Source organism: Micromonospora sp. WMMD980 (assembly GCF_029626035.1).
Taxonomy (GTDB): domain Bacteria; phylum Actinomycetota; class Actinomycetes; order Mycobacteriales; family Micromonosporaceae; genus Micromonospora.
Map to the genome: position 1 here is coordinate 6,266,781 of NZ_JARUBE010000003.1, position 56,296 is coordinate 6,323,076.

The window sequence follows — 56,296 nt, forward strand, 5'->3', positions numbered from 1 at the left end:
GCCGGGTGGCGGGCCGTCGTGGTCGCGCTGTCAGTCGTCGGTGCTCTGCTGCCCGGCGCTGTCCTCGGTGGGAGCGCCGGAGGGCTGACCGGCCGTGCCGCCGGATGCCCGGCGATCCAGCACGCCCCGGTTCAGGTGCAGCTCGACCAGGTCGTACATTATCTCGCGGGCGCGTGCGTCGTCGGTCGGGATCCGCTCCCCGTCGGCGCGGGTGACCAGGCAGAAGGCGAGGTAGTGGCCGCGTACCTGCCAACCGACCCGGGCGGCGGCCTTCTCCACCACCTCGGTGCCGTCGCCCGCGGCCAGGCCCCGGAACCGCCCCTGCCGGTCGTCCAGCAGCGGTCGGATCCGGTCGCGTACCCGTTGGGCGCTGGCCAGGTCGGTGAGGTTGAACAGGCCGGCGGTGAGCAGGTGGTCGCCGTCGGGGGAGCGGAGCGTGCCCCGGACGACCTGGTTGCACCCGAGCCGGACCAGCAGGTCGGCGATCTCGCCGGTGGCCGCGACCGCGCAGTTCGCGCTCGTCTGGGTCTTGAGCACCCGGTAGGCGGGCTTGCCGTCGGTGACCACCAGCTGTTTGCCGGGGAAGAGTTCCTTGACGGTGAGGGACGTCTGGTCGGTGTCCCGGGAGTCCAGGTCGGACCGGCCCGGCGCGTCCGTCTCCGCCGTCGTGGGCTGCGCGGTGGGCTGGCTCGCCGGGGGCGTGACGGCCCGCTCGTCGAGCAGCGCCGCGACGGCCAGGCCGGTGAGGGAGAGCAGGAGCAGTACGGCCGCGCCGCCGATCAGCGTCTGCCAGACCCGGCCGCCACGACGGTCGGCGCGCCGGGTGCGGGGCAGCTCGGACACGTCGGTGGCGCGGAACGTCGGGCTGGCCGGGATCGGCACGGTCTGTCGCGTCGTCGCGGCGGGTACCGGTTGCGGCGTGGGCGGCAGCGGCTGCGGTACGGGGGAGGGCTCGCCGGGCGGCGGCGCGGGTCGGCCCGGCGTCGGCGCGGGGGCGGGCGGCGCGGGGGCGGGCGCCCGGACGTCGTCGAGGGCCGGGCGGGTGGCCCGGGCCGGCGGCAGCGACGGCGTGGGGAAGCGGGAGGGCGACGGACCCGCCGGAGGCGGCGTGGCGGCCGCTGACCCGGGCTCCGGGTACTCCAGGAAGGCGTCCTCATCGGACTCGTACCGGTACACCATGTGGGATAGAGTAAGACCGATTGTCCCTTTCAGGGGTAATATCGGGAAATTCCGGCGGAGTGGCGTCCTGCGCTGCCCGCCCTACCGTCGCCCGGGCCCCCATCCGGCGGTGCGAGAATGCCGGCGTGACCGGCGACCACTACTTCACCGCTGAACCCTCGACCCCGGCGCGTCCGCGCGAGGTCGAGTTCTCCGTCGCCGGGCGCGACTACACGCTCAGCTCGGCCGGCGGGGTGTTCTCCGCCGACCGGCTCGACCCCGGCACCGCCGTGCTGCTGCGCAAGGCCGACCTGCCGGACGCCGATGTCGCCGGCCCACTCCTCGACCTCGGCTGCGGGTTCGGCCCGATCACCTGCGTCCTCGCCACCGTCGCGCCGGCCGCCACCGTCTGGGCGGTCGACGTCAACGAACGGGCCCGCGCCCTCACCACCGGCAACGCGGCCCGGATCGGCGCCGCCGACCGGGTCCGCGCCGTCGCGCCCGACGACCTGCCGGCGGACGTGACGTTCGCCCAGATCTGGTCGAACCCGCCGATCCACATCGGCAAGGCCGAGCTGCACGACCTGCTGCGGCGCTGGCTGCCCCGGCTCACCCCAAACGGCGTGGCCTGGCTCGTCGTCGCGCGCCACCTCGGCGGTGACTCGCTGCACCGCTGGCTCGTCGAGCAGGGCTGGCAGGTCGAGCGGCACGCCAGCCAGAAGGGCTACCGGGTGCTCCGGGTCACCCGGTAATCGGGTGTCGCCCGCACCGCCGACTCGGGCAGGATGCCGGCGTGGGATACGTGGACGTGGCAGGGCTCGGGCACATCCTCCCGGACGGGCGGGAGCTGTTCGGCGAGGTGTCGTTCCGGGTCGGTGAGGGCGCCAAGGTCGCGCTCGTCGGCCCCAACGGCGCCGGCAAGACGACAGTGCTCCGGATGGTCGCCGGCGACCTGCCGGTGCGTGCCGGCGCGATCGCCCGAGCCGGCGGCCTGGGCGTGATGCGGCAGTTCATCGGCATGATCGGCGACGAGTCGACGCTCGCCGACCTGGCCCTGTCGCTCGCCCCGCCGGCGCTGCGCGACGCCGGGCGGCGGCTCGTCGAGACCGAGGCGGCCATGCGGACGGCCGAGGTCCGCGGCAAGTTCAGCTCCGCCGCCGGCAAGGCCCAGCTCGCGTACGCCGACGCGCTGGCCGCCTGGGGCGAGTGCGGCGGGTACGACGCCGAGGTGCTCTTCGACACCGTCACCACCATCGTGCTGGACCTGCCGTGGGACGCCGCCCGGGAGCGGCCGGTGCGCACCCTCTCCGGCGGCCAGCAGAAGCGCTTCGCGTTGGAACTGCTGCTGCGCGGCCCGGACGAGGTGCTGCTGCTCGACGAGCCGGACAACTTCCTCGACGTGCCCGGCAAACGCTGGCTGGAGGCGCGGCTGCGCGAGTCCGGCAAGTCGGTGCTCTATGTCTCGCACGACCGGGAGCTGCTGGCGCAGACCGCCGACCGGGTGGTGGCCGTGGAGGGCGGCAGCGCATGGGTGCACCCGGGCGGCTTCGCGAGCTGGCACGAGGCTCGGGTGGCCCGGCACGCCCGCCTCGACGAGCTGCGCCGGCGCTGGGACGAGGAGCACCAGAAGCTGCGCGAGCTGATGCTGATGTACAAGCAGAAGGCCGCGTACAACGACGGGCTGGCCTCCCGCTACCAGGCGGCGCAGACCCGGCTGCGCAAGTTCGAGGAGGCCGGGCCGCCGCCCGTACCCCCGAAGGACCAGGACATCCGGATGCGCCTGACCGGCGGGCGGACCGGCAAGCGCGCGGTGATCGCCGAGCAGCTCGAGCTGGACGGCCTGACCTACCCCTTCGACCTGGAGATCTGGTACGGCGACCGGGTCGCGGTGCTCGGCGCGAACGGCACCGGCAAGTCGCACTTCCTGCGCCTGCTGGCCCGCGGCGGCACCGACCCCGAGCCGGGCAACACCCCGGTCGACGGCGCCGCCGCGCTGACAGCGGTCGCACACGACGGCCTGGTCCGGCTCGGCGCCCGGGTCCGGCCCGGTCACTTCTCGCAGACCCACGACCGGCCGGAGTTGATGGAGAAGACACTCGTCGAGATCCTCTGGCGGGGCGACGAGCACCGGGCCGGCATGGACCGGCACGCGGCCATGGGGGTGCTGTCCCGCTACGAGCTGGCCGGCCAGGGCGACCAGCGGTTCGGCACGCTCTCCGGCGGCCAGCAGGCCCGCTTCCTGGTGCTGCTGCTGGAGCTGTCCGGGGCCACGCTGCTGCTGCTCGACGAACCGACCGACAACCTCGACCTGGCCTCCGCCGAGGCGCTGGAGGCGGGGTTGGGCGCGTTCGACGGCACGGTGATCGCGGTCACCCATGACCGCTGGTTCACCCGCACCTTCGACCGGTTCGTACTGTTCCGCGGCGACGGCGAGGTGGTGGAGACGCCGGAACCGGTCTGGGACGTGGCGTGATCGACGAGGGGTTGACCGGCCGGCTCTGCGCGGTCGACGGCGTGGTCGCGGTGGCGCTCGGCGGCAGCCGGGCCCGCGGCGAGCACCGGGCCGACTCCGACTGGGACCTCGGCCTCTACTACCGGGGTACGCCGGACCCGGCCGGCCTGCGCGCGGTCGCCGCCTCGGTCGCCGACGGCCCGGTGGAGTTCACCGCACCCGGCGGCTGGGGCCCCTGGGTCGACGGCGGCGGCTGGCTGCGTGTCGACGGGGTGGCGGTGGACTGGATCTACCGGGACCTGGACCGGGTGCACGGGGTCTGGGCGGACTGCCGAGCCGGCCGCTACACGGTGGCCGCGCAGGCCGGGCACCCGCTCGGGTTCTACTCGCACGCGTACGCCGGGGAGGTGGCGCTCGGCCGCATCCTCGCCGATCCGACGGGCGAGCTGACCGCGTTGCGCGCCGAGACCGTCGACTACCCGCCCGCGCTGGGCGCCGCGCTGGTGGCCGGCGGCTGGGAGACCGGCCTGCTGCTCGACGCCGCGGGCAAGGGCGCGTCCGGCGGCGACGCCGGTTACGTCGCCGGCTGCCTGTTCCGGGTGGTCGGGGTGCTGGCGCAGGCGCTGCACGGCCGGGCCGGGCGGTGGCTGGTCAACGAGAAGGGCATGCTCGCTTCCGCCGGCCGGCTGCCCGGCGCGCCGCCGGACTTCACCGACCGGGCGCAGGCGCTGCTCGGCGCGGTGGGGCGTACCCCGGCGGAGCTGTCGGCGACGGTGGCCGACGCCCGCGCGCTCGCCGTCGACGTGCTCGGCTGAGGAGCCGCCCGCGCTCGACGGGCATAGGGTGGATCTCGTGAGTGAGATGACCTATCGCCGGCTGGGCGACTCCGGGCTCGTGGTGTCCGTGGTCGGCATCGGCTGCAACAACTTCGGCCGCAAGCTCGACCTCGACGGCACCCGGGCGGTGGTGGACGCCGCGCTCGACGTCGGGATCAACTTCTTCGACACCGCCGACATCTACGGCGAACCCCAGGGCGGCTCCGAGGAACTGCTCGGCCAGGCGCTCAAGGGCCGCCGGGACGACGTCGTGGTCGCCACGAAGTTCGGCATGGACATGCACGGGGCGAACGGGCCGGACCACGGCGCGCGGGGCGCCCGCCGCTACATCGCCCGCGCGGTCGAGGCGTCGCTGCGCCGGCTCGGCACCGACCACATCGACCTCTACCAGATGCACGAGCCCGACCCGGGCACGCCGATCGACGAGACGCTCGCCGCGCTGGACGACCTGGTGACCGCCGGCAAGGTGCACTACCTCGGCAACTCCAACTTCGCCGGTTGGCAGATCGCCGACGCCGACTGGACCGCGTCGTCGCAGGGCCGCACCCGGTTCGTCTCCGCGCAGAACCACTACTCGCTGCTGGAGCGGGGCGTGGAGGACGAGGTGATCCCCGCCTGCGAGCGGTTCGGCCTCGGCATGCTGCCGTTCTTCCCGCTCGCCAACGGACTGCTCACCGGCAAGTACAAGCGCGGTCAGCAGCCCCCGGAGGGCAGCCGGCTCGCCGGCGGCGGCCGGTACGCCGAGCGGCTGGCCGCGGCGCGCTGGGACACCATCGAGGCGATCGAGACGTACGCGGCCGAGCGCGGGGTGAGCCTGCTCCAGGTGGCCATCGGTGGACTGGCCGCCCGACCCGCGGTGACCTCGGTGATCGCCGGCGCCACCACGCCCGAGCAGGTGCGCGCCAACGCCGAGGCGGGCACCTGGCAGCCCACCGACGACGACCAGGACGCCCTGGACGCCCTCCTCTGACGCCCCGCCCCGCCCCGCCGCGCCGCGCTGCGCCGCGCAACTCGGTGAGTGGAACGGCATGGACGTCTCCGGGCAGGTTTGACGTCCACGACGCTCCACTCGTGGGCGTAGCTCTCCGGGGCGGATCCTGGCCATGCCACGAGACAACTCGGTATTGAGCGCGGCATGTGTGATGTGCCTCGGCGTGCTCGGACCCAGCACCGTCACAACCTGCGCGACGCGGCTCCCTGCCTCGGGCGGCCCCAGGTCAGCGGGACCGGATGGTGCGGCGTTCCGCGAGGGCTTGGCGGACCAGGGCGACCGTGGCCTCGGGGCGGCGCAGCACGTCGTCGGCGGTGAAGCGGAGCACGATCCAGCCGGCGGCACGGAGCGCGTTCAGGCGAGCCACGTCCCGCCGGAACTGAGCGCGTTCCCGATGGTGGTCGCCGTCGTACTCGACCGCGATGCGCAGCGCCGGCCAGGCCAGGTCGACCCGGGCCACGAAACGCCCACCGTGGCGCACCTCGTGCTGCGCGACGAGCGCGCCGAGGCCGGCGTCGAGGAGGAGCAGCCGCAGGCGGGTCTCCATCGGGGACTCGCTCAGCGGCTCGGCCAGCGTCAACACCTCGCGCAGCAGTGACGAGCCCGGCCAGCCCGGGCGTGCCGCGGCGTAGTCACGGAGGGCGGGCAGCTTCATCACCCGGCGACGCAGCAGCGCGTTCACGGCGACCAGCGCCTCCACGCGAGGACCCTGCCGGCCGAGGTCGAATGCGGTGCGCAGCGTGGTGGTGACCGGTAGCCCGGCGAACCGGGTGTGATCCTCATCGGGCAACGGTGACCGCACGATCGACAGCCGGGGATGTGGGCGCAGCCGGGCGGTCGTCGGCAGGAGCACGGTCACCGGATGGTTCCGGGTGATCAGGTCGACACCGAACAGCCAGGCGGCGCTTCGGCCGGCCACGACCGCGCCTGCCGGCAGCCGCAACGCGACCGCCTCGCACCACATCCGGTGGTCGTCGGCGCGGTGGGCATCCCGGTGCACGTACACGTCCGGCAGCAGGCGCACCCACGTCGGGCCGCGCAGCATCCGCCGCGTGATGCGTCCCTCGGCAACCGCCCGGCTGGCTCGGAACGGCCACGCGGACAGGTCGCGCGGAACGCGGGCTCGGGTCGACATCCGGGCAGTGTGTCCTGGCCCGACTGACACCCGCTGGCCTGACTCGTCACGTGGTGTGGTCCTGGGAAAAACGTCACCCGGTCTTCCGTCCGGCCGGGGACCGTCGTACGGTAGGCCGCAAGTGACCCACGGGAGCCCGGTGCGGACCGGGCTGAGAGGGGGGCTGACAGCCCCCGACCGTCGAACCTGATCCGGATAATGCCGGCGCAGGGAGGAGCGTTGCCGTGCCGTCCCTGGGACGACTGCATCTCATCACCGACACCCGGCCGGGGCGGGATCCGCTCGGCGTGCTGGGTGCCGCCCTGCCGGTGGCGGGCGCCGAACTCGTCGTGCAGGTGCGGGTGGCGGACGACGCCACCGACCGGGAGGCGTACGAGCTGGCCCGGCGGGTGGTCGAGGCGTGCCGGCCGTACGGGGCGCGGTGCCTCGTCAACGACCGGCTGCACGTGGCGCTCGCGGTGGGCGCGGCGGGTGGCCACGTCGGGGCCGACGACCTGCCGGTGGCCGCCGCCCGGCACGTGCTCGGCGTCGACGCGGTGTTGGGCGCGACCGCCCGGGAGCCGGACACGGCCCGGGCCGCGGTGGCCGCCGGGGCCAGCTACCTGGGCGTGGGCCCGTGCCACGCCACCACGACGAAGCCGGGCCTGCCCGCGCCGATCGGCCCGGACGGGGTACGCGCCGTCGCGGCGGCGGTGACCGTGCCGGTGATCGCCATCGGCGGCGTGACCGCCGCGTCGGTGCCGGCGTTGCGGGCGGCCGGGGCGTACGGGGTGGCAGTGGTCGGCGCGCTCAGCTCGGCGGCCGACCCCGCGCAGGCCACCGCCGAGCTGCTCGGGGCGCTGACGTGTTAAGCGGGGCCCCCTCCTCTACCGAAAGCGTTAACCGGGGGCCCCTCCTTACCGAGGTGGGGGTGGTGGGGGCGGGGCCGGTGGGGTTGGCGATCGCGTGGCGGTGCGCGCAGCGCGGGCTGCGGGTGGTGGTCCACGACGACCGCCCTGGTTCGGGCGCGTCGCGCGTCGCCGCCGGCATGCTCGCCCCGGTCGCCGAGGCGTACTTCGGGGAGCGCGAGCTGACCGCGCTGCTCGTCGAGTCGGCGGCCCGCTGGCCCGGCTTCGCCGCCGAACTCGTCGCGGCGAGCGGCGTCGACCTGGGCCACCGCACCGAGGGCACGCTCGTGGTCGGGCTCACCGCCGACGACCTGGCCGAGGCGGGGCGGCTGTGGGCGTACCAGCAGGGGTTGGGGTTGCCGATCACGCCGCTGCGCCCGTCGGCGCTGCGCGACCGCGAGCCGGCGCTCGCCACCCGGGTGCGCGGCGGCGCGGTCGCGCCCGGCGACCACCAGGTCGACCCGCGCCGGCTGGTCGCCGCGCTGCGCGTCGCGGCCGAGCGGGCCGGTGTGGTGTTCCGGCCGGCACGGGTCGGCGCGCTGTCCGAGGTGGACGCCCGGGTCACCGTGGTCGCGGCCGGCTGCGGCGCGGCTGCGCTGACCGGGCTGCCGGTGCGGCCGGTGAAGGGGCAGGTGCTCCGGCTCCGCGCGCCCGGTGGCGGCCCGCCGGGCTTCCGGCACGTGATCCGGGGGTACGCCGACGGCGAGCCGGTCTACCTGGTGCCCCGGGACAGCGGCGAGGTGGTGGTCGGCGCGACCGTCGAGGAACGGGTGGACACCGAGGTCACCGCCGGCGGCGTGCTGCGGCTGCTGCGCGCCGCCGTCGAGCTGGTCCCGGAGCTGACCGAGTACGAGCTGGTGGAGGCGGTCGCCGGGCTGCGCCCGGGGACCCCCGACAACGCGCCGGTGATCGGGGCGCTGCCCGGCCGGCCCGGCGTGCTCGCCGCCACCGGGCACCACCGGCACGGCATCGTGCTCACCCCGGTCACCGCCGACCTGGTCACCGAGCTGATCGTCACCGGCGAGCCGGATCCGGCGCTCGCCCCCTTCACCCCGGAGCGGTTCGCGAAGGAGCGCCTGTGGAACTGATCGTCAACGGCACGGGACGGACCTTGCCCGACGGCGTCACGGTGGCCGAGGTGGTCCGCGCGGTCACCGGGCAGCAGCGTGGCCTGGCGGTCGCGGTCAACGGCGAGGTGGTGCCGCGCGGCGGCTGGTCGGCGAGCGTGTTGCGCGACGGCGACCGGGTCGAGGTGCTCAGCGCCGCGCAGGGCGGGTGAGCGGGATGTCCCTGGAGATCGGCGGAGTCGGGTTCGGTTCCCGGCTGGTCCTGGGCACCGGTGGCGCGGCAAACCTGCACGTGCTGGAGGCGGCGATCCGCGCCTCCGGCACCGAGCTGGTGACGCTCGCGCTGCGCCGGGTGGACACCACACCGGGCGGTACGGGCGGGCTGCTCGACCTGCTGGAGCACTGCGGGGTGCGGCTGCTGCCGAACACCGCGGGCTGCCGGACCGCGGTGGAGGCGGTGAAGACGGCGCACCTGGCCCGGGAGGCGTTCGACACCGACTGGGTGAAGCTGGAGGTGATCGGCGACGATCGCACGCTGCTGCCCGACGGGGTGGAGCTGCTCCGCGCCGCCGAGGACCTGGTGGCCGACGGGTTCACCGTGCTGCCGTACACCTCGGACGATCCGGTGCTCGCGCGCCGGCTGGCCGACGTGGGGTGCGCGGCGGTGATGCCGGCCGGTTCGCCGATCGGGTCCGGCCTGGGCATCGGCAACCCGCACCACATCCGGCTGGTCCGGCAGGCGGTGGACGTGCCGGTGATCCTGGACGCGGGCGTCGGCACCGCCTCCGACGCCGCGCTCGCCATGGAGCTGGGCTGCGACGCGGTGCTGCTGGCCAGCGCCGTCACCCGGGCCGCCGACCCGGTGGCGATGGCCACCGCGATGCGGCACGCGGTCGAGGCCGGCCACCTGGCGTACGGCGCGGGTCGCATCCCCCGCCGCGACCACGCGCTGCCGTCCACTCCCGACGACGGTCGACCGGACCTGTGACCGTCCCCGCCGCCACCGGCCCCGGCGAGCGCTCGCCGACATCCGGCGGTCCTGGTACCCGCCCGAGCGGGTTGGTGCTGCTGACGGATCGGCGGGTGGCTCGGCGAGCGCTGGTGACGGTCGTCGCGGCGGCGGTGGCCGGGGGAGTGCGGTGGGTGGTGCTGCGGGAGAAGGACCTGCCCCGCCCCGAACGCCTCGCCCTCGCCGTCGCGCTGCGCGCGGTGCTCGCCGACGTCGACGGCGCGCTGATCGTGGCCGGGCCCGACCCGCTCGACGGGGACGCCGTGCACCTGCCCGCCGCCGGCCCGTACCCGCCGCCGCGCCTCGGGCTGGTCGGCCGCTCCTGCCACGACGTCGCCGAACTGGCCCGACTCACCACCGAGGACTACGCCACCCTCTCACCGGTCCACCTCACCCGCACCAAACCCGGCCACGGCCCGCCGCTGGGCCCGGACGGGTTGCGCGAGCTGATCGCGGTCAGCCCGGTCCCGGTGCTCGCCCTCGGCGGCATCGAGACCCCGGCCCAGGTCACGGCGTGCGTCCGTGCCGGCGCGACAGGCGTCGCCGTCCTCGGCGCGCTCATGCGGGCCGAGAACCCGACCGACACCGCCACCACGCTTGGCAGAGCCTCTCAGGAGGCGTCCATCGCATCTGAAGAGGGAAGACAGTGACGCCGACGACCATCCTCACCATCGCCGGCTCCGACTCCGGCGGCGGTGCCGGCATCCAGGCCGACCTCAAGACGTTCGCGGCGCTCGGGGCGTACGGGACCAGCGTGCTCACGGCCGTCACCGCGCAGAACACCAGGGGCGTGGACGCGGTCCTGCCGTTGCCGCCGCAGACCGTGCGCGACCAGCTCGACAGCGTGCTCGGCGACTTCACCGTCCGGGCGGTGAAGACCGGGATGCTCGGCACCCCGGCGGTCGCCGACGCGGTGGCCGAGGTGGCCCGGGCCGGCCGGCTGCCGCACCTGGTCGTCGACCCGGTGCTGGTCGCCACCAGCGGGCACCGGCTCGGCGTGGTGGAGGCGGTCGAACGGCTGCTCCCGTACGCCGAGGTGACGACGCCGAACCGCGCGGAGGCGGCGGCCCTCACCGGAGGCCCGGTGGGCACGGTCGAGGAGATGGTCGCGGCGGCCGAGGCGCTGGCCGCGCGGGGACCGGCGTTCGTGGTGGTCACCGGTGGCGACGTGGACGCGGCGGGCGAGTCGGTGGACGTGCTCGCCGGCGGCGGGACGACCCGGCTGCTGCGCGCGCCCCGGGTGGGCACCCGGCACAACCACGGCACCGGCTGCTCGTTCGCGGCGGCCGTCGCGGTCCGGCTGGCCGCCGGCGACTCGGCGCCGGTCGCGGTGGCCGCCGCCAAGGAGTACGTGACCCGCGCGCTGACCGGCGCGCGGAGCTGGGCGTTGGGCGCGGGGCACGGCCCGCTGGACCACTTCGGCTGGTCCGCTTGAGCGACAGGGAGGCTGTCATGCAGGCACGGCGCAAGGTGTACGTGGAGGGGACCCGGCCGGACGTCCGGGTGCCGTTCGCCGAGGTGACGCTGGCCGGGGACAACCCCCCGGTGCGGCTCTACGACACCTCCGGCCCCGGCTCCGACCCGGAGGTGGGGCTGCCCGCGCTGCGCGGGCCGTGGATCGCCGAGCGGGGCGACGTCGCGCCGGTCCGGGGCGCCGGCACGCCGCTGGCGGGGACCCGTCCCACCCAGCTCGCCTACGCGCGGGCCGGGACCGTCACCCCGGAGATGGAGTTCGTGGCGATCCGGGAGGGGGTGGCGCCGGAGTTCGTCCGGGACGAGATCGCCGCCGGCCGGGCGGTGCTGCCGCTCAACGTCAACCACCCGGAGTGCGAACCGGCGATCATCGGTAGGGCGTTCCTGGTCAAGGTCAACGCCAACATCGGCACCTCGGCGGTGACGTCGTCGGTGGCCGACGAGGTGGAGAAGTTGACCTGGGCCACCCGGTGGGGCGCGGACACCGTGATGGACCTGTCCACCGGGAAGCGGATCCACGAGACCCGCGAGGCGATCGTGCGCAACGCGCCGGTGCCGATCGGGACCGTGCCGATCTACCAGGCCCTGGAGAAGGTCGGTGGCGACCCGGTGAAGTTGAGCTGGGAGGTGTTCCGCGAGACGGTGATCGAGCAGGCCGAGCAGGGCGTCGACTACATGACGGTGCATGCCGGAGTGCTGCTGCCGTACGTGCCGCTGGCGGTGGACCGGGTGACCGGGATCGTCTCCCGGGGCGGTTCGATCATGGCGGCCTGGTGCCTGGCGCACCACGAGGAGAACTTCCTCTACACGCACTTCGCCGAGTTGTGCGAGATCCTCGCCCGCTACGACGTGACGTTCTCGCTCGGTGACGGGCTGCGCCCCGGGTCGATCGCGGACGCCAACGACGAGGCCCAGTTCGCCGAGTTGCGGACGTTGGGCGAGCTGACCACGGTGGCCTGGGAGCACGACGTCCAGGTGATGATCGAGGGACCGGGGCACGTGCCGTTGCACAAGATCAAGGAGAACGTGGACCTCCAGCAGGAGTGGTGTCACGAGGCGCCGTTCTACACGCTCGGCCCGCTGACCACCGACATCGCGCCCGCGTACGACCACATCACCTCCGCGATCGGGGCCGCGATGATCGGCATGTTCGGCACCGCGATGCTCTGCTACGTCACGCCGAAGGAGCACCTCGGGCTGCCGGACCGGGACGACGTGAAGGCGGGCGTGATCGCCTACAAGATCGCCGCGCACGCGGCCGACCTGGCCAAGGGACACCCCGGCGCGCAGGCCTGGGACGACGCGCTGTCGAAGGCCCGGTTCGAGTTCCGCTGGGAGGATCAGTTCAACCTGGCGTTGGATCCGGAGACGGCGCGGGCGTACCACGACGCGACGCTGCCGGCCGAGCCGGCGAAGACGGCGCACTTCTGCTCGATGTGCGGGCCGAAGTTCTGCTCCATGAAGATCACCCAGGAGTTGAAGGACTACGCGGCGCGGGGCATGCGCGGCAAGTCCGAGGAGTTCGTCGCCGCCGGTTCCCGGGTCTACCTGCCGCTGGCCTGAACCGTTCGGGGGCCGGGCCGTCGACGCGTCCGGCCCCCGCCACGTCAGTCGCGGTGGTGCCGGCCGGTCCGCAGGGAACGGGCGTCGTCGGCGTTGTCGTCCGACGCGAGACCGGCGACCCAGTCGACGTACTCGTCGTCTCCGCTGGTGGTCGGCTCGGCCGCCTCGTCGGCCTGGTCCGGCTCACCCTTGCCCCGGTTGCGCCGGAACAGCCCGCGCCGGGACTTCGACTTCCCGCCGGTGGCCTCGGCGTCGTCCGCCCCGGCGTGCCGGCCCCGGGCGTCGTCGGCGCCGGTGGCCGTGGTGCCGGCCTGGGCCGGCACGGTCGCGCCCGGGTCCGCCCCGGTGGCCCGGGCTTCCCCAACCGCCGGCCGACCGGCCGGGCGGGCGTTCGTGGCCAGCGCGTCCCACCCGGTGCTCCGGCCCGGCTCGGGCAGGCCCTGGTGCCGGGGACGGGGTGTCGACTCGGCGCGGGTGGTGGTGTCGTCGCGGTCCCGACCGGCGGCCGGGGTGCCGGACCCGACGGTGTCGAGCGGCCGGGCCGACGGGCCCGCCGCCGGGGTGATCGGCCAGGCCGGCCGGACGTCGCCCGGCCGCTCGGTCACGTCCTCGAAGATGGGGAACCGGGGTCGGGGCGACGTGGCGGGCCGGTCGGTCGGCTCCGGGTCGAAGAAGAAGCTCCGCCGACCACCTGCCCGGGGCCCGGCCGCCTCGTCGGCGCCACCGGTCACCGGGGCGGACGTGTCGGTAGCGGCCGGCGACGCGGGATCCGGCGTCGGCCCGTGGGTCACCGGGACGGAGGGGGCGGCCGCGCCGTTCGGCGTCGGGTCGGCCTCGGTGGGGATCGGAGCGGCGTCGCCGCGGGGCGCGGGCGTCGGGCCGGCGTCGGTCCGGGTGGCGCGCGGCGCGCGGGTGCGCCGGGGCCGGACGGTCCGGCTCGTTCCGGCCGGGTCGGCGGTCGCGGCATCCGCCGTCGCGGTGCCGGGAACGGAGGCGTCGCCCGCACCCTCGTCCCCGGGTGCCCGACCGGCGACGGCCGAGTCGCCCGCCTGGGAAAGACGGCCGGTGGCGGAGGTCGTCGTGCCCCGCCGCCTGGTGCCGCCGCCTCCGGCGGGCACCGGGGCGGCGCCGTCGCTCGACGCCGGTCCCGCCGTGGCCGGCGCCGTGGCGTCGTCGGCCGGCCCCGGTCCGACCGCCGGGGTGGCACCGTCGGCGGGCGTCCGGTCGTCGGCGGGGGTCGTGGCGCGGGCGGCGGTACGGCTCCGCCGCGTCCGGGGGGCCGGAGCCTCCGGCGAGGTCGCGGCGGTGAGCGAGGCGTCGGCCGGCCCGCTGTCGGTCGCCGGCCCTTCCGCCGCCCGGGTCTCGGGCCGTCCGGAGACGCCACCCGCCGACGCGGAGGTGTCGCCGGTCGGTGGTCGGGCGATGTCGCTCGCCGGCGCGGCGCCGGCCGGCGCGGACGCGGAGGCGGCGACCCCCGGCTCGGGCGTGTCGGAGGCGGCCGTGTCCGCGCCGGCGGTCGGCTGCGGCTCGGGGCGGCCGGCGGCGAGGACGTCGATGGCCGAGGTGCGGCGGCCCGGCGGCAGCAGGCCGGGCATCGGCGAGCCGTGGACCGGGGCCTCGCTGTCACGTGTCCCGGCCGGGCGCGCGGGCGAGCCGGGCGCCGCCGGAGCGACGTGCCGGGCGGCGGACGGCGCGGTGGCCGCCCCGCCGGTCTCCGGCCAGTCCCAGTGCGCGGGGGCCGGGCCGCCGGCCGGGGTCGGTGCCGTCGTCGCCGGTGCGGTCGCGCCGGACGACAGTGCCCCGTCGACCGGCAGTGCCCCGTCGACCGGCAGTGCCCCGTCGACCGGCAGTGCCCCGTCGACCGGCAGTGCCGCGTCGACCGGCAGCGGCGCGAGGATGTCGGTGGGGTCGACCGCGTCGGTGTCGGCCACCGGCCGGGGAAGCACGGTGGTGGCGGTCGAGCCGAGCGCACCGGCGACGATCGCGATCAACGCGCCGTAGTAGGGCGCCACCTGGTAGCGGTCGGCCGCCGTGCCCGGGCCCGCCGTCAGGTAGGCGAAGGCCACCAGCACCGGCCCGGCCGCCCCGGCCGCCCCGCCGACGAGCGGCGGGTGCCCGGCCCGACGGGCCAGCACGCCGAGCGCCCCGCCCGCGAGCAGCGCCAGCGTGGGGAGCAGCAGCATGGCCAGGCGTTGCGCCGTAGCGGTGTCGAGCCAGGACGGCTCGAGGACGCCGAGCCGCACGGTGGCCAGCGGCCGGTTGGAGACGACCGCGGGCGCCACGGAGAGCAGGGCGAGCAGCCAGACGATCCCGGCGGTGCACGCGACAGCCCAGCCGAACGGTGGCTTGAGCAGCACGGCGATCGCCGCGCCGGCGCCCACCACCGCGCCGAGGACGGCGCAGATGCCCGCCGCCCACACCGGGTCGACGGAGCCGCCCAGCTCGGCGGCGCGGGCCGGTTGCATGCAGAGCGGGGCGACCACTATCGCGCCCAGCGCGCTGACGCCGGCGATGGAGAGCAGTTCGGCGGTGCCGCCGGGACGCTCGTCGCGGCGCGCGAGGCGCTCGGTGAGGACGGCCCCGGCGACGGCGGCGACCGCGGCGAACCAGGCGACCCAGACGAGTTGGGCGGGCCACCTGTTGACCGAGCCGTCGACGAACGCGCCGTCGAGGCGGACGACTCCGAAGCCGTACGCGATGCCGAGCTGGCCGGCACCGGCCAGCACACTCACCCCGAGCGCCGTGAGCAGCAGCCTGCCCCACGTCCGAAAGGCCATGTCGGGCACGTTACGGCCCGGTGGGGTGCTGCGCCACCTTGCCACCGCGCGGCGCGGCGATCCGCGCCGGCGTGGCTACTTCAGCTCGACCAGACGGGCGAGGTAGGTGGTGTCGCCGACGTTCGTGAGCATGTGCACCGCACCCGGATCGCGGTAGACCACCCCGCCGGTGGGCTCGTCGGCGTCGATCGTGGTGCCGTCGACGGTCTGCACCACGTTCTTCGCGCCCTCGATCGCCACGACCAGGTAGGGGTGGTCGTGCCGGTGCAGCGGCTGCCGCTCGCCCGGCTCCAGCCGGATGTGCCAGACGCGGACCCGGTCGTTCTCGTAGACGATCTCCTGGCCCACCGGGCCGAGTTCGAGGTCGGTGGAGAGGTCGCTCATCGCGCTCCGTCCAGTTGGGGGAGCACCTCGGAGGCGATGAGCTCCACGTGGTCGAGGTCGTCGAAGTCGATCAGTCGCAGGTGCACCCGGGTGGTCCCGATCGCGGCGAAGTCGCCGAGCCGGTCGACGAGCTGGGCCGGGGAGCCGACCACCGGGTCCTCCGGCGGGAGCGCGCTGGTGACGTGCAGCGGCGCGGCCCGCCGCCGGGCCTCGGCGTCGGTGCGCCCGATCGCCACCACGATCCCGGCGGAGAGGGTCAGCGGCGCCCGCCCGGACGCGTCCCGCCCGGTGCGGTAGCACGCCTCGCGGACCCGCTCGTACGCGGCGGCCGTCTCGGCGACGTTCTTGAACGGCATGTTGAACTCGTCGGCGTACCGGGCGGCCAGTTCGGGCGTGCGCTTGGGGCCCTTGCCGCCGACGATCACCGGCGGGCCGGGCTGCTGCACCGGCTTGGGCAGTGCGGGCGCGTCGACCAGCCGGTAGTGCTCGCCGCGGTAGCTGTAGGTCTCACCGTCCGGCGTGCGCCACAGCCCGGTGACGATCTCCAGTTGCTCGGCCAACCGGTCGAACCGCTCGCTGACCGGCGGGAACGGGATGCCGTACGCGGTGTGTTCGCGCTCGAACCAGCCGGCGCCGATACCCAGCTCCACCCGGCCGCCGCTCATCCGGTCGACCTGGGCGACCATGACGGCCAGCGGCCCGGGCATCCGGAAGGTGGCGGAGGTGACCAGCGTGCCGAGCCGGATCCGGGACGTCTCCCGGGCCAGCGCGGCGAGCGTCAGCCAGGCGTCGGTGGGCCCGGGCAGCGCCGGCTCGTCCCCCATCGACCGGTAGTGGTCGGCGCGGAAGAAGCCCTCGAAGCCGCTCTCCTCGACCAGCCGGGCGAACCGGAGTTGATCCTCGTAGTCCGCGCCGCGGTGGGGTTCGGTGAAGACCGAGACCCGCATGCTCACCGTCCTCCCGCCGCGGGTACGCCCGGGGCGTCCCGCTCCATCAGCAGTTCGTGCAGCTCGGCGCTGATCCGGGCGACGTCGGCCAGGTGCGCGTGCCGGCCCAGGGTGCGGGGCCGGGGGACGGCCACCTCGACCACCTGACGGATCCGGCCGGGGCGTGGGCTGAGCACGACGACCCGGTCGGCCAGCAGCACCGCCTCGTCGATCGAGTGGGTGACGAAGACGATGGTCGCCTTCGTGTCCATGTGCACCCGCTGCAGCTCGCCGGAGAGTTCCTCCCGGGTGAGCGCGTCGAGCGCGGAGAACGGCTCGTCCATCAGCATCACCCGGGGCGAGCCGATCAGTGAGCGGCACAGCGAGACGCGCTGCTGCATGCCGCCGGACAGCTCGTGCGGGAGGCGCTTCTCGAACCCGCCCAGCCCGGCCATCTCCAGCAGCTCGCGGGCGCGGTCGCGGTGCCTCGCCCGGCGCCAGCCGAAGATCTCCACCGGGAGCAGGACGTTGTCGAGCACCGAGCGCCAGGGCAGCAGCGCCGGGCGCTGGAACAGCATGGCGACGTCCTGACGGGGCTTCGTGATCGGCGTGCCGGCGACGGTGATCTCGCCGGCGGTGACCGGCAGCAGGCCGGCGATCATGCGGAGCAGTGTGGACTTGCCGCAGCCGGATCGGCCGAGGACGGCGACGAACTCACCCTCGGCGACGTCGAGGTCGATGCCGCGCAGCGCCTCCACCCGCCCCGAGCGGCCGTCGAAGGTGCGGGACACCCCGGACAGTCGGATCATCTCCCGCCGGCTCCCTTCCCACATCGTCGCGAACGCGAGCCGGGCTAGCGTAACGGGCCGGTGCTTATAGCACCGTCCGGGGTGGACGTCAGTCCGCTTTCCGTCACCCCACTTCGTTTCCTTTCCGCAACCCGGACGGTTGCGGCGCGTCATCAGCCTTCTCGTAGTCTGTTGCGCGCGAAGAGTCCCCTCGCGACGGTCCAGTCGGCCGACCCTCCTGCCGACCCCGTCGGACCCACGACCCGACCGGCGAAGATTTCCTGGTCGGAAAGGACATGGTGCACTGATGAGAAGGTTGACCCGCACGGTCGCCGCCGCGGCGCTGGCGACCGCCCTCGCCCTCGTGGGCGGCTGCAGCAGCGACTCGGACAAGTCCGAGGGCAGCAGCGGCGGCAGCGGAGCGGCGCTGGAGAAGGTGACCTACCTCACCTCGTTCGGCAACTTCGGCCGTGACTCCTACGCCTGGGTGGCGAAGGACAAGGGCTTCTTCAAGGAGGCCGGCTTCGACGTCGACATCAAGCCCGGCCAGGGCACCGGCTCCGTGATCCAGACCGTCACCGGCGGTCAGGCCGACTTCGGCCCGATCGACCTGACCGGTGGCATCCTGCAGCTCGGCAACGGCCAGGCCAAGGACTTCGTCGCGGTGGCCGCCATCCAGCAGCGCACCATGGCCGCCATCGTCACGGTCGAGGGCAAGAACATCGCCACCCCGAAGGACCTCGAGGGCAAGAAGCTCGCCGACACCCCGACCTCCGTCGTGCGCAACCTCTTCCCCACGTACGCCCGGCTGGCCGGCATCGACGGCAGCAAGGTGACCTGGGTCAACGGTGAGGCCCAGGGCCTGATCGGCATGCTCGGCTCGGGTGCGGTGGACGGCATCGGCCAGTTCGTGGTCGGTCAACCCACCGTCGAGGTGGTGACCAAGAAGAAGCCGGTCGTGCTGCCCTACAGCAACGTCATGCAGGACCTCTACGGCAACGCGCTGATCACCTCCAGCAAGATCGCCAAGGAGAAGCCGGAGATGGTGAAGAAGTTCACCGCCGCGCTGCTCAAGGGCCTGGAGTACTCGCTGGAGCATCCGGACGAGGCCGGCGAGATCCTGAAGAAGAACGTGCCGGCCGCGAACCCCGCCGCGTCCGCCGCCGAGCTCCAGCTGATGGCCGCGTACGTGCGGTCGAGCAACTCCGGCACCGCCATCGGCACGCTGGACAGCGGCCGGGTCGCCAAGAGCATCGCGCTGCTGCAGGGCGCGGGTGCGCTCAAGCAGAACCTGACCCCCGACCAGATCATCGACTTCGACCTGGCGCCGAAGGCCTGACCGGTCGGCTCGGGCCACGGGGGTGCGACCCGCCGGACATCCGGTGGGTCGCACCCCTTCGTGTGCCGGTCGTCGCGACCGGCCGGAGAAGGAGGACACGTTGACGCAGTTGACCGAGGCGCGGCCCGGAGCGCCGGAGGAGCCGACGGCGCCGGCCCGGCGCGTCCGGGTCGTACGCCCGGCCGCGGTCGGGTTGCCGGTGCTCGGCCTGGTCATCGCGGTGGCCGCCTGGTGGCTGGTCACATCGGGGCTGCACCTGGTGCACCCGGTCGCGTTGCCGCCGCCGCAGGCGGTGGCCCGCTCGCTCGCGGGCACCACCGACGTGCTGCTGCCCGCGCTGGGGATCACCACCTGGATGACGCTTGCCGGCTTCCTGCTCTCGTCGGTCGTCGGCGTGCTGATCGGGGTGGCGCTGGCCGCCTCCGGTCGGGTGGAGCGCATGTTCGCGCCGCTGCTGGTCGCGGTGAACGCGGTTCCGAAGATCGCCTTCGGCCCGCTGCTCGTGGTGGCCGTGGGCTTCGGCCAGAAGCCCATCCTGACGATGGTGTTCCTGCTCTGCTTCTTCCCGATCGTGCTCTCCACCGCCACCGGCCTGACCACCACCCCGGCCGACCTGGCGGAGCTGGGCCGGTCGCTCAACGCCTCCTGGTGGCAGTCGTTCCGCAAGGTACGCCTGCCGGCCGCGCTGCCGCAGATCTTCGTCGGCCTGAAGGTGGCCATGCCGCTGGCCGCGATCGGTGCGGTGATCGGCGAGTTCTACTCGGACCGGCCCGGTCTGGGCTACCAGATCCTGCAGTACAACGGCGTCGGCGACACGGCCACCGCCTGGGCGGCCATCCTGCTGGTGGCGCTGATGAGCATCGTGCTCTACGCGGCCCTGAGCGCGATCGAGCGGTTCGCCCTCCCGTGGGTCCGAGCCACCACCTCCGCCCGCTGACCCGGCCCCGAGAACCCGTCCCCGACCGAGGCAGGCCAACCCGCCCCGACGACCGTGAACCCAGGTCGACCGAGGCAGCTCGACCCACCCCGCCGACCGAGAACAACAGGTCGACCGGGTCGCAACCAAGATCAAACCAGTGACGGCCGGACGGCGGCCGACCACGACGGTGTGGGCCCCGGCGCAACCGGCGGAGGGATCAAGCCTGAGCGCCCGGAGCCGGTTGTGCCGGGGCCCACACCCCCACGGTGACTACCCGGCGAGACGCCAACGACCGCCCCGCGCGACAAGCGTCGTCAGAGCCTGCGGCATCAACCCCGAGTGGTTGTCCGGCGTCATCCGGATCGGCCCGGAGAGGCCGTCGAGCTGCGACGTCTCCAGAACCTCACGCAGCGCGTCCCGGTCGACCTCGCCCGGCTCACCGCCGGCGCGCTGTTCGGCGTCGGTGATGAGTTGGACGGCGTCCGCCGCGAACGAGGAGAAGCCGTTGTAGCCGCCCCACCGGGCCGTGTAGTCCTGGAACCACTGCCGCCGGGCCGCCTTGGCCGGGGTGGTGGCGATCACGTCGTCGATCACCATCGTCTGGGTGAAGATCAGCGTGGCCTGCTCGGTGGAGCGGGCCGACGGACCGAGGAACAGGTCACCGGCCGCCGCGGCGTCGAAGAACAGCGACCCGCCGAACTTGTTCTGCCGCGCGGTGGTGGCGGCGAGCGTGGCCTGTTCCGGCGGCGTCCACAGGATGAGGGCCTGCGGCTTCTTCTCGATCAGGCCGCCGATCTGCGCGCTCACCTCGGTGTCGGTGGTGCGCACGGATTCGTCGGCGACCAGCCGCAGCGTGGTCTTGTCGAATTCGCGGCGCAGCGCGGCGAGGCCTTCCTGGCCGTACCCGTCGGCGCTGTGCAGCACCGCCACCTTGCGGATGCCGCGCCGGGTGAGTTCGGTGGTGAGCGCCGCCGCGCTGTCGACCGCGTTCGGGGCCAGCTTGAAGACGTACCGGCGCTGGTCGACAGGTTCGGTGACCGCGCCCGCGGAAGCGAGTGCGATGGTCGGAATACGCTTGTCGTTGATGGTGCGGGCCGCGCCGACGGCGCATTCGTTGCAACCGCCCATGATGACGGCGCCGACCTGTGAGTCGGCGGCGAAATCATTGATGTTGCGCAACGACTCGGCGGCGTCGGAGCGGTTGTCCTTGACCCTCAGATCGATCTTCCGGCCACCCAGCGCGCCGGAGGCGTTCAACTGGTCGACCTTCAGTTCCAGGGCCCGTTGGTAGACCTTGCCGACGGGCGCCGAGGCGCCGGAGAGTTCCAGGTCGGCGGCGATCACGATCGGGCTGGTGTCCTGCGGTTCCCCGCCGATCCCGCAGCCGGTGAGCGTGGTGGCCAGCACGGCCGATGCGAGCGCCGCGATACGCGCGGAGCGGATGGGGCTCAACTCAGTCCTCCATGGTGCGGCGCGGGCCGGCGCCCGACCACCGCCGCTTGTCCGTCCTCAGTGGAGAAACGGGATTGGTGTGCCGTACGGTGTGCGCGAAGCCTGCAAAACCTTGCCAATGCCGGGCCCTGTGGTCAAGCGCGGCGGCTGGATGCCGTTTCGGGACGCTCATCCCACATGTTGGGGACACGATACGTTAACTGACAATTACTGCCCAGATGCGTGCGGCCACTCTGGAGTGACATCCCCAGTTCAGGGCGTTGGAGAAAAGAAGGTATTAGGTGACCGGATCGCGGCTTGCGTCGACACCGACCGTTTCCTACCTCACCGCGGCTTCCCAAATAGGATCTCGTCTGATGAAATCGCGGCCGTGCCGCGCGTGGCGCTGGCCGCTGCACCAGGCACGGGTCAGCGGGTCACGCGTGGAAGAAACGACGGAGGCGATGTCGTGAGCACCGGACCTACGACCCTGCCCGGGAGCCCCAACGCCGATCAGCGGAACCGCCGACGGCGCCTGCCCCGGCTGCGTGACGCGCGGATCCGCTCCAAGCTCGCCCTCATCCTGGTCGTTCCGGTGGCCGCTGTCATTGCACTGGCAACTATCCGACTCATTTCGGTGGGTCAGGGCGCGTACGAGGCGAACCAGGTCCGCGCGCTGACCGCGGTCTCGGTCGACGTCTCGGCGCTCACCCAGGAGTTGCACAAGGAGCGGATGGCGGCGGCCGTCTTCCTGGCCAACCCGGCGGTGACGCCCGACGCCTACAACCTGCGGGTGCGCCGGACCGACGAGCGGATCGCGGCCTACAAGGAGGAGCGCGGCACGCTCGGCGACGTGCCGACCTCGGTCCGGGACCGGCTCAAGGTGATCGACGACCACCTGGAGACGCTGAACGGCACCCGCCAGGAGGTGCTCGACCGCACCCAGATGCCGGTGGCCGAGGCGAGCCTGCGCTACGGCATCGTCCTCGACGACCTGGTCTCGTACGGCGACACGCTGGCCCAGCAGCCCGGCGCGGAGAGCCTTTCCGACGCCCGCCGCGCGGTGGCCGCGTTCGCCCACGCCAAGGCCGAGGTGGCGGAGGAGGAGGCGGTCGCCTTCACCGCGCTCGCCGCCGGCGGCCGGATCGACGAGGAGCAGTTCTCCTCGTTCGTGGCCACGCTCACCGGGCAGCAGGAGGCGCTGCTCGCCTTCTCCCGGGCCGCCACCCCGGAGCAGCGGGCCCTGGTGGACCGCACCGTCTCCGGCGACGCCGTCCAGCTCGCCGACCGGGTCGCCGGCGACCTGTCCCGGTCGGTCGGCAAGCCCGCGCTGGTGACCGCGCTCGACGCGTCCGCCGCCGTCGGCGCGGTCGACGACCTGATGCGGTGGGCGGAGATCCAGCTCCTGGACGAGCTGCTCGCCGACGCCGACGCGGTGCGTACCGACGTGATCCGGCAGGCGTTCGTGGAGAGCCTGCTCGTGCTGCTCACCCTGGCCGTCGCCGTGACGCTCGCCGTGGTGCTGGCCCGCTCGCTCAACGACTCGCTGCGGCGACTGCGCGAGGGCGCGCTCTCGGTGGCCAACCACGACCTGCCGGACGCGGTGAGCCGGCTGCAGAACGTCAACGCGATCGGCGACGGCGGCGTGGACGAGATCGTCCAGCAGGTGCGCGACCCGATCAAGCTGAGCAACCGCGACGAGGTCGGCCAGGTGGCGGTGGCGTTCAACGTGGTCCACCGCGAGGCGGTCCGGGTCGCGGCCGAGCAGGCCGCGCTGCGGACCAGCGTCTCGGCGATGTTCCTCAACCTGGCCCGTCGCTCGCAGAGCCTGGTCGACCGCATGATCGGCGAGCTGGACGCGATCGAGCGCGGCGAGGAGGACCCGAAGCGGCTCGCGCAGCTCTTCGAACTGGACCACCTGGCCACCCGGATGCGCCGCAACGACGAGAACCTGCTGGTCCTGGCCGGGGCCGACTCGGCCGTGCCGCGCCGCGACGACGCGCTCCTGGTCGACGTGCTGCGCGCCGCCCAGTCCGAGGTGGAGCTCTACAACCGGATCGAGTTCGGCACCGTGGACACCGACATCTCGGTCGCCGCGCACGCCGTCAACGACGTGGTCCGCCTGGTTGCGGAGCTGCTCGACAACGCCACCCGGTTCTCACCGCCGACCACCGTGGTGGTCGCCGACGGCCGGCGGATCCGGGACTACGTGCTGATCCAGGTCGAGGACCGGGGCCTCGGCCTCACCGACGACCAGCTCGACTCGCTCAACCGTCGTCTGGCCGCGCCGCCGACCGTCGACGTGGCCGCCTTCCGGCTGATGGGTCTGGCCGTGGTCAGTCGGCTCGCCTCCCGTTACGGCATCCGGGTGGAGCTGCGCCGCAACGTCGAGGGCGGCACCGTCGCCCAGGTGACGCTGCCCAACTCCACAGTGGTGCTGCCGGCCAACCGGGGTCAGGCTCCGCTGACCCGGCCGCGCCAGCCGCTGGCCGTGGAGCCGTCGCCGCTCAGCCAGGTCGGCGCGGCGGACGCGCTGGCGGGCGCCGGCCGGGGCGGCACCGCCACCCTGGCCGACCAGTGGCGCAACACGACCACGCCGCCGCCCGCACGGTGGCAGGCACCCGCCGAGGTACGGGACACCACGCCGGCCGTCCAGCTCGGCGGACTGCCCGCCGCCGCCCCGGTCACCGCTGCCCCGGTCTCCGCCGCGCCGGCGCCGGCGCCGACCGCCGCGCCCGCGTCGGGCGCGGGCTGGTCGGCGGGTGGGCCGACGGTCGCGTACCCCGCTCTCGACCCGCTGCCCAAGCGGACGCCGGGCGGTGAGGCCGCGCCGGCCGCCGCGCCGGCCTACCAGCCGCTCGCCGCCGCGCCGGCGGTCGAGTCCACCCCGGCCGCGCCGGTGGTGGCCCGACCGGACCGGCCGGCCGAGGCGCCGATATTCCGGGAGATGGAGGCGGTCTGGTTCCGCTCGCACGGAGAGGACGAGACCACCATCTTCACCCGGCCCCGGTTCGACGAGCCGCCGCCCGCCCCGGCGCAACCCGCCGCGACCGCGCGGCCGCCGCTGCCCACCCGTACGCCGGGCGCCCAGGCGTCGGGGCTGACCACCCCGCCCGCGTACCGCCCGCCGGCGGTACCGACCACGCCGCCCGCGACGCCGCCGCCCGCCGCGACCCCGGCGAACCCGGTGGCGCCGGCGTCCGCGCCGGAGCCCGCCGCGACGCCGGCGATCGACCCGGAGGCCTGGCGGACGGCGGCCGACGACGGCTGGAGCCGGGCCAGCCAGGCGGCGGAGCCCACCACCGGTGGCACCACCCGCTCGGGCCTGCCGAAGCGGGTGCCGCAGGCGCAGCTCGTGCCCGGTGGGATCGAACCGAAGAGCGGCCGGGACCGCAGCCGACGCACCCCGGACGAAGTCCGGGGTCTGCTCTCCGCCTACCACCGTGGCGTCCAGCGGGGTCGTACGGCCGGCACCGACCTGAACAGCACCTCGACCAAGGAGACGAACCGATGAACAGGCCTGCGGCCATGCAGGACATGGGTTGGTTGCTCACCAACTTCGCCGACAGCGTGGCGGGCATCGCCCACGTGGTGGCGGTGTCCGCGGACGGGTTGCTCCTCGCCTCCTCCCGGGACCTGCCCGGTGACCGGGCCGACCAGCTCGCCGCGATCACCTCCGGCGTGGTCAGCCTCACCGAGGGCGCGGCGCGGATGTTCAGCGCCGGCGGGGTCTTGCAGACCGTGATCGAGATGGACAGCGGATACCTCTTCCTGATGTCCATCAGCGACGGCTCGTCGATGGCGGTGCTCGCGGCGCGCAGCTGCGACGTCGGCCAGGTGGGCTACGAGATGGCGCTGCTGGTGGAGCGGGTCGGCCAGGCGCTGGTGCCGCTGCCCAGGGACGCCGTCCGATCCTGACCGGCTGAATTGACCTGGTGATCCGGGGCCGCTCCGGCTCCGTATGAGGGGAGGTGATCGCGAGATGGAACCGCGACGTGATCCGCGTGGCGCGCTGGTGCGACCGTACGCGGTCACCCGCGGCCGCACCGAGCCGTTGCAGAACATCGCGCTCGAGGCGGTGCTGTCGAGCACGGCCACCCAGTCGGCCGAGGCACGTTTCGCCGGGCACGACAAGTACCGCATCTCCTCGGTCTGTGAAGGCCGGGCACAGTCGCTGGCGGAGATCGCCGCTTACACCCGGATGCCGCTGGGCGTCACCCGGGTGCTGGTCGCCGACATGGTGGCCGAGGGCCTGCTGACGCTACACAGTGCCGCTCCCGCGACGGGTTTCGCGGCGCGGATGAACCTGCTTGGAAGGGTGCTAAGTGGACTTCGCGAACTATGACCCCGACGGGGCGAACCGCGGCCGGGAGATCATCTCCGCGAAGATCGTGATCGCGGGTGGCTTCGGGGTGGGCAAGACCACCCTGGTCGGGGCGATCTCCGAGATCCAGCCGCTGACCACCGAGGCGTTGATGACCGCGGCCGGCGTGGGCATCGACGATCCGTCGAAGGTGCCGGGCAAGGAGACCACCACGGTCGCCATGGACTTCGGCCGGATCACCATGGCCGAGGACCTGATCCTCTATCTCTTCGGCACGCCCGGCCAGACCCGCTTCTGGTTCATGTGGGACGAGATCATCCGGGGCGCGGTGGGCGCGGCGGTGCTGGTGGACACGCGCCGGATCACCGACGCGTTCGCGCCGCTGGACTACTTCGAGAACCGCAAGCTGCCGTACGTGGTGGCGTTGAACCGGTTCGACGACGCGCCGCACTACGAGCTGGAGGAGATCCGGGAGGCGCTCGCCATCTCGCCGGACGTGCCGCTGGTCATGTGCGACGCCCGGCGGCGGGACTCGGTCAAGCAGGTGCTGGTGACCGTGGTGGAGCACGCCATGCTCCGGCTCCAGGCCGAGCACGGTTACCCGGCGTCGGTGGGCTGAGCCGCGCTCACCCACCCGGGCTCGGGGGTACGGGTCCCGGCGGGCGAGGCCGTCCCGCCGGTCCCGATCGTCGCCGGGACGCCGGTGTGCTCCGGCGCGACGCAGGCCAACCTGGAGGCGACGATGCGGGGCGAGGCGTTCGCGTGCGCCAGGTACCCGCACTACGCCCGGCACGCGCGCGACGGTGGCCGGCTGCGGCTGTCCCAGCTCTGGGAGAACACCGCCGGCCAGGAACTCGGCGAGCACTTCAGCGAGGCGGCCACGCTCGCCGGCCTGGTCCGCGGCGACGCCGACAACCTCCGCGACGCGGTCGACGGCGAGGTCTACGAGGCGGGCACCATGTATCCGGCCCTCTCCCGACAGGCGGCCTCGGTGGGTGAGGACGAGGCGGCGGACCTGTTCGCCGAGATCGCGCACGACGAGGCGGGCCACGCGTCGGCGTTCCTGCTCGCCCTGGTCGACCTCCAGGTGGGTGGCGGGGGCGACCGCGCGGCCCGCCAGGGCTGAGCCGACGTCAGTCCACCCGCAGGCGGTAGCCGCGCTTCACCACGGTCTGCACCACCCGTGGTGCCTTCAGGCCCACCCGCAACCGGGCCACCGCCATCTCGACGGCGTGCTCGTCCGCACCGCGCGGCAGCGTCCGCAGCAGCGCGGTGCGGGAGAGCACCTTCCCCGGCGCCGCCGCCAGTGCCCGCAGCACGGCCATCGGGGCCGGCGCCAACTGGCGCAGCTCGCCGTCCACCACCGCGGCGTGACCGCGCAGGGTGAGCACGTGCCCGGCCGCCTTCACCGAGACCGTGCGGCGGGGCAGTTCCTCGACGATCGTCCGGACCAACGCGCCGAGCCGGGCCCGGCTCGGCGCGCTCACCGGTACCCCGCGCCGTATCAGCGGCTCGGCGGTGACGGTGCCCACGCATCCGGCCAGCACGTCGCCCCGCAGCGCCGCCAGCACCGTCTCGGTCCGGTCCCCGGCCGCCCGCAGCAGTGCCTCCGCAGCCGGGGCGGAGGTGAACGTGACCGCGTCGACGAGTCGCCCGGCGACCAGGTCGATGAGCCGGTGCAGCGGCGCCGGGTCGGCCGGCGGCGCCCACCGGTAGACCGGCACCTCGATCACGGTGGCCCCGGCCGCGACGAGCGCCTCGGTGCACTCCGGCTGCCGGTCGCCGTGCAGCTGCAACGCCACCACCTGGCCGGCCACGCCGCGCCGGACCAGGTGCTCGACCACCTCGTCGCAGCTCTCCGAGCCGGGCGACCAGTGTTCGCGCAGGCCCGCAGCGCGGATCGCCCCGGTCGCCTTCGGCCCGCGCGACACCACGTACGAGCGGGCCAGCGCGGCGTGCAGCGGGTCGCCCAGCCCCCAGCCCTCGGCCGCCTCCAGCCAGCCCCGCATCCCGATCCCGGTGTTGGCCATCAACACGTCCGGCGGGTGCTCCAGGCAGGCCCGGGTGGCTTCGCGCAGGTCGCTGTCGTCGGCCAGCGGCACGATCCGCAGCGCCGGGGCGAGCACCACCCGGGCCCCGCGACGCTGGAACAGCGCGGCCAGTTCGTCCCGCCGCCGGTCCGCGGTGACCCCGATGGTGAAGCCCGCCAGTTCGTCCCGCATTCACTCCTCCTGCCGCAGCCGCACCTCGACCAGGCCCGGGTGGCCGCCAGGCCCCGCGTCGCCACGGTCGGCGTCGAGCCGGTTCAGCCGGCGGGCCGCGAGCCGGTCCCGCGTCGCGGCCGGGCTCATCGCCGCGCCTCCCGCACGTCCCGCCACTCGTCGGAGCAGCCGCCGCACCGCACCGCGCGGTACGGGCAGTGCGTGGCCGCCTCGCCGGGGACGCGCCCCCGGTTGTGTCGCCACGCGTGCACCGTCTGTCATGTCGGGAAAGCGTGCCGCCGGGCGGTTTCCGGCCCGGGTCCCTCCTGTTTCGGTCCTGTCAAGAGCGCCGCACACCGCACGGCGTGACGGACCGGACGGCAGCATCTAGAATGTGAGAAATTAGTCTCACATTTCGGGAGGCAAGGATGAGCGTGACGGACGCGTTCGACGCCGTGGCCGGCAGCTACGACCAGGCCCGGCGCCGACTGGTGCCCTGCTTCGACGCGTTCTACGGCACGGCCGTCGAGGTGGCCGCACCGCCGCTCCGGGCGGCGCTGGCCGCCGGGCGTACCCCCGAGGTGCTGGACCTGGGCGCGGGCACCGGCTTGCTCGCCCTACTGCTCTCCGCGGCCGTCCCGGGCGTTCGGATGACGCTCGTCGACGGCGCGCCGGCCATGCTGGCGGTGGCCGCCGGCCACCTGGCCGCCCGCGGGGTGCCGCACCGCGCGGTGCACGCCGACCTGGCCGACCCGCTGCCCGCCGGCCGCTACGACGCGGTGGTCTCCGCGCTGGCCGTCCACCACCTCGACGACGACGGCAAGCGGGCGCTCTACCGGCGGGCGGCCGACGTGCTGGCACCCGACGGGGTGTTCGTCAACGCCGAGCAGGTGGCCGGTCCGACCCCGGCGTTGGACCGGCGCTACGACGAGGTGTGGACGGCGCGCATCGTCGAGTTGGGCTCGGACGCGGACGAGATCGCCGCCTCCCGGGCGCGGATGCGCTTCGACCGCCCGGCCACGGTGGCCGATCAGTGTCACTGGCTCGGCGAGGCCGGGCTGGTCGACATCGACTGCTTCTTCAAGGAGTGGCGCTTCGCCGTCCTCGGCGGTCGTCGTCCCCGGTGAGCCGAGGTGTCCGGATCCGCGATCGGCGCGAGCAGGGATGACTACTGGTCATACCGCTGGGTAGTCTACTCGGATGACCGCCAAGGTGACACTGTCGTTCTCCGACGAGACGATCGAGGAAGCGCGTCGGTACGCCAAGCGGGAAGGGCTCTCCCTCTCCGCCTGGATGGACCGGGCCGCCCGGGAGAAGGCGCTGCGCGAGCTCTTCACCGCGCACGCCGACGCGGTCGGCCGCGCCGGCCTGGACCTGGAATCCGCCGCCCTGGCCGACGCCCAGGAGGTCGGCACGGTCCACGACGCGCTGTTCGGCGGTGGACATCCGCGTGCTGCGTAGGGGAGAGGTCTGGCGCATCTCCGGCGCCCGGGAACGGTTCGGGCTGGTCATCAGCACCGACGTCTACAACTCCACCGCGGTGCCGATCGTGATCGTGGCCGAGGTGGTCGAGGAGTCGCTGCTGCGCGACTCGCCGCTGGCCGTCCGCATGGGCGGCTCCGTGGTGATGCCCGACCGGCTCTCCTCGCCGATGAAGAAGTGGTTCACCGAGTGCGTGGACGTGGCCGACACCGAGACCATGCAGCGGGTCGGCCGGGCGCTGCGGATCCTCCAGGAACTGTGACCCGCGCCATGTGAATGCGCAGGCCGGGCGCGGGGTGACCCCGTTTTGACCTGCCGCCGGGCGGCCGGGTATCGTTGCCTGCTGTTGTACGACATTCTTAGGCGTGCCGCATCAGGTACGCTTGGTCGTTCGTGCGCGCTGGTTCGACTGGGAAGCCCCGGTTACCTCGGCGCGCGACCCCAGACCGACGACGAGACAAGGTAGACCTGTGCGTACGTACAGCCCGAAGCCGGGTGAGATCGAGCGTCAGTGGCACGTCATCGACGCCTCTGACGTCGTGCTGGGCCGCCTCGCGACCCACGCCGCCACGCTGCTGCGTGGCAAGCACAAGCCGACTTTCGCGCCGCACGTCGACACGGGCGACTTCGTCGTCATCGTGAACGCGGGCAAGGTCGCGCTGACCGGCAACAAGCGTCAGACCAAGGTTGCTTACCGCCACTCCGGCTACCCGGGTGGTCTGAAGCGGGTCGGCTACGACGAGCTGCTCACCAAGCGGCCCGAGCGGGCCATCGAGCTGGCCGTGAAGGGCATGCTCCCGCACAACAAGCTGGGCCGTCAGATTCTCAAGAAGCTGAAGGTCTACGCCGGTGCCGAGCACCCGCACGGCGCGCAGCAGCCGGCGCCGTTCGAGATCAAGCAGATCGCGCAGTGAGCGCGGGCGAAGGAAGCAGCATGACCGACATCACCGAGACCGAGGTCGCCCCCGAGGCCACCGAGGCGCCGGCGCCCGTCGCGCGCGCGCCCCGCGGTGACCGCCCGATCCAGACCGTGGGCCGTCGCAAGGAAGCCATCGTCCGGGTCCGGATCATCCCGGGCAGCGGCAAGATCACCTGCAACGGCCGCGACCTCGAGGCCTACTTCCCGAGCAAGGTGCACCAGCAGCTCATCAAGGACCCGCTGGTCACCGCCGAGAAGCCGGAAGCCTTCGACGTGATCGCCAACCTGCGTGGCGGCGGCACCACCGGCCAGGCCGGCGCGCTGCGGCTCGCCATCGCCCGGGCTCTGATCGTCAACGAGCCCGACGACCGCCCGGCCCTGAAGAAGGCCGGCTTCCTGACCCGTGACGCCCGGGTCAAGGAGAGCAAGAAGTACGGCCTCAAGAAGGCCCGTAAGGCTCCTCAGTACTCGAAGCGCTGATCACCAACAGCGTCTTGTACTTCTGACGGACGGCCGGGTCCGCCTCCCTTCTGCGGGGGCGGCCCGGCCGTTCCGCGTTTCTCTCCCTCAACGGCAGTTCCACGGAGGTTGGCGGGTATGGGCCGGTTGTTCGGCACGGATGGCGTACGCGGGCGGGCGAACGCGGATCTCACCCCGGAGTTGGCGCTCGCGGTCGCGGTGGCCGCGGCCCACACACTGGCCGAGACGGACCGGAGCCATCCGCCGCTCGCGGTGGTGGGCCGGGACACCCGGGCCAGCGGCGAGATGCTGGAGGCGGCCGTCGTCGCCGGCCTGACCAGCGCCGGTGCGAACGTGGTCCGGGTCGGCGTGCTGCCCACCCCGGCCGTGGCGTTCCTCACCGCCGAGATCAAGGCCGACCTCGGCGTGATGCTCTCCGCGTCGCACAACCCGATGCCCGACAACGGCATCAAGCTCTTCGCCGCCGGCGGGCACAAGCTGCCCGACGAGATCGAGATGCGGATCGAGGCAGCCGTCGAGGCGAACACCACCACCGCCTGGAAGCGCCCGATCGGTGCCGGCGTGGGTCGGGTCAACGACCTGCTCGACGGCGCCGACCACTACGTGCAGCACCTGGTCGGCACCGTGCCGCACCGCCTCGACGGGCTCAAGGTAGTGGTCGACTGCGCCAACGGCGCGGCCGCCGACGTCGCCCCGGTGGCCTACCGGGAGGCCGGTGCCGAGGTGATCGCCATCCACGCCGAGCCGGACGGGCTCAACATCAACGACGAGTGCGGCTCCAACCACATCGACGCGCTGCGCGCCGCCGTGGTCGAGCACGGCGCGCACCTCGGCCTCGCCCACGACGGCGACGCCGACCGGTGCGTCGCGGTCACCGCCGACGGCGAGGAGGTCGACGGCGACCAGGTCATGGCGATCCTCGCCCTGGCCATGCGCGACGCCGGCGAGCTGACCCAGGACACCCTGGTCGCCACCGTGATGAGCAACCTCGGCCTGCGGCTGGCCATGTCCGCGCACGGCATCCGGCTGGTCGAGACCAAGGTCGGCGACCGGTACGTGCTGGAGGAGCTGCGCGCCTCCGGGCTGGCCCTGGGCGGCGAGCAGAGCGGGCACATCGTGCTGCCCGCGTACGCCACCACCGGCGACGGCGTGCTCACCGGCCTGCACCTGATGGCCCGGATGGCCGCCACCGGCACCTCCCTGGCCGAGCTGGCCGCCGTGGTCACCAGGCTGCCCCAGGTGCTGATCAACGTGCCGGTCGGCGACCGTACCGTCGGCGCGGCCGCCCCGGCCGTGCGCGCCGAGGTCGAGCGGGCCGAGGCCGAGCTGGGCGAGGCCGGCCGGGTGCTGCTCCGCCCGTCCGGCACCGAGCCGCTGGTGCGGGTCATGGTCGAGGCCGCCACCGAGGCCACCGCGCGCGAGGTCGCCGAGCGGATCGCCGGGCACGTGCGCACCGCCAGCCCGGTCGCCTGACCACCGCCCCGGGCCCGCCGGTCCACCCGGCGGGCCGGGGCGATCAGGTCGTCGGCAGGCGGCGCAGAAAGCGGGCGGCCAGCTCGCGTACGCCGTCGGCGTCCAGCTCCAGCGCCGGCCCGGCGATCGTCACCTCGGCCAACGCCAGCCCCGGCACCTCGCTGTCCCGCCAGCCGCCGACGAACCACGTCCGCTCCTCCTCGGCGAGCGCGACGTTGGCGGCGTCGAGCACCGCCGCCGGGTAGGGCAGCCAGACCCGGAACTGGTGGGTGTGCGGCGGCGTCGGGTGGACCCGGGCGCCGGGCAGCGTGGCCAGCGCCTCGGCCACCACCTTCGCGTGCCCCACGTAGCCGCCGAGCCGGGGCAGCTCCCGCTCCAACCCGGCCAGCGCGGCGAGCGCCACCGGCCACTGCTGGAACAGCGTGCCGCCGTACCGGTGCCGCCAGGCGCGGGCGTACCGGATCAGCTCCGCGTCACCGGCCAGCACCGCGCCGGCGTGGCCGCCGAGAGACTTGTAGAGCGAGACATAGGTGCTGTCGGCCAACGCCGTGATCTCGGCCGTCGAGTAGCCGAGGTGGATGGTCGACTCCCAGAGCCGGGCGCCGTCGAAGTGCACCCGCGCGCCCCGGGCCCGCGCCGCCGCGACGACCGCGACCAGTTCGTCCCAGGTCGGCAGCACGAAGCCGGCGTCGCGCAGCGGCAGCTCCAGGCAGAGCGTGCCGATCGGCTCGTCGAGCGCGGTCACCTCCTCGGCCGTCGGGTTGCGCGGCGCGGTGGTGGTGCGCACCGCCCGCACGCCGGTGAGCAGGGTGAACGCGTCGCGCTCGTGCAGCATCGGGTGGCTGAGCGGGTGCAGGCCGACGGCGGGCCGGCCGGTCAGCTCCGCGCCGTAGCGCACCGCCACCTGTTGGGCCATCGTGCCGGACGGAAACAGGGCGGCAGCCTCCGCGCCGAGCAGTTCGGCGACCCGCGCCTCCAGCTCCGCCACCGCGCCGCCCTCACCGTAGAAGTCGGGCAGGTCGTCGCCGGCCACCGCGTCCAGCGCGGCCAACTGCTCCCGCGCCGTCGCCGGGCGTACGCCGGAGAGCATCGTGTCGCAGCCGCGCTGGGCGGCGAGCCGGCGCAGCCGCTCGGCGTACCCGTCGCTCATCCGTCCTCCCGGAGTCGGCCCAGCCGGGTCACCGCCTCGGCGAGCACCTCCGGCCGCTTGCAGAACGCGAACCGGACCAACCGGCGGCCCGCCGCCACGTCGTCGTAGAAGACCTGCGTCGGCACCGCCACCACCCCGCACCGCTCCGGCAGGGCCTGGCAGAACTCCACCCCGTCCCGGCCGCCGAGCGGGGAGACGTCGGCGGTCACGAAGTAGGTCCCCTCCGGCGCGAGCACCCCGAACCCGGCGTCGGCGAGCCCGGCCACCAGTTGGTCCCGCCGGCGTTGCAGGTCGTCGGCGAAACCGGTGAAGTACGCGTCCGGCAGCCCGAGCGCCACCGCCACCGCCGGTTGCAGCGGGCCCGCGTTGACGAACGTCAGGAACTGCTTCACCCGCAGCACGGCCGCCACCAGGGACGCCGGGCCGCTCACCCAACCGACCTTCCAGCCGGTGCAGGAGAACGTCTTGCCGGCCGAGGAGACGCGCAGTGTCCGCTCCCGCATCCCGGGCAGCGTGGCCAGCGGTATGTGTGGCGCGGCGGCGTCGGTGAAGACCAGGTGCTCGTAGACCTCGTCGGTGACCGCGTACGCGCCGTGCTCCCCGCACAGCTCGGCGACCAGCGCCAGCTCGTCGGCGGTGAACACCTTCCCGGTCGGGTTGTGCGGCGAGTTCAGCAGCACCAATCGGGTCTGCGGCCCGAACGCCGCGCGCAGCTCGGCCGGGTCGAAGGCGTACCGGCCGTCGGTGCCCGGGCGCAGCGTCACCGGCCGGCGCACCGCCCCGGCCAGTGCGATCGAGGCGGCGTACGAGTCGTAGTACGGCTCGAAGCAGACCACCTCGTCGCCCGGCTCGCAGAGCGCCAGGATGGCCGCCGCGATCGCCTCGGTCGCGCCGGCCGTCACCACGATCTCGCCGTCCGGGTCGTACTCCAGACCCCAGAACCGGCGCTGGTGGGCCGCCACGGCCGCGCGCAACGCGGGGATCCCGGGGCCCGGCGGGTACTGGTTGTGGCCGGTACGCAGCGCCTCGGCGGCGGCGGCCAGCATCTCGGGCGGGCCGTCCGTGTCCGGGAAGCCCTGCCCCAGGTTGACCGCGCCGGTGCGCACGGCCAGCGCCGACATCTCGGCGAAGATGGTGGTGCCGAACGGCCGCATCCGGGCCACCAGCGGATCGGTCGTCGTCACGGCGGCCAGCCTACGGCCCGCCGCCGGGCCCTCACCAGCCGAAGCAGGTCGCGCCGTACTCACCCGAGTCCCGCGAGACGACCTTCCCGTCGATGGTGATCCGGCAGGTCACCTCGCCGGATTCGGACGGGCTCGCGATGATCTGCACCCGCTGGCGGTCGTTCGCGGTGAACCGCAGTCGCCAGGGCGCGTCCACGTCGTCGAGTTGGAAGAAGTTGGCGTCCGCGTCGTAGAACTGCACGTAGACCTGGTCGGCCCCGGTCACCTCGTAGACCACGGTGAACGTGCCGGGCCCGCCGGAGGGGGTGGTGACCGGGGTGGCGGGCGCCGAGGTGCTCGGCGCCGGGGCAGGTTCGTCCGGCCCGTAGATGTAGGGCTCGTCGTAGGGCTCGTCGGACGAGGTCGCCCCGTCGACGAAGCCGCCGAGCGCGCCGAGGCCGACGCAGCCACAGACGGACAGCACCACGGCGACGACGACGGCGATCACCAGCCCGACCACCCAGCCCCCGCTCGACCGGCGCGGCGGCCCGCCGGGATACGCGTACGGCGGCGGGTACGGCCCCGGCGGGTACGGGCCGGCGGGGTACGGCGGCGGCGGGTACGGCCCTGTCGGGTACGGCCCGCCCGGTTGCGGTCCGCCCGGGTACGGCCCGCCCGGGTACGGCCCGCCCGGTTGCGGTCCGCCCGGGTACGGCCCGCCCGGGTACGGCCCGCCCGGTTGCGGCCCGCCCGGTTGCGGTCCGCCCGGGTACGGCCCGCCCGGGGGGAGAGCCGGCGGCCAGCCCGGCGTGTCGGGGCCGGCGGGTCCGTCGACTGTGCAGGACCGATCCGTGGCGTCGTGGTCGTCGGGTGCGGCCGGTCGGACGGCCGGGTGGCCGGTCCCACCCGGCCGGTAGGCGCCCGACGGGGTGGGCGGGCCGGATGTGGTGATCGGGCCGGCCGGGCCGCTGCCGGGCGGTGCCCACGGGCCCGGCTCCGAGGGCGACCAGGGCGCGGGCGGGGTCCAGGGCCGCGGCGCGGTCAGCGGATCCGGTGGCGTCCAGGCAGCGGGCTCCCCGGCGGCCGGCGCCGCGGTCGGGTCCCCCGGACCGGGGGTCGGCTCGGGGGAGGAAGTCGTCTCGGACATCGGCTCAGCTCACAGGGGTACGGCGCGGACGACGCGGAGGGGGGCGAGGCGGGCCCTCAATGTAGGGGCTCACCGCCATCCGCGCGCCCCCGCCGTTCCGCCGTTCCGCCGGTTCGGCCGAAGATCTTGGTATGAAACGGCCCCCGGAGGGGCACTTTCGTACCAAGATCTGTGATTTTCCCGCGATGCGGATGGGTGATCCCGGTTGGTGGTGGGTGTCGGGGTGGGGCGTGCGCGGGGGCTGCGCGTTTTGTCCGGTGGGTGAGCTGGGGCGACCGGTTCGCTCATGAGCGGTGATCGTTAACCGGCCTTCCGCGCACGCGCGGTGAGCGAAACTGGGTTAGGCTGCGGACCATGTGTGGAATCGTGGGTTACGCCGGTGCGCGCCCGGCGCTCGGCATCGTGCTCGACGGACTTCGACGGCTGGAATACCGCGGCTACGACTCGGCCGGCGTCGCCGTCGTCTGCGACGACGAGCTGCTGACCGAGAAGAAGGCCGGCAAGCTGGCGAACCTGGAGAAGGTGCTCTCCGAACGGGCCGCCGACAACCCCGAGGACTGCGCCGCCAGCCCGATCGGCATCGGCGACGGCACCACGGGCATCGGCCACACCCGCTGGGCCACGCACGGCGGCCCGACCGACCGCAACGCCCACCCGCACGTCTCCCCGGACGGCCGGGTCGCGGTGATCCACAACGGCATCATCGAGAACTTCGCGAAGCTGCGTACCGAGCTGGAGGACGAGGGCGTCGAGTTCGCCAGCGACACCGACACCGAGTGCGCCGCGCACCTGATCGCCCGGGCGCTCGCCGACCTGCGCTCCGCCGGCGAGGCCGACAGCCCGCAGTTGCTCGCCTCGGCCATGCGCGTCGTCTGCGAGCGGCTCGAAGGGGCGTTCACGCTGCTCGCCGTGGACGCGGCCATCCCCGGCGCGGTGGTCGGCGCCCGGCGCAACTCGCCACTCGTGGTGGGCCGGGGCGACGGCGAGAACTACCTCGCCAGCGACGTGGCCGCGTTCATCGAACACACCCGGGACGCGGTCGAGCTGGGTCAGGACCAGATCGTCCTGATCACGCCGGACAGCATCGAGATCACCGACTTCGCCGGCCAGCCCGCTTCCGGTAAGGACTTCCACATCGACTGGGACTCGTCGGCCGCCGAGAAGGGCGGCTACGACTGGTTCATGCTCAAGGAGATCGAGGAGCAGCCGCAGGCGATCGCCGACACGCTGCTCGGCCGGCTCACCGAGAGCGGCGAGATCGCGCTCGACGAGGTCCGTCTCAGCGAGCAGGACCTGCGCGACGTCGACAAGATCTTCATCGTCGCCTGCGGCACCTCCTACCACGCCGGGCTGGTCGCCAAGTACGCCATCGAGCACTGGACCCGGATCCCCTGCGAGGTGGAGCTGGCCAGCGAGTTCCGCTACCGCGACCCGGTGCTCGACCGGTCCACCCTGATCGTGGTGATCTCGCAGTCCGGCGAGACCATGGACACGCTGATGGCGCTGCGGCACGCCAAGGAGCAGAAGGCCCGCGTGCTGGCCATCTGCAACACCAACGGGTCGACCATCCCGCGCGAGTCCGACGCGGTGCTCTACACCCACGGCGGCCCGGAGATCGCGGTCGCCTCCACCAAGGCGTTCCTCACCCAGGTCGTCGCGTGCTATCTGATCGGCCTGCACCTGGCCCAGGTGCGCGGCATCAAGTTCGCCGACGAGGTGGGCGCGGTGGTGTCCCAGCTCCAGGAGATGCCGGCCAAGCTGCGCGAGCTGCTGGACCGGATCGAGCCGGTCCGCGCGCTCGGCCGCGAGCTGAAGTCCGAGCCGACCGTGCTGTTCATCGGCCGCCACGTGGGCTACCCGGTGGCGCTGGAGGGCGCGCTGAAGCTCAAGGAGCTGGCGTACATGCACGCCGAGGGCTTCGCCGCCGGCGAGCTGAAGCACGGGCCGATCTCGCTGATCGACAAGGGCACGCCGGTGATCTGCATCGTGCCGTCGCCGGTGGGCCGGGGGATGCTGCACGACAAGGTCGTCTCCAACATCCAGGAGGTGCGTGCCCGGGGCGCCCGCACCATCGTGATCGCGGAGGAGGGCGACCAGGCGGTGGTCCGCTACGCCGATCACCTGATCTACGTGCCGCGTACCCCGACGTTGCTGGCGCCGCTGGTGACCACCGTGCCGCTCCAGGTGCTCGCCGCCGAGATCGCCGCCGCCCGGGGGCACGACGTCGACCAGCCGCGGAACCTCGCCAAGTCGGTCACCGTCGAGTAGCCCGCCCGACTTTCCGGCCCCCCTCCGCCCCTGGGCGGAGGGGGGCCGCCGCCGTTCACCGGCCCAGCACGATCCGGGCCATCCCGTCGAGCGCCGGGTTGTCGGAGTCCCAGTAGCCGGTGTGACCGTGCCGTGCGCTCGGGAAGCGCCGGCCGCCGAAGCCCGGCGTGCTCGGGTCGGCGCCGAACCACAGGCGTTCGGCGTGCGGATCCAGCACGGCCAGCGCCGGGCCGAGCGGCGTGCCGGCCAGCACGGCGCGCCGGGCCAGCTCGTCGGGCTCGCGGACCAGCCGGATCACGTCGTCGGGCGCGGTCGACGCCCAGACCTGCCCGGCCGGCATCCGCAGCTCGGAGGCGTGGTCGACGCCGACCCCGGGTGACCCGACGAAGACCAGCGCGTCGGCGCCCAGCCCGTGGTCGCGCGCGGCGGCGCCGACCACCAGCGAACCGTAGCTGTGCCCGAGCACCGTCTGCCGGGCCGGTGGCCCCTCGTGCGTGGCCCGCAGCCCCTCCTGGAACCGGTGCAGGGCCGGCCCGGCCGCCTCGGCCTGGCGGGCCGACGACGCCTCGGGGAGGAAGTCGGGCGCGTCGTAGTCGAGCCAGAGCACCGCCGCCGTCTCCTCGCCCGGCCCGATCGCCGCGCACCGCTCCAGCACCCGCGCCGCCCGACCCAGTTCGGCGGGCGCGTCGGCGAGGTCCGCGGTCATACCCGGGACGTAGGTCAGCACCGCGCCGGCCCGGTCCGGGTTGCCCAGCGCCACCACCGCCCGACCGTCACCGGCCGAGTCGAACCCCAGCAGGTAGGCGCGCGGTGCGCCCGGTGTGGCCAGCCGTTCGCCCAGCCCGTCCAGGCCCCGCAGCGCCGCGTCCACCCCGGCCAGCCGGGCGCGTCGGGTCACTTCGAGCGGGCCGGCCGGCAGCGGGCGCAGCAACGCGAGCCGGTGGGCGAGCAGTTCCTCCCGCCGGTCGGCGAGCAGCAGCCGGTTGGCCTGGTCGCGGGCGCCGGCCGGCACCCCGTCGAGCCGGCCGGTCCGGCCCGGCTCGTGCCCCACCAGCCACCGCCGCTCGGCCGGGCTCAGCCCGGCCCACCAGCGGCTCACCTCTGCCGGCCCGGCTCCGGGCCCCGGCCGCCGGGCGGGCGGAACGCTGACCCAGCCGGTCACCGCCGCAGTGGCGAGCGCGCCGAGCCGGTCGGCCACCTCGCGGTCCGCCGCGCCGGCCAGCGCCAGCGCGCCCCGGATCCCGGCCTGCGCGCGGACCACCGCGGGGCCGGCCAGGTCGACCGGGCGAGCCGGGTCGGCCCGGATCGCGCCGGTGCGGTCCACCGCCAGGCCGCCGGTCTCGGCCCGGGCCACCTCGGCGCCGAGCCGGGCCTTCGCCACGTTCACCCGGGCGGCGAACTCGGCGAGCGCCTGGTCCACCTCGAACAGCGCGGGCAGCACGTCGGTGAGCGTGCTGCGCAGCTCGCCGATCCGCCGCCGCGCGGCCGTCGAGGCGGTGCCGGACCACCCGGGCCGGAGGACGTCGGCGTGGGCGCCCAGCCCGTCGGCCCGTCGGCGCACCGGGCCGGCGAGCCCGCGCCAGGCCGCCCCGGCGGTGAGCCAGGCCCCCGGATCCGCCCGCCAGAGCTGCGCGTAGCCGACCGGTGGGTCGGCGGTCGGTAGGGACCGTCCGCCGCCGGTCATCGCGTGATCCCGACGAGGCGGCGGGCGGCCCGCTCGTCCACCGCCTCGTAGCCCTCCGCGCCGCCGCGCAGCGCCTCGGCGGTGGCCGCCACCCGGGCCGCGAGCGCGCCGGACCAGCGCCGCACGGCGGCCTCCAGCTCGTCCAGCGCCGTGCCGGCCCGCCACCCGTCCGGCGGTGGCCCCACCGGGCCGAGCGCCCCGCCCGGCCCATGGGCCAGCCGGAACGCGTCGTCGGCCAGCCCTCGGGCCACCGAGCGCAACACTTCCGGATCGACGGTGAACGGTTCCACGACCACGACGACCTCCCCACCCCGCCGGCCCCACCGGCCGGTCCCGGACAGCGGGGACGCTAGGACCGGCGGGACCGCCCGCGCGGGCCCTGTGGACAACCTCGCCGGTTGTCCACAGGGCTCGTCGGCGGCCGGCCCGGGAGCCGGCACGCCGGTAGGGTGAGGCTCGTGATCGGGGCCGATTCGGCCGGCAGGAACGAACGGGGCGGGGTGGCATGAGACCGGTGTGGCGGGTCGCGGACGTGCGGGCGGCGGAGGCGGGGCTGATGGCCACGCTGCCGTCCGGGGCGCTGATGCAACGGGCCGCCGCCGGGCTGGCCCGCCGCTGCGCGCTGCTGCTGGCCGACCGGGGCGGGGTCTACGGCGCCCGCGTGCTGGTGCTCGTCGGTTCCGGTGACAACGGCGGCGACGCCCTCCATGCGGGCGCTCGCCTGGCGGCCCGGGGCGCGGCGGTCGACGCCCTGCTCCTCACCCCCGGCCGGGCACACGCCGACGGCCTGGCCGCGCTGCGCGCCGCCGGCGGCCGGGTGGTCGACCGGCCGGCCGGCGTGGTCGATCTGGTGCTCGACGGCATCGTGGGCATCGGCGGCGCCGGTGGGCTGCGGGAGACCGCCGACCAGCTCGCCGCGAGCCTGACCGGTCGCCTCGGCCGGGACGGCGCCCGGGCCACCGTGGTCGCGGTGGACGTGCCGAGCGGCGTCGCGGTGGACACCGGCCACGTCCCGCTGACCGACGCCGGGCGGCCCCGCGCGGTCCGGGCCGACGTGACGGTGGCCTTCGGCGCGCTCAAGCCGGCCCTGGTGGTCGGTCCGGCCGCCGAGCTGGCCGGGCAGGTCGACCTGGTCGACATCGGGCTGACGCCGTGGTTGCGCGGCTCGCCGGCCGTGCGCGTGACCGAGTGGTCCGATCTGGTCGACTGGTGGCCGGCGCTCGGCGCCTCGTCGGAGAAATACTCCCGGGGCGTGGTCGGGGTGGCCACCGGCTCGGCGACCTACCCCGGGGCTGCGGTGCTCTCCGTCGGCGGCGCGCTGGCCGGCCCGACCGGCCTGGTCCGCTACGCCGGCGGCGCGCGGGCCGAGGTGGTGCGCCAGCACCCGTCGGTGATCGCCACCGGCGGGGTCGCGGACGCCGGGCGGGTGCAGGCCTGGGTGTGCGGCTCGGGGCTGGGCACCGGTGACGAGTCCGCCGCCGAGCTGCGCGCGGTGCTGGCCGCGCCGGTGCCGGTGGTGCTCGACGCCGACGCGCTGACGCTGCTCGTCGACGGCAAGCTCGCCGACCGGCTGCGTGGGCGGGGCGCCCCGATCGTGGTGACCCCGCACGACCGGGAGTTCGCCCGGCTCTGCGGCGAGGCGCCGGGCGAGAACCGGGTCGCCGCCGCGCTGCGGCTGGCCGCCTGGATGAACGCGGTGGTGCTGCTCAAGGGCGACCGGACGATCGTCGGCACGCCCGACGGCCGGGCCTACGTCAACCCGACCGGCACCCCGGCCCTGGCCACCGGGGGCACCGGCGACGTGCTGGCCGGGCTGCTCGGTTCCCTGCTCGCCGCCGGGTTGGCCCCCGAGCGGGCCGCCGCCGCGGCGGCGTACCTGCACGGGCTGGCCGGGCGGGAGGCGGCGCGCGGCGGTCCGGTGACCGCGCCCGACGTGGCCGCCGCGCTGCGTCCGGTGCTGGCCGGTCTGGGCTGATCCGGGGCCGGCCGGAGGCGCCTGCCGGGCGGCTCACGGCCACGATGATCACCGGCGGAAGTAGGCTGGGGGCATGTGGCAGTCGGAGGTGCGCGTCGATCTCGACGCGATCCGGGAGAACGTGGCCCGGCTCAAGGCCGGCACCAGCGCCGAGCTGATGGCGGTGGTGAAGGCCGACGGTTACGGGCACGGCATGGTGCCGGCGGCCCGCGCGGCGCTCGACGCCGGCGCGGACCAGCTCGGTGTCTGCACCCTCGACGAGGCACTCCGGCTGCGTCAGGAGGGGATCACCGCCCCGGTGCTGGCCTGGCTGCTCGATCCGGGCCTGCCGCTGCACGACGGGATCGCGGTGGGGGTCGACCTCGGGTGCGCCAGCCTGACCCAGCTCGACGAGATGATCGAGGCGAGTCGCCGGGCCGGTCGCCCGGCCCGGCTGCACCTCAAGATCGACACCGGGTTGTCCCGGGGTGGCGCCACGGTCGCCGACTGGCCGGCGTTGCTGGAGGCCGCCGCGAAGGCCCAGGCCGACGGCCTGGTCGAGGTGGTCGGCGTGTGGAGCCACTTCGTGTACGCGGACTCGCCCGGCCACCCCACCACGGACCGTCAGCTCGCGATCTTCCACGAGGGGCTGGAGATGGTGACGCGGGCCGGCCTGCGGCCCCGCTACCGGCACCTGGCCAACTCGGCGGCCACGCTGACCCGGCCGGACACCCACTTCGACCTGGTCCGTCCCGGGATCGCGGTCTACGGGCTGTCGCCGATCGAGGGCGAGCGGTTCGGGCTGCGCCCGGCGATGACGGCCCGGGCCCGGGTGATGCTGACCAAGCGGGTTCCGGCCGGCACCGGCGTCTCCTACGGCCACACCTACCTCACCGACGCCGAGAGCAACCTGGCCGTGGTGCCGCTCGGCTATGCCGACGGGGTGCCCCGGCACGCCTCGAACACCGGCCCGGTGCTGCTCGGCGGTGAGCGGCGGACCATCTCCGGCCGGGTCTGCATGGACCAGTTCGTGGTCGACTGCGGCGACGACGAGGTGGCCGCCGGCGACGTGGCGACGCTGTTCGGCAGCGGCGCGGACGGCGAACCCACCGCCGACGACTGGGCCGAGGCGGTCGGCACCATCAACTACGAGATCGTCACCCGGTTCGGCGGCGTGCGGGTGCCGCGCGTCTACGACGGCGAGCGGGCATGAGGGTGCCGCGTCCACGGGGCGCCGCCGGCAAGGTCGCCGGGCTGGTCGGCGCCGCCGTCGGGGTGGCCGCCGCCGGGCTCGCGGCGGGCGTGGTCAGCGAGCGGGTGCTGGTCCGCCGGCTCAAGAACGACCCCGCCGACCGGTACGCCCACGAGGTCTTCGGTCAGCAGCGTCACGACGAGGCGTACCGGCTGGAGATGCCGGACGGCACCGACATCCACGTGGAGGTGGTCGAGCCGACCCGGCCGGTCGCCGGGCACCCGACCGTCGTGCTGGTGCACGGCTTCTGCCTGGACATGGGCACGTTCCACTTCCAGCGCGAGATGCTCGCCGAGCGGGGCGACTACCGCGTGGTCGCGTACGACCAGCCGGGGCACGGCCGGTCCGGGCGGCTGGAGACCGGCGAGTACGACCTGACCGCGCTGGGCCGCACGTTGCGCCGGGTGCTCGACGAGGTGGCCCCGGAGGGCCCGCTGGTGCTGGTCGGGCACTCGATGGGCGGCATGACGATCATGGCGCTGGCCGAGCTCTACCCGGAGCTGTTCGGCGACCGGGTGGTCGGCACCGTGCTGATGGCCACGTCGGGCGGCCTGGCGGCGGAGACCAAGCTGGTGGCGCCCGCCCTGCTGGGCCGCGTCGGCGCGCCGGTGCTCTACATGATGAGCAACGCCACCCGCTACGGCGGCACGGTGATCGACAAGGCCCGCCGGTCGACCTCGAACGTGGCCTGGCTGCTCACCCGCAAGTACGGCTTCGGCACCCCGAAGCCCAGCCCGGCCCTGGTGTCGTACGTGGAGATGATGAACTCCCGCACCTCGGCCGACACGGTCACCCGCTACCTGCGGACGCTGGCCACCCACTCGCGGTTCCCGGCGCTGGCCGCGCTGGCCGGCACGCCGGTGCTGGTGATCGTGGGGGACAAGGACATGATCACGCCGGTGACCCACTCGGAGGAGATCGTCCGGCGGTTGCCGGAGGCCGAGTTCGTGAAGATCCACGACAGCGGGCACGTGGTGATGCTGGAGCACGCCGACGAGGTCAACGCGGCGCTGGAACGGTTCCTGGAGTCGGTGACCCGGTGACCGTGGTGGTGGAGCTGAAGACCGTCGACGACACCCACGCGTTCGGCCGGCGGCTGGCCGGCGTGCTGCGCGCCGGGGACCTGCTGCTGCTCAGCGGCCCGCTGGGGGCCGGCAAGACCGCGTTGACCCAGGGCCTGGGCGCCGGTCTGGGCGTGCGCGGCGACATCACCTCGCCGACCTTCGTCATCGCCCGGGTGCACCGGCCGGATCCGGCGCGCGGCGGCCGGGTGACGCTGGTGCACGCCGACGCGTACCGCCTGGGCGAGTCCGCCGACCCGCGGGCCGAGATCGACGACCTCGACCTGGACGCCTCGGTGGACGAGGCGGTCACCGTGGTGGAGTGGGGCGAGGGGATGGTCGAGCAGCTCGTCGACGCCCACCTGCGGGTGCGTATCGACCGGCACGACGACGACACCCGGGTGGTGACGCTGGAGCCGGTCGGCGGCGACTGGGCGACCCGGCTGGCCACCCTCGACTGAGCGCTGTCGTACCGGCTGCCTAGAGTCCCGGGGACGACTGCGAAAGGTTGCCGATGCCCGACGACGCCCCCGCCCTCGACCTGTTGGCGCTCCTGCCCGAGCCGTGGCGGGCGGTCCTCGCCCCGCACCTCGACCCGGCCCGCACCGCGGCGCTGGCCGAGTTCGTCGCCGGGGAATACGCGACCGCCACGGTCTTCCCGCCGCTGGCCGACCTGTTCTCCGCCTACCGGCTGTGCGGGCCGCACCAGACCCGGGTGCTCATCCTCGGGCAGGACCCCTATCACAAGGCGGGGCAGGCGCACGGGTTGAGCTTCAGCGTGCGCGAGGGCGTGGCGGTGCCGCCGTCGCTGCGCAACGTCTTCAAGGAGCTGGAGGCGGATCTGGGTGTGCCGAAGCCGCGCAGCGGCAACCTGGACGGCTGGGCGGCCCAGGGCGTGCTGCTGCTCAACTCGGTGCTCACGGTCCGGCAGGCCAGCCCCGGCTCGCACGCCAACCGGGGCTGGGAGGAGTTCACCGACGCCACCATCAAGGCGCTCGACGCGCTCGACCAGCGGGTGGTCTTCCTGCTCTGGGGCGGCTACGCGCGCAAGAAAGCGGCGCTGGTCACCAATCCTCGGCACGTGGTGCTGGAGGCCGGGCATCCCAGCCCGATGAACCCGAAGGGCTTCCTCGGCAGCCGGCCGTTCAGCGCGGCCGACAAGGCGCTGGCCGACGCGGGTCTACCCACGGTCGACTGGGCCCGCTCAGCGGGTTGACCCGCCAGCTTCGTCCGGTTCGCCGGTGCCGGCGGCCAGGCGTTGTCGGTGCCGGCGCAGCAGCTCGGCCGTGCGCCGGTCGGCCACCTCCACCTGCACCAGCGGCTCGACCGGGTAGGTCCGCCCGCCGTGTCGCACCTCGATCGGCTCGGGCAACTCGTCGACCATCCTGGCCCGTAGCTCGCCGTGTCGGGTCAGCCATCGGTGCTCGCCGCGCTCCTCGGGCTCGTGGCGTACGCCGCCCCACTCCCCCCAGCGGGCGTTCCACCGCTGCGCGTAGGCCCGCTCCAGGAACGCGGTGAACGTCGAAGAGTCCCGCCAGCGCACCGCGATCTCGACCGCCGCCACCGGTATCGGCGCGCCCTGAAGCAGTGCCGCGGTGCTGCCGGCGAGCACGTAGGGCAGGTCGCCCAGGGCGTCGACCAGGCGGTCCAGCTTGAGATCCGTGAGCCGTTCGTCCAGGTCGGCCGCGGCCGCCTCGTCGAGCGCCGCGTCCAGGTGGCTGTCCAGCGGCTCGACCTCGATCCGCAACTGCCGGCCGAGCGCGGTGAGCAGGCGTTCCGCGGTGGTCAGGCTGGGCAGCCGGTCGCCTCGTTCGATCCGGGCGATGGCGGCCTGGCTGAGCCCGGCCCGGTCGGCCAGCGCCTGCTGGGTCAGTCCGGCCCGTTCACGCTCGTGCCGCAGGGCGTGGGCGATCTGCCGGACCAGGCGACTCTCCGTCATGCCCGCAGGATGACAGTCCACTTTCCAGCGGTATACCGCTGGGTCATAAAAATGACTGAGAGGTATACCGCTGGAACGTGATGCCTTCTACCGGGGCGCTACGCACGGTGACGGGATGGGGTGGGCGGGGCTCGTCGGGAGGCGGCTAGGCTGGTTCACCGTGCTCGTACTGGTGGTGGACTCCTCGACGCCCGCGGTGACCGCGGCGCTGGTCGAGGTCTCGGCGGACGGCGTCGCGCCGCGCGCGTCGAGGTGCACGGTCGACGCCCGGGCCCACGGTGAGCTGCTCGCGCCACAGGTCGAGGCCGTGCTCGCCGCCGCCGGCGCGCGCCCGGCCGACCTGGCCGCGATCGTCGCCGGGCTCGGTCCCGGGCCGTTCACCGGGCTGCGGGTCGGCCTGGTCACCGCCGCGACCATGGGCCAGGTGCTCGGCGTCCCGACGTACGGCGTCTGCTCCCTGGACGGCCTCGGCCAGCCAGCGGCGGCAGGCCAGCCAGCGGCGGCAGGCCAGCCGGCGGGCGCGGGTGAGGCGGTGCTGGTGGCGAGCGACGCGCGGCGCCGCGAGGTCTACTGGGCCGTCTACGACGGCGCCGGCCGGCGCGTCGCCGGGCCGGAGGTGGCCGCCCCGGCGCTCGTCGCCGAGCGGGCCCGCGAGCTGGCGGTCACCGTCGCGGTCGGCGACGGCGCGCACCGCTACGCCGAGGTGCTCGGGCTGCCGGTGCGGGACGAGCCGCGCTATCCGGACCCGCTGGCGCTGGCCGGTCTCGCCGCGTCGCGGATCCGCGCGGGCGGACCCGGCGAGGCACTGACCCCGCTCTACCTGCGCCGCCCGGACGCGGTGGCGGCCACCGGCCACAAGCCGGTCCTGCGATGAGGCTGAGCCGGTTCCGCTGGTGGCACGTCGACGAGGTGCTGCCCATCGAGGCGGACCTGTTCGGCGCCGAGCAGTGGACCCCGGGCATGTTCTGGAACGAACTCGCCAACGGGCACTTCTACCTGGTCGCCACCGACGACGACGGAAGCGTCGCCGGCTACGCCGGGCTGGCCGTCGCCCCGCCCGACGAGGCGTGGGTGCAGAACATCGCGGTCCGCCGGGACGCCCAGCGCCGGGGCGTCGGTCGGCTGCTGCTGGAGGCGCTGCTCGCCGAGGCGGCCCGGCGGGGGGTCCGCAGCACGCTGCTGGAGGTCGCCGCGGACAACGGCCCGGCGCAACGGCTCTACGCCGGCTACGGCTTCGAGCCGATCGGCGTGCGGCGCGGCTACTACCAACCGAGCAACACCGACGCGCTGGTCATGCAGCGCAACGAGGACTGACGAGCATGGCTGACGAACCACTGGTCCTCGGCATCGAGACCTCCTGCGACGAAACCGGCGTGGGCATCGTGCGCGGGCACACGCTGCTCGCCGACGCGCTGGCCTCCAGCGTCGAGGAACACGCCCGGTTCGGTGGGGTGGTGCCCGAGGTGGCCAGCCGGGCCCACCTGGAGGCGATCGTGCCGACCATGGACCGGGCGCTGCGGGAAGCCGGGGTCACCATCGCCGACGTCGACGCCATCGCGGTGACCTCCGGGCCCGGCCTGGCCGGCGCGCTGCTCGTCGGCGTCGCCGCCGCCAAGGGGTACGCGGTGGCCGCCGAGAAACCGGTGTACGGGGTGAACCACCTCGCCGCGCACGTGGCAGTGGACACGCTGGAACACGGGCCGCTGCCCGAGCCGGCGATCGCAATGCTGGTCTCCGGCGGGCACTCCTCGCTGTTGCGCGTCGACGACCTGGCCCGGGGGGTCGTCCCGCTCGGCGCCACCATCGACGACGCGGCCGGTGAGGCGTTCGACAAGGTGGCCCGGCTGCTCGGGCTGCCCTTCCCCGGCGGGCCGTACATCGACCGGGAGGCGCGGGCCGGCGACCCGGCGTCGATCGTGTTCCCGCGCGGGCTGACCGCCGCGAAGGACCTGGCCGCGCACCGGTACGACTTCTCCTTCTCCGGCCTCAAGACGGCGGTGGCTCGTTGGGTGGAGGCGCGGCAGCGGGCCGGCGAGCCGGTGCCGGTGGCCGACGTGGCGGCGTCGTTCCAGGAGGCGGTCTGCGACGTGCTGGTCGGCAAGGCGCTGGACGCCTGCCGCAGCGGGATCGACACGCTGGTGATTGGCGGCGGGGTGGCGGCCAACTCCCGACTGCGGGCGATGGCCGAGCAGCGGGCCGAGAAGCACGGCGTCCGGGTGCGTACGCCCCGGCCGAAGCTCTGCACGGACAACGGCGCGATGGTGGCGGCGCTCGGCTCGCACCTGGTCGCCGCGGGCGTCGCCCCGACCCGGCTGGACCTGCCGGCCGACTCGGCGATGCCGCTGACCGTGGTCAGCGTCTGACCGGGGAGGAAACCGACATGATCGTCCGAATGTGGGAGGCGAAGGCCGAGCCGTACGGCTTCGCCGACCTGATCACCTGGGTCTGCGAGACCGCGCTGCCCGCGTTCGATCACGACCCGATGCACGTGGGCAGCGAGGTGTTCTCCTCCACCGACCACCGGCTGGTGGTCATCTCCAAGTGGCGGAACAACCCGCGCGACCTCCCCGAGCCGCCCATGCGGCTGGTCGCCCGCCCGCCGCACAGCTGGGACTTCACCGAGGTCGACCGCTAGCGCGACCGTCGTCACGACAGCCGGAATTGGTTGGCGTCCGAACGGCTCCGGCACCTAGCGTCGGTGGGTGCGGCGCTTCTCACCCGCCGGCGATCCCGGCACTCCCGACGCGCGGTCCGCCACCCGTTACCTGGTGTGGCTCGCCGGGCGACATCCCGTCTACTTCGGCGGCGGCATCACGCTCGGCGTGATCTGGATGCTTGCCCAGGCGCTGGTGCCGGCCGCGATCGGGCGGGCGGTGGAGGCCGGGCTGGCCCAACGCGGCCCCGACGCGCTGCTGCGCTGGGCGCTCGTCCTGCTCGGGCTGGGCCTGGTGCAGGCCGGCGCCGGCATCCTGCGGCACCGCTGCGCGGTGCACAACTGGCTCGGCGCCGCGTACCGCACGGTGCAGGTCACCGTGGACGCCACCAACCGGCTCGGCGCGGCGCTGCCCCGCCGGGTCGCCGCCGGCGAGGTGGTGAGCATCGGCACGTCCGACATCGAGCACATCGGCAGCGCGGTCGACATCACCGCCCGGGGCACCGGGGCGGTGGTCGGCATCGTCGCGGTCTCGGTCATCCTGCTCGACGCCTCCCTGCCGCTCGGCCTCGTGGTGGTGCTCGGCGTGCCGCTGCTGATGGCGCTGGTCTCGCTGCTGATCCGGCCGCTGCACCACAAGCAGGCGGCCTACCGGGAGTCCACCGGACGGCTCACCGCCCGGGCCGCGGACATCGTCTCCGGCCTGCGGGTGCTGCGCGGCTTGGGCGGGGAACCGGTGCTGGCCGCCCGCTACCGGGAACGGTCGCAGGCGTTGCGCGCCGACGGCCTGCGGGTGGCCCGGGTGGAGTCGTTGCTGCAGGCCGCGCAGATCCTGCTGCCCGGCGTCTTCGTGGTGCTGGTCACCTGGCTCGGCGCCCGGTACGCGCTGCGCGGCGAGATCACCGCCGGGCAGTTGGTCTCCTTCTACGGCTACACCGCGTTCCTGGTCAGCCCGCTGCGCAACCTCACCGAGGCGGCCGACAAGCTGACCCGGGGGCACGTCGCGGCCCGCCGGGTGGTCCGGCTGCTCCGGCTCGCGCCGGAGTTCACCGACCCGGCCCGCCCGCTGCCGGTGCCGGCCGGGCCCGGGGAACTTGTCGACGTGCGCTCCGGGCTGGCGCTGCGGCCGGGCCGGCTCACCGCGTTGGCCGCCACCGCCCCGCAGGACGCCGCCGAGATCGCCGACCGGCTCGGCCGGTACGCCGACGGGGACGTGACGCTGCACGGCGTACCGCTGCGGGACGTGGCGCTGGCGACGGTGCGGGAGCGGATCCTGGTGGCCGACAACGACGCGCAACTGTTCAGCGGCGTGCTCCGCGCGGAGTTGGACCCGCACGACCGGGCCGACCGGGCCACCGTCGAGGCGGCGCTGGTCGCGGCGAGCGCGACTGACGTCGTCGAGGCGTTGCCCGGCGGTTTGGACGGCGCGGTCGCCGAGCGTGGCCGGGAGTTCTCCGGCGGGCAGCGGCAGCGGCTGCGGCTGGCCCGCGCGCTGGTCGCCGACCCGGAGACGCTGATCCTGGTGGAGCCGACCAGCGCGGTGGACGCGCACACCGAGGCGCGGGTCGCCGACCGGCTGGGCGCGGCCCGGCGCGGCCGCACCACGCTCGTCTGCACCACCAGCCCGCTGATGCTCGGGCGCGCCGAGCACGTCGTCTTCGTGGAGGACGGCAAGGTCGTCGCCGAGGGCCGGCACGAGGAGTTGCTCGCCACCGAACCCCGGTACGCGGCCACGGTGAGCCGGGAGGAGGACCGATGAGCAACGCGCTGCCCGTCGCGGACGGCGCGCGGGTCCGCCGGTACGTGCGGGAGCTGGTCCGCCGGCACCCGCGCGGCCTGGCCGCCGTGCTCGGCCTGCACGCGCTGGCCGCGGCGGCCGGGCTGGTCACCCCGCGCCTCCTCGGCGACCTGGTCGAGGGCATCTCCCGGGGTGTCGCCGCGACCACCGTGGACCGGGTGGTGGCCGCGATCGCCGCGTTCGTGGTGGTGCAGTCGGTGCTGGTCCGCTTCGCGCACCTGGCCTCCGCCCGGCTCGGCGAGCGGGTCCTGGCCGAGCTGCGGGAGGAGTTCGTCGACCGGGTGCTCGCGCTGCCGCTGTCGGCGGTGGAACGGGCCGGCACCGGTGACCTGCTCACCCGCACCTCGCGGGACGTCTCCGCGCTGTCCCGGACGGTCCGCTTCGCCGGGCCGGAGACGCTGATCGCGGCGCTGACCGTGGTGTTGATCCTCGGCGCGCTGGTGCTGACCGGCCCGCTTCTGGTGCTGCCCAGCCTGCTCGCGGTGCCGGTGCTCTGGGCCGGCACCCGGTGGTACCTGCGCCGCGCGCCGCAGGGCTACCTGCGGGAGAACGCCGCCTACTCGGACATCACCGACGGGATCAGCGAGACGGTCGAGGGCGCGCGGACCACCGAGGCGCTGCGCCAGGCGGCCCGCCGCCGGGCCCGGGGCGACGCCGACATCGAGCTGTCGTACGCGGCCGAGCGTTACACCCTGCACCTGCGTACCGTCTTCTGGCCGGTGGCCGAGTTCGGCTACCTGGTGCCGATGGTGGCCACCCTGCTCATCGGCGGCTGGTTCCACCTGAAGGGCTGGGCCAGCCTCGGCCAGGTCACCGCCGCCACGCTCTACGCCCAGCAGCTCACCGACCCGATCGAGCGGCTGCTCGGTTGGCTGGACGAGTTCCAGGTGGGTGGCGCCTCGCTGGCCCGGCTGCTCGGCGTCGCCGTCGAGCCGGACGACGCGTCCCCGGCGCCCACCGGCGCGGGCCGGCGCGATGCCGGTGGCCGGCTGGCCGCGCACGACGTCAGGTACGCCTATCGGGCGGGTCACGACGTGCTGCACGGCGTGACGCTGGTGCCCCGGCCGGGGGAGCGGCTGGCCATGGTGGGTCCGTCCGGCGCCGGCAAGTCCACGCTGGGCCGGCTGCTGGCCGGCGTGCACACCCCGAGCGCCGGGGCGGTCACCGTCGACGGTCGACCCCTCGCCGACCTGCCTCTGGACGAGCTGCGGAGCCACGTGGCGCTGGTCAGCCAGGAGCACCACGTGTTCATCGGCACGCTCGCCGACAACGTGGCGATGGTCCGTCCGGCCGCCGGGCCGGCGGAGGTGCGCGCCGCGCTGGCCGCGGTGGACGCGCTGGACTGGGCGCGGGCGCTGCCGGCGGGCCTGGACACGGTCGTCGGCGCGGGCGGGCACCCACTCACCCCGGCGCAGGCGCAGCAGCTCGCGCTGGCCCGGCTGGTGCTGGCCGACCCGCACACGCTGGTGCTGGACGAGGCCACCTCGCTGATCGACCCGCGGGCCGCCCGGGCGCTGGAGCGGTCGCTGGCGGCGGTGCTGCACGGGCGGACCGTCATCGCCATCGCGCACCGGCTCTTCTCCGCGCACGACGCGGACCGGGTGGCGGTGGTGGCCGACGGCCGGATCGTCGAGCTGGGCTCGCACGACGAGCTGGTCGCCGCCAACGGCTCGTACGCGGCCCTCTGGCGCTCCTGGCACGGCTGAGGCGTAAGGAGGGGCCCCTTCTTAACGCCTGGCGTAGAGGAAGGGGCCCCTCTTAACAACCCGTCACGAGCGGCGCATCAGCCGCCAGGTCGTGTACCCGCCGGTGCCCAGCGCGATCAGGAACACCGCCCACACGATCCCGGTGCCCACCTGGATCCCGCCGCCGCTGGCCGCGTTGGCCTGGGCGGCGGCGACCAGCGAGTCGCTCTGCGCCGCCGGCAGCGCGGGCGGCGGCAGCTGCTGCCAGCGGACCAGTCCGGTGCTCTCCAGCATGGTCATGTGGTCGTTGACGAACGTGTTGGCGTCCTCGGCGAGCTTGCGCACGACCGGGTCCTTGGTGCTGGCCCGGACCGCGCCGATCACCGGGAAGATGTTGCCGTGGGCGACCCGGAGCCGGGTGACGAAGATCTGGTCGAACTGGGCGCCGTTGGCGTTCTGCATCTCGGCCAGCCACCCCTTCTGCTGGGTGGTCGGCTCCGCCGGCAGCACCGCGCCCAGCTTGTTGGCCGCCTCGACCACCAACTGGTCCAGCACGCCGTGCTGCCGGGCGATCTCCGCGCCGACCTCCCGGACCCGGGGGGACTGGCCCTTCTCGGCGGCCATCGTCCCGGCCGGCATCTCCCAGAGACCGGCCAGCCGGACGCCGTTGAGCAGCGTCATGTCGGCGGCGTTCATCTGCACGCCCGGGTTGGGGGCGGCCTGCGCCGCGCCCGGAAGAACGCCGATCCCCGCGCCGATCGCGACGAGCAGCAGGGTCACCCGGTGCGCCAGCCGGCGACGTGCGGATTCCAGCGATGCCATGGTTGGGTTGCCTCCTCGGTCCGGACCGCTACGCGGTCGCGGACGGCCGAGCCGACCGGCCGCCCGCACACTGGTACGGATCACCGGGCCGATCAGTTCAGCGGGTCGGCCAGGAGGCGTTCGAAGGCCAGCTCGGCGGCGCCGATCAGCGCCGCGTCGTCGCCGAGTTCCGGGGTACGCAGCCGCACGTGCTCCAGGCAGGCGGGCAGCCCGTTGCGGTTGAGCCGGCTGCGCACCTGGGCGGCAGCGGCCAGGTAGAGGTCGCGCATGGTGCCGCCGAAGATGACCATCTCGGGGTTGAAGATGTTGACCAGGTTGGCCACGCCGAAGCCGAGCCAGTCGCCGGCCTGCCGGACCGCGCTCTGCGCCCGGGCGTCGCCCCGGTCGGCGGCGTCGAAGACGCCCAGCAGTGCCTCCCGGCCGCGTGCCTCGGCGTGACCGGCGGCGCGCAGCAGCCCGTACTCGCCGATCTCGGTCTCCCAGCAGCCGCGCCGGCCGCAGTCGCAGCGCGCGCCGTCGCGGACCACCACCATGTGCCCGACCTCGCCGCCGTAGCCGCCGTGCCCGGTCAGCCGTCGCCCGCCGGCGATGATGCCGGCGCCCACGCCCACGTCGCCGTAGAGGTAGATGACGTTGTCGCAGCCGGTGGCGGCGCCGCGGGCGTGCTCGGCGAAGGCGGCCACGTCGGCCACGTTGCCCACCGTGATCGGTACGTCGATGCCCAGCTCGGCGGCGAGCGCCGCGCCGATCGGCTCGTCCACCCAGCCGGTGGTGGGGCTGAGCCGCACCAGCCCGTCGTCGCGGCGGACCATGCCACAGACCGCGACCCCGGCGCCGACGCAGAACGACTCCGCCGGCACCGTCTGGTGCATCTCCTTGACCGCGCCGGCCAGCAGCGGGGCGGCCTCCCCGGCGACCAGGTTGCGCGGTCGGTCCAGCTCCCGGCGGTCGAGCACCTCGCCGCCGAGCCCGACCCGCGCGGCCCGCAGCCGGTCCACCTCGACGCTGTACGCGTACGCGTAGACCCGTCCCGACTCGGGCCGGACGACGAGTGACGGTCGTCCGGCCCGGCCGGTCTCCTTCGGCGTCCCCTCGCTGACCAGACCGGCGCCGGCCAGGTCGGCGGTCAGCGCGCCGATGGTGCTGCGGTTGAGCCCGAGCGCGGTGGTCAGCTCCGCGCGGCTGGTGGCCCCGTGCACGTGCACGTAGCGGAGCAATGCGCCCAGGTTCTGCCGGCGGATCTCGTCCTGACTGGGACCCGCGCGCATTGCCACTGCCATTGGGTGTCCGTGCCCGGGGTCAGCGCGTGCCGGTCGAGGCGGCTCGCCGCCTCGACAGCGCGTCGATGGTTGCCGCGGCGAGCAGGACCACGCCGGTCACCACGAACTTGACGCCCGAGCTGTATCCCATCAGTCCCATGCCGTTGTCGATCACCGCGACCACCGCGCCGCCGAGCACGGCGTCGAGAACCCGGCCCTTGCCGCCGAAGAGGCTGGTGCCGCCGATGACGGCCGCGCCGACGGCGTAGAGCAGCACGTTGCTGCCACCGGTGTTGGGGTCGACCGAGTTGGCCCGGCTGGCCGCCACGATGCCGCCGATGGCGGCCATCCCGGAGCAGATGACGAAGACCGAGATGCGGATCTTGTCCACGTTGATGCCGGCGCGGCGGGCCGCCTCGGCGTTGCCGCCGACCGCGTAGATGTGCCGGCCGTAGCTGGTGCGGTGCAGCACGAACGTCCAGATCACCAGCAGCAGCGCGATGATCGGCACCACGATCGGCACGCCCTTGAGCGAGACCACCAGGACGTTGCGGCTGCGCTCCAGGTTGAGCACGTAGACCGCGACGCCGAGGATCACGGCTAGGCCGCCGATCCGCGCGGCCACCACCGCGATCGGGTCGGTGAGCAGGCCGCGGGCGGACCGGTTGCGGTGCCGCAGGAGCTGCACGGCGGCGTACCCGGCGACGGCCGCGACGGCCAGTGCCCAGCCCAGCACGGGCGGGAGGTTGCGGTTGGCGATCGCCACCAGCACCTGGTCCCGGACGGCGATGTTGGCACCGTCGTCCATCAGCGTCAGCACCACGCCCTGGAAGGCGAGGAAGCCGGCGAGGGTGACCACGAAGGACGGGATGCCGACCTTCGCCACCAGCAGGCCGAGCACGAGGCCGATCACCACGCCGGTGCCGATGGCGGCGAGCACCGCCACGTACCACGGGTAGCCGAGCACGGTGACCACGTTGGCCAGGATCGCCGCGCAGACGCCGCTGGCGAAGCCGGCGGAGAGGTCGATCTCGCCGAGCAGCAGGACGAAGACCAGGCCCATCGCGATGAGTGTGACCGCGGCGCCCTGGGTGAACAGGTTCGCCAGGTTGCCGGCGGTGAAGAACGACGGGCGGGCGATCGAGAAGCCCACGGCGAGCACCAGCAGCATGACCACGGCGGGCAGCGCGCCAATGTCGCCGCCGCGTACCCGGCGCCAGTAGTTGTGCACGTGGTTGCCGACGGTCGGCGCCGGCGCCAGGCCGGCCGGGCGTTCCTTCTTCACGGCGGTGGCGGTCATCGGACGGCTCCTGGGGTGGTGTCGGCGGGCGCGGCGCCGGCGCCGTTGCTGCCCGGTTCGCCGGCGAGGCCGAGGTCGCCGGAGCGGCCGGCGGTGATCAGCTCGACCACCTGCGAGTGGGTGATGTCGGTGGTCTTCACCTGGGCGACCATCTGGCCGAGGTAGAGCGCGGCGATCCGGTCGGAGACGGCGAAGACGTCGTTCATGTTGTGCGAGATGAGCACCACGGCCAGGCCGTTATCGGCCAGCCGGCGGACCAGCTCCAGCACCTGGGCGGTCTGCGCGACGCCGAGCGCGGCGGTCGGCTCGTCCAGGATGACCAGCTTGCTGTTCCAGAGCACCGCCTTGGCGATGGCCACCGTCTGCCGCTGCCCGCCGGAGAGGCTGGACACGTGCTGGCGCAACGACTTCACGGTGCGGACGCTGAGGCCGTCCAGGGTCTCGGCGGCCATCTGTTCCATGGTCGGCTCGTCGAGCACGATGCCGCTGCGCTTCTCCCGGCCGAGGAACATGTTCTGCACGATGTCGAGGTTGTCGCAGAGCGCCAGGTCCTGGTAGACGACCTCGATCCCGAGCGCGGCGGCGTCCCGGGGGCTGCTGATGCTCACCGGCCGGCCGTCGAAGAGGAACTTGCCGGCGTCGGTGGGGTAGATGCCGCTGATGCACTTGACCAGGGTCGACTTGCCGGCGCCGTTGTCGCCGACCAGCGCGGTCACCTCGCCGGGGTGCGCGGCGAAGGTGACGTCACGCAGCACCTGGACGGGACCGAAGCTCTTGTCGATCCCGCGTAGCTCCAGCAGGGGGGTTGCGGACACGGGGGTCTCCTTTGGGCGGAGGGAGGTCTCGGAGCCCGTCCGGCGTGGGCGCCGCCCGGCACGGGAGTGGTCCCGTGCCGGGCGGCGCCGCCTGAGGCGGGAGGGGGTCAGCTCACGCCGGCGTCGGTGCAGAGCTTGGCGAACGCACCGGTGCAGAGCTCTTCCTTGGTGACGTAACCGTCGGCCACGACCTCGTTGACGTTCTCCTTGTAGATGGCCTTCGGCTCCAGCAGCACGGCCGGCACGTCCCGGCTGCCCTCCGGGTCCTTGACGGTCTGGCCGGTGTCCTTCTTCTCGCCCTTGGCGAGCGCGATGGCCAGCTCGGAGGCGGC

Annotated in this window: 56 protein-coding genes and 1 riboswitch (1 of these 57 running past the window's edge); of the genes, 36 read left to right on the forward strand and 20 right to left on the reverse strand. The window is 74.3% G+C overall.

Annotated features, from left to right (window positions below):
* Positions 1-30: 30 nt before the first annotated feature.
* A complete protein-coding gene (locus O7618_RS29740; RefSeq protein WP_278109434.1) occupies positions 31-1,179 on the reverse strand; it encodes a hypothetical protein in 1,149 nt (382 codons plus the stop codon).
* Between the two features lie 125 nt (positions 1,180-1,304).
* Between O7618_RS29740 and O7618_RS29745 the strand changes: the two genes are divergently transcribed.
* From O7618_RS29745 to O7618_RS29760, 4 genes are read left to right on the forward strand one after another with little or no spacing between them, the layout of a single operon-like run.
* On the forward strand, positions 1,305-1,910 hold the full coding sequence (locus tag O7618_RS29745; protein WP_278109435.1) for a methyltransferase: 606 nt from the start codon (positions 1,305-1,307) through the stop codon (positions 1,908-1,910).
* 41 nt (positions 1,911-1,951) lie between these two features.
* On the forward strand, positions 1,952-3,631 hold the full coding sequence (locus tag O7618_RS29750) for an ATP-binding cassette domain-containing protein (RefSeq protein WP_278109436.1): 1,680 nt from the start codon (positions 1,952-1,954) through the stop codon (positions 3,629-3,631).
* Complete coding sequence (locus O7618_RS29755; RefSeq protein WP_278109437.1) at positions 3,628-4,425, forward strand: nucleotidyltransferase domain-containing protein; 798 nt, start codon at positions 3,628-3,630, stop codon at positions 4,423-4,425. Before O7618_RS29750 ends, O7618_RS29755 begins: the two co-directional genes overlap by 4 nt.
* A gap of 28 nt (positions 4,426-4,453) precedes the next feature.
* On the forward strand, positions 4,454-5,416 hold the full coding sequence (locus O7618_RS29760; RefSeq protein ID WP_278109439.1) for an aldo/keto reductase: 963 nt from the start codon (positions 4,454-4,456) through the stop codon (positions 5,414-5,416).
* 247 nt (positions 5,417-5,663) lie between these two features.
* Here O7618_RS29760 and O7618_RS29765 read toward each other — a convergent pair whose 3' ends face one another.
* On the reverse strand, positions 5,664-6,572 hold the full coding sequence (locus O7618_RS29765) for a DUF559 domain-containing protein (protein ID WP_278109441.1): 909 nt from the start codon (positions 6,570-6,572) through the stop codon (positions 5,664-5,666).
* Between the two features lie 118 nt (positions 6,573-6,690).
* A riboswitch (TPP riboswitch) is annotated at positions 6,691-6,802 on the forward strand.
* Here O7618_RS29765 and thiE point away from each other — a divergent pair.
* From thiE to thiC, 7 genes are all read left to right on the forward strand, one after another.
* Positions 6,797-7,423, forward strand: a complete 627-nt coding sequence (gene thiE, locus O7618_RS29770) for a thiamine phosphate synthase (protein WP_278109442.1) — start codon at positions 6,797-6,799, stop codon at positions 7,421-7,423. (Overlaps the previous riboswitch by 6 nt.)
* Positions 7,417-8,547, forward strand: coding sequence for a glycine oxidase ThiO (gene thiO / locus O7618_RS29775; protein ID WP_278109443.1), 1,131 nt, complete (start codon positions 7,417-7,419; stop codon positions 8,545-8,547). Before thiE ends, thiO begins: the two co-directional genes overlap by 7 nt.
* The gene (thiS, locus tag O7618_RS29780) at positions 8,538-8,738 is read left to right on the forward strand and encodes a sulfur carrier protein ThiS (protein WP_278109444.1); all 201 of its coding nucleotides are present in this window, start codon (positions 8,538-8,540) and stop codon (positions 8,736-8,738) included. Before thiO ends, thiS begins: the two co-directional genes overlap by 10 nt.
* Positions 8,735-9,514, forward strand: coding sequence for a thiazole synthase (locus O7618_RS29785; RefSeq protein ID WP_278109445.1), 780 nt, complete (start codon positions 8,735-8,737; stop codon positions 9,512-9,514). The genes thiS and O7618_RS29785 overlap by 4 nt, the downstream gene beginning before the upstream one ends.
* A gap of 71 nt (positions 9,515-9,585) precedes the next feature.
* Positions 9,586-10,185 carry a thiamine phosphate synthase gene (locus tag O7618_RS29790; RefSeq protein ID WP_278110198.1) on the forward strand — a complete coding sequence of 200 codons (600 nt, stop codon included), beginning with the start codon at positions 9,586-9,588 and terminating at the stop codon, positions 10,183-10,185.
* On the forward strand, positions 10,182-10,970 hold the full coding sequence (thiD, locus tag O7618_RS29795) for a bifunctional hydroxymethylpyrimidine kinase/phosphomethylpyrimidine kinase (RefSeq protein WP_278109447.1): 789 nt from the start codon (positions 10,182-10,184) through the stop codon (positions 10,968-10,970). The genes O7618_RS29790 and thiD overlap by 4 nt, the downstream gene beginning before the upstream one ends.
* Before the next feature lie 17 nt (positions 10,971-10,987).
* The gene (gene thiC, locus O7618_RS29800) at positions 10,988-12,571 is read left to right on the forward strand and encodes a phosphomethylpyrimidine synthase ThiC (protein WP_278109450.1); all 1,584 of its coding nucleotides are present in this window, start codon (positions 10,988-10,990) and stop codon (positions 12,569-12,571) included.
* A gap of 44 nt (positions 12,572-12,615) precedes the next feature.
* On the opposite strand, the gene O7618_RS29805 is transcribed toward thiC, so the two are convergent.
* The 4 genes from O7618_RS29805 to O7618_RS29820 form a co-directional block, all read right to left on the reverse strand.
* Positions 12,616-15,348 (reverse strand): hypothetical protein, encoded by a 2,733-nt coding sequence (locus O7618_RS29805; RefSeq protein ID WP_278109451.1) that lies wholly within the window; start codon positions 15,346-15,348, stop codon positions 12,616-12,618.
* Positions 15,349-15,423: 75 nt separating this feature from the next.
* The gene (locus O7618_RS29810; protein WP_278109452.1) at positions 15,424-15,732 is read right to left on the reverse strand and encodes a cupin; all 309 of its coding nucleotides are present in this window, start codon (positions 15,730-15,732) and stop codon (positions 15,424-15,426) included.
* On the reverse strand, positions 15,729-16,679 hold the full coding sequence (locus O7618_RS29815) for an LLM class F420-dependent oxidoreductase (RefSeq protein WP_278109454.1): 951 nt from the start codon (positions 16,677-16,679) through the stop codon (positions 15,729-15,731). The genes O7618_RS29810 and O7618_RS29815 overlap by 4 nt, the downstream gene beginning before the upstream one ends.
* 2 nt (positions 16,680-16,681) lie before the next feature.
* Complete coding sequence (locus tag O7618_RS29820) at positions 16,682-17,467, reverse strand: ABC transporter ATP-binding protein (protein ID WP_278109455.1); 786 nt, start codon at positions 17,465-17,467, stop codon at positions 16,682-16,684.
* A gap of 286 nt (positions 17,468-17,753) precedes the next feature.
* On the opposite strand from O7618_RS29820, the gene O7618_RS29825 reads away from it, so the two are divergent.
* Positions 17,754-18,785 (forward strand): ABC transporter substrate-binding protein, encoded by a 1,032-nt coding sequence (locus O7618_RS29825; RefSeq protein WP_278109456.1) that lies wholly within the window; start codon positions 17,754-17,756, stop codon positions 18,783-18,785.
* Positions 18,786-18,885: 100 nt separating this feature from the next.
* Positions 18,886-19,722, forward strand: a complete 837-nt coding sequence (locus tag O7618_RS29830) for an ABC transporter permease (RefSeq protein ID WP_278109458.1) — start codon at positions 18,886-18,888, stop codon at positions 19,720-19,722.
* A 252-nt stretch (positions 19,723-19,974) separates the two neighbouring features.
* On the opposite strand, the gene O7618_RS29835 is transcribed toward O7618_RS29830, so the two are convergent.
* Positions 19,975-21,156, reverse strand: a complete 1,182-nt coding sequence (locus O7618_RS29835; protein ID WP_278109459.1) for an ABC transporter substrate-binding protein — start codon at positions 21,154-21,156, stop codon at positions 19,975-19,977.
* Between the two features lie 448 nt (positions 21,157-21,604).
* Between O7618_RS29835 and O7618_RS29840 the strand changes: the two genes are divergently transcribed.
* From O7618_RS29840 to O7618_RS29860, 5 genes are all read left to right on the forward strand, one after another.
* On the forward strand, positions 21,605-24,649 hold the full coding sequence (locus O7618_RS29840; protein ID WP_278109461.1) for a sensor histidine kinase: 3,045 nt from the start codon (positions 21,605-21,607) through the stop codon (positions 24,647-24,649).
* Positions 24,646-25,053 carry a roadblock/LC7 domain-containing protein gene (locus O7618_RS29845; RefSeq protein ID WP_013288588.1) on the forward strand — a complete coding sequence of 136 codons (408 nt, stop codon included), beginning with the start codon at positions 24,646-24,648 and terminating at the stop codon, positions 25,051-25,053. Before O7618_RS29840 ends, O7618_RS29845 begins: the two co-directional genes overlap by 4 nt.
* Positions 25,054-25,117: 64 nt before the next feature.
* Positions 25,118-25,480, forward strand: coding sequence for a DUF742 domain-containing protein (locus tag O7618_RS29850; protein WP_091065900.1), 363 nt, complete (start codon positions 25,118-25,120; stop codon positions 25,478-25,480).
* On the forward strand, positions 25,461-26,078 hold the full coding sequence (locus tag O7618_RS29855; protein WP_278109462.1) for an ATP/GTP-binding protein: 618 nt from the start codon (positions 25,461-25,463) through the stop codon (positions 26,076-26,078). The genes O7618_RS29850 and O7618_RS29855 overlap by 20 nt, the downstream gene beginning before the upstream one ends.
* 84 nt (positions 26,079-26,162) lie before the next feature.
* Positions 26,163-26,585: a ferritin family protein gene (locus O7618_RS29860; protein WP_278109463.1), complete on the forward strand. Its 423-nt coding sequence runs from the start codon at positions 26,163-26,165 to the stop codon at positions 26,583-26,585.
* A 7-nt stretch (positions 26,586-26,592) separates the two neighbouring features.
* On the opposite strand, the gene O7618_RS29865 is transcribed toward O7618_RS29860, so the two are convergent.
* Together O7618_RS29865 and O7618_RS29870 are read right to left on the reverse strand one after the other, a co-directional pair.
* Positions 26,593-27,681: a uroporphyrinogen-III synthase gene (locus O7618_RS29865; protein WP_278109465.1), complete on the reverse strand. Its 1,089-nt coding sequence runs from the start codon at positions 27,679-27,681 to the stop codon at positions 26,593-26,595.
* Positions 27,682-27,810: a hypothetical protein gene (locus tag O7618_RS29870; protein ID WP_278109466.1), complete on the reverse strand. Its 129-nt coding sequence runs from the start codon at positions 27,808-27,810 to the stop codon at positions 27,682-27,684.
* A gap of 278 nt (positions 27,811-28,088) precedes the next feature.
* Between O7618_RS29870 and O7618_RS29875 the strand changes: the two genes are divergently transcribed.
* The 6 genes from O7618_RS29875 to glmM all read left to right on the forward strand — a co-directional run bounded on the left by O7618_RS29875 (position 28,089) and on the right by glmM (position 32,014).
* Entirely contained in the window at positions 28,089-28,787 is a 699-nt protein-coding gene (locus O7618_RS29875; protein ID WP_278109467.1) for a class I SAM-dependent methyltransferase, read from the forward strand.
* A gap of 73 nt (positions 28,788-28,860) precedes the next feature.
* Positions 28,861-29,121 carry a DUF6364 family protein gene (locus O7618_RS29880; RefSeq protein ID WP_278109468.1) on the forward strand — a complete coding sequence of 87 codons (261 nt, stop codon included), beginning with the start codon at positions 28,861-28,863 and terminating at the stop codon, positions 29,119-29,121.
* Entirely contained in the window at positions 29,099-29,404 is a 306-nt protein-coding gene (locus tag O7618_RS29885) for a type II toxin-antitoxin system PemK/MazF family toxin (protein ID WP_278109469.1), read from the forward strand. Before O7618_RS29880 ends, O7618_RS29885 begins: the two co-directional genes overlap by 23 nt.
* Before the next feature lie 208 nt (positions 29,405-29,612).
* The gene (gene rplM, locus O7618_RS29890) at positions 29,613-30,056 is read left to right on the forward strand and encodes a 50S ribosomal protein L13 (protein ID WP_174528511.1); all 444 of its coding nucleotides are present in this window, start codon (positions 29,613-29,615) and stop codon (positions 30,054-30,056) included.
* A gap of 20 nt (positions 30,057-30,076) precedes the next feature.
* Positions 30,077-30,541, forward strand: coding sequence for a 30S ribosomal protein S9 (gene rpsI / locus O7618_RS29895; protein WP_089155217.1), 465 nt, complete (start codon positions 30,077-30,079; stop codon positions 30,539-30,541).
* A 117-nt stretch (positions 30,542-30,658) separates the two neighbouring features.
* Positions 30,659-32,014 carry a phosphoglucosamine mutase gene (glmM, locus tag O7618_RS29900; protein ID WP_278109470.1) on the forward strand — a complete coding sequence of 452 codons (1,356 nt, stop codon included), beginning with the start codon at positions 30,659-30,661 and terminating at the stop codon, positions 32,012-32,014.
* 43 nt (positions 32,015-32,057) lie between these two features.
* Here glmM and O7618_RS29905 read toward each other — a convergent pair whose 3' ends face one another.
* The 3 genes from O7618_RS29905 to O7618_RS29915 are packed head-to-tail and all read right to left on the reverse strand — an operon-like array spanning position 32,058 to position 34,847.
* Complete coding sequence (locus tag O7618_RS29905; protein WP_278109471.1) at positions 32,058-33,164, reverse strand: beta-eliminating lyase-related protein; 1,107 nt, start codon at positions 33,162-33,164, stop codon at positions 32,058-32,060.
* Complete coding sequence (locus O7618_RS29910) at positions 33,161-34,348, reverse strand: pyridoxal phosphate-dependent aminotransferase (RefSeq protein WP_278109472.1); 1,188 nt, start codon at positions 34,346-34,348, stop codon at positions 33,161-33,163. Before O7618_RS29910 ends, O7618_RS29905 begins: the two co-directional genes overlap by 4 nt.
* 31 nt (positions 34,349-34,379) lie before the next feature.
* Positions 34,380-34,847: an MmpS family transport accessory protein gene (locus O7618_RS29915; RefSeq protein ID WP_278109473.1), complete on the reverse strand. Its 468-nt coding sequence runs from the start codon at positions 34,845-34,847 to the stop codon at positions 34,380-34,382.
* Positions 34,848-35,828: 981 nt separating this feature from the next.
* Here O7618_RS29915 and glmS point away from each other — a divergent pair.
* Positions 35,829-37,742 (forward strand): glutamine--fructose-6-phosphate transaminase (isomerizing), encoded by a 1,914-nt coding sequence (gene glmS / locus O7618_RS29920; protein WP_278109475.1) that lies wholly within the window; start codon positions 35,829-35,831, stop codon positions 37,740-37,742.
* Positions 37,743-37,797: 55 nt separating this feature from the next.
* On the opposite strand, the gene O7618_RS29925 is transcribed toward glmS, so the two are convergent.
* Entirely contained in the window at positions 37,798-39,426 is a 1,629-nt protein-coding gene (locus O7618_RS29925; RefSeq protein WP_278109476.1) for an alpha/beta hydrolase, read from the reverse strand.
* The gene (locus O7618_RS29930) at positions 39,423-39,722 is read right to left on the reverse strand and encodes a hypothetical protein (protein WP_278109477.1); all 300 of its coding nucleotides are present in this window, start codon (positions 39,720-39,722) and stop codon (positions 39,423-39,425) included. The genes O7618_RS29925 and O7618_RS29930 overlap by 4 nt, the downstream gene beginning before the upstream one ends.
* Before the next feature lie 209 nt (positions 39,723-39,931).
* Here O7618_RS29930 and O7618_RS29935 point away from each other — a divergent pair, with 209 nt between their 5' ends.
* From O7618_RS29935 to ung, 5 genes are all read left to right on the forward strand, one after another.
* Positions 39,932-41,401 (forward strand): NAD(P)H-hydrate dehydratase, encoded by a 1,470-nt coding sequence (locus O7618_RS29935; protein ID WP_278109478.1) that lies wholly within the window; start codon positions 39,932-39,934, stop codon positions 41,399-41,401.
* 73 nt (positions 41,402-41,474) lie between these two features.
* Positions 41,475-42,593: an alanine racemase gene (gene alr / locus O7618_RS29940; RefSeq protein WP_278109479.1), complete on the forward strand. Its 1,119-nt coding sequence runs from the start codon at positions 41,475-41,477 to the stop codon at positions 42,591-42,593.
* Positions 42,590-43,675 carry an alpha/beta hydrolase gene (locus O7618_RS29945; protein WP_278109480.1) on the forward strand — a complete coding sequence of 362 codons (1,086 nt, stop codon included), beginning with the start codon at positions 42,590-42,592 and terminating at the stop codon, positions 43,673-43,675. Before alr ends, O7618_RS29945 begins: the two co-directional genes overlap by 4 nt.
* On the forward strand, positions 43,672-44,154 hold the full coding sequence (gene tsaE / locus O7618_RS29950; protein ID WP_278109481.1) for a tRNA (adenosine(37)-N6)-threonylcarbamoyltransferase complex ATPase subunit type 1 TsaE: 483 nt from the start codon (positions 43,672-43,674) through the stop codon (positions 44,152-44,154). The genes O7618_RS29945 and tsaE overlap by 4 nt, the downstream gene beginning before the upstream one ends.
* 53 nt (positions 44,155-44,207) lie before the next feature.
* Positions 44,208-44,909: a uracil-DNA glycosylase gene (gene ung / locus O7618_RS29955; protein WP_278109482.1), complete on the forward strand. Its 702-nt coding sequence runs from the start codon at positions 44,208-44,210 to the stop codon at positions 44,907-44,909.
* Here ung and O7618_RS29960 read toward each other — a convergent pair.
* A complete protein-coding gene (locus O7618_RS29960; RefSeq protein WP_278109483.1) occupies positions 44,898-45,632 on the reverse strand; it encodes a helix-turn-helix transcriptional regulator in 735 nt (244 codons plus the stop codon). The genes ung and O7618_RS29960 overlap by 12 nt on opposite strands.
* Before the next feature lie 160 nt (positions 45,633-45,792).
* Here O7618_RS29960 and tsaB point away from each other — a divergent pair, with 160 nt between their 5' ends.
* The 6 genes from tsaB (at position 45,793) to O7618_RS29990 (ending at position 51,789) form a co-directional block, all read left to right on the forward strand.
* Positions 45,793-46,506, forward strand: a complete 714-nt coding sequence (tsaB, locus tag O7618_RS29965) for a tRNA (adenosine(37)-N6)-threonylcarbamoyltransferase complex dimerization subunit type 1 TsaB (protein ID WP_278109484.1) — start codon at positions 45,793-45,795, stop codon at positions 46,504-46,506.
* On the forward strand, positions 46,503-46,946 hold the full coding sequence (gene rimI / locus O7618_RS29970) for a ribosomal protein S18-alanine N-acetyltransferase (protein ID WP_278109485.1): 444 nt from the start codon (positions 46,503-46,505) through the stop codon (positions 46,944-46,946). Before tsaB ends, rimI begins: the two co-directional genes overlap by 4 nt.
* A gap of 5 nt (positions 46,947-46,951) precedes the next feature.
* Positions 46,952-47,995, forward strand: coding sequence for a tRNA (adenosine(37)-N6)-threonylcarbamoyltransferase complex transferase subunit TsaD (gene tsaD / locus O7618_RS29975; RefSeq protein ID WP_278109486.1), 1,044 nt, complete (start codon positions 46,952-46,954; stop codon positions 47,993-47,995).
* Between the two features lie 17 nt (positions 47,996-48,012).
* Positions 48,013-48,267 (forward strand): hypothetical protein, encoded by a 255-nt coding sequence (locus O7618_RS29980; protein ID WP_278109487.1) that lies wholly within the window; start codon positions 48,013-48,015, stop codon positions 48,265-48,267.
* A gap of 67 nt (positions 48,268-48,334) precedes the next feature.
* Positions 48,335-50,044, forward strand: coding sequence for an ABC transporter ATP-binding protein (locus O7618_RS29985; protein ID WP_278109488.1), 1,710 nt, complete (start codon positions 48,335-48,337; stop codon positions 50,042-50,044).
* A complete protein-coding gene (locus O7618_RS29990) occupies positions 50,041-51,789 on the forward strand; it encodes an ABC transporter ATP-binding protein (RefSeq protein WP_278109489.1) in 1,749 nt (582 codons plus the stop codon). The genes O7618_RS29985 and O7618_RS29990 overlap by 4 nt, the downstream gene beginning before the upstream one ends.
* A 63-nt stretch (positions 51,790-51,852) precedes the next feature.
* Here O7618_RS29990 and O7618_RS29995 read toward each other — a convergent pair whose 3' ends face one another.
* The 5 genes from O7618_RS29995 to O7618_RS30015 all read right to left on the reverse strand — a co-directional run.
* The gene (locus O7618_RS29995) at positions 51,853-52,590 is read right to left on the reverse strand and encodes a DUF4142 domain-containing protein (RefSeq protein ID WP_278109490.1); all 738 of its coding nucleotides are present in this window, start codon (positions 52,588-52,590) and stop codon (positions 51,853-51,855) included.
* A 92-nt stretch (positions 52,591-52,682) separates the two neighbouring features.
* A complete protein-coding gene (locus tag O7618_RS30000; RefSeq protein WP_278109491.1) occupies positions 52,683-53,858 on the reverse strand; it encodes an ROK family protein in 1,176 nt (391 codons plus the stop codon).
* 31 nt (positions 53,859-53,889) lie between these two features.
* Positions 53,890-55,149, reverse strand: a complete 1,260-nt coding sequence (locus tag O7618_RS30005; RefSeq protein ID WP_278109492.1) for an ABC transporter permease — start codon at positions 55,147-55,149, stop codon at positions 53,890-53,892.
* Positions 55,146-55,964 carry an ATP-binding cassette domain-containing protein gene (locus O7618_RS30010; protein WP_278109493.1) on the reverse strand — a complete coding sequence of 273 codons (819 nt, stop codon included), beginning with the start codon at positions 55,962-55,964 and terminating at the stop codon, positions 55,146-55,148. Before O7618_RS30010 ends, O7618_RS30005 begins: the two co-directional genes overlap by 4 nt.
* Positions 55,965-56,071: 107 nt before the next feature.
* Positions 56,072-56,296: the end of a substrate-binding domain-containing protein gene (locus tag O7618_RS30015; RefSeq protein WP_278109494.1), read on the reverse strand. 876 nt of this gene lie beyond the right edge of the window; only the last 225 of its 1,101 coding nucleotides appear in the window; its start codon lies beyond the right edge, outside the window; the stop codon is at positions 56,072-56,074.

Excerpts from the sequence above, each read along its gene's own strand:
- O7618_RS29995 (WP_278109490.1), bottom strand. The coding sequence starts at position 52,590 with ATGGCATCGCTGGAATCCGCACGTCGCCGGCTGGCGCACCGGGTGACC.
- O7618_RS29820 (WP_278109455.1), bottom strand. The coding sequence starts at position 17,467 with ATGATCCGACTGTCCGGGGTGTCCCGCACCTTCGACGGCCGCTCGGGG.
- O7618_RS29865 (WP_278109465.1), bottom strand. The coding sequence starts at position 27,681 with ATGCGGGACGAACTGGCGGGCTTCACCATCGGGGTCACCGCGGACCGG.
- O7618_RS29810 (WP_278109452.1), bottom strand. The coding sequence starts at position 15,732 with ATGAGCGACCTCTCCACCGACCTCGAACTCGGCCCGGTGGGCCAGGAG.
- O7618_RS29845 (WP_013288588.1), top strand. The coding sequence starts at position 24,646 with ATGAACAGGCCTGCGGCCATGCAGGACATGGGTTGGTTGCTCACCAAC.
- O7618_RS29870 (WP_278109466.1), bottom strand. The coding sequence starts at position 27,810 with ATGAGCCCGGCCGCGACGCGGGACCGGCTCGCGGCCCGCCGGCTGAAC.
- O7618_RS29740 (WP_278109434.1), bottom strand. The coding sequence starts at position 1,179 with ATGGTGTACCGGTACGAGTCCGATGAGGACGCCTTCCTGGAGTACCCG.
- O7618_RS29945 (WP_278109480.1), top strand. The coding sequence starts at position 42,590 with ATGAGGGTGCCGCGTCCACGGGGCGCCGCCGGCAAGGTCGCCGGGCTG.
- ung (WP_278109482.1), top strand. The coding sequence starts at position 44,208 with ATGCCCGACGACGCCCCCGCCCTCGACCTGTTGGCGCTCCTGCCCGAG.
- glmS (WP_278109475.1), top strand. The coding sequence starts at position 35,829 with ATGTGTGGAATCGTGGGTTACGCCGGTGCGCGCCCGGCGCTCGGCATC.
- O7618_RS29880 (WP_278109468.1), top strand. The coding sequence starts at position 28,861 with ATGACCGCCAAGGTGACACTGTCGTTCTCCGACGAGACGATCGAGGAA.
- thiC (WP_278109450.1), top strand. The coding sequence starts at position 10,988 with ATGCAGGCACGGCGCAAGGTGTACGTGGAGGGGACCCGGCCGGACGTC.
- O7618_RS30000 (WP_278109491.1), bottom strand. The coding sequence starts at position 53,858 with ATGCGCGCGGGTCCCAGTCAGGACGAGATCCGCCGGCAGAACCTGGGC.
- O7618_RS29875 (WP_278109467.1), top strand. The coding sequence starts at position 28,089 with ATGAGCGTGACGGACGCGTTCGACGCCGTGGCCGGCAGCTACGACCAG.
- O7618_RS29935 (WP_278109478.1), top strand. The coding sequence starts at position 39,932 with ATGAGACCGGTGTGGCGGGTCGCGGACGTGCGGGCGGCGGAGGCGGGG.
- glmM (WP_278109470.1), top strand. The coding sequence starts at position 30,659 with ATGGGCCGGTTGTTCGGCACGGATGGCGTACGCGGGCGGGCGAACGCG.
- O7618_RS29925 (WP_278109476.1), bottom strand. The coding sequence starts at position 39,426 with ATGACCGGCGGCGGACGGTCCCTACCGACCGCCGACCCACCGGTCGGC.
- O7618_RS29815 (WP_278109454.1), bottom strand. The coding sequence starts at position 16,679 with ATGCGGGTCTCGGTCTTCACCGAACCCCACCGCGGCGCGGACTACGAG.
- O7618_RS29765 (WP_278109441.1), bottom strand. The coding sequence starts at position 6,572 with ATGTCGACCCGAGCCCGCGTTCCGCGCGACCTGTCCGCGTGGCCGTTC.
- tsaD (WP_278109486.1), top strand. The coding sequence starts at position 46,952 with ATGGCTGACGAACCACTGGTCCTCGGCATCGAGACCTCCTGCGACGAA.
- O7618_RS29960 (WP_278109483.1), bottom strand. The coding sequence starts at position 45,632 with ATGACGGAGAGTCGCCTGGTCCGGCAGATCGCCCACGCCCTGCGGCAC.
- O7618_RS29805 (WP_278109451.1), bottom strand. The coding sequence starts at position 15,348 with ATGGCCTTTCGGACGTGGGGCAGGCTGCTGCTCACGGCGCTCGGGGTG.
- O7618_RS29850 (WP_091065900.1), top strand. The coding sequence starts at position 25,118 with ATGGAACCGCGACGTGATCCGCGTGGCGCGCTGGTGCGACCGTACGCG.
- alr (WP_278109479.1), top strand. The coding sequence starts at position 41,475 with ATGTGGCAGTCGGAGGTGCGCGTCGATCTCGACGCGATCCGGGAGAAC.
- O7618_RS29990 (WP_278109489.1), top strand. The coding sequence starts at position 50,041 with ATGAGCAACGCGCTGCCCGTCGCGGACGGCGCGCGGGTCCGCCGGTAC.
- O7618_RS30005 (WP_278109492.1), bottom strand. The coding sequence starts at position 55,149 with ATGACCGCCACCGCCGTGAAGAAGGAACGCCCGGCCGGCCTGGCGCCG.
- rimI (WP_278109485.1), top strand. The coding sequence starts at position 46,503 with ATGAGGCTGAGCCGGTTCCGCTGGTGGCACGTCGACGAGGTGCTGCCC.
- O7618_RS29980 (WP_278109487.1), top strand. The coding sequence starts at position 48,013 with ATGATCGTCCGAATGTGGGAGGCGAAGGCCGAGCCGTACGGCTTCGCC.
- rpsI (WP_089155217.1), top strand. The coding sequence starts at position 30,077 with ATGACCGACATCACCGAGACCGAGGTCGCCCCCGAGGCCACCGAGGCG.
- O7618_RS29825 (WP_278109456.1), top strand. The coding sequence starts at position 17,754 with ATGAGAAGGTTGACCCGCACGGTCGCCGCCGCGGCGCTGGCGACCGCC.
- O7618_RS29905 (WP_278109471.1), bottom strand. The coding sequence starts at position 33,164 with ATGAGCGACGGGTACGCCGAGCGGCTGCGCCGGCTCGCCGCCCAGCGC.